This is a genomic window from Kitasatospora sp. NPDC093806 (assembly GCF_040683335.1).
GTDB lineage: Bacteria > Actinomycetota > Actinomycetes > Streptomycetales > Streptomycetaceae > Kitasatospora.
In genome coordinates, this window is record NZ_JBFBDO010000055.1 from 1 (window position 1) to 55,155 (window position 55,155).

The 55,155-nt window shown below is 74.2% G+C and carries 47 protein-coding genes; 20 read left to right on the forward strand and 27 right to left on the reverse strand.

The features are described 5' to 3' along the window. The 3 genes from AB0N76_RS23990 to AB0N76_RS24000 form a co-directional block, all read left to right on the forward strand. The coding region (locus AB0N76_RS23990) for a phosphatase PAP2 family protein (protein WP_363560102.1) at positions 1–401 on the forward strand (401 nt) is incomplete at its 5' end. Between the two features lie 62 nt (positions 402–463). Next, positions 464–1,345: an LLM class flavin-dependent oxidoreductase gene (locus AB0N76_RS23995; RefSeq protein WP_363560104.1), complete on the forward strand. Its 882-nt coding sequence runs from the start codon at positions 464–466 to the stop codon at positions 1,343–1,345. A gap of 396 nt (positions 1,346–1,741) precedes the next feature. Then, complete coding sequence (locus AB0N76_RS24000; RefSeq protein ID WP_363560106.1) at positions 1,742–2,848, forward strand: hypothetical protein; 1,107 nt, start codon at positions 1,742–1,744, stop codon at positions 2,846–2,848. 89 nt (positions 2,849–2,937) lie between these two features. Here AB0N76_RS24000 and AB0N76_RS24005 read toward each other — a convergent pair whose 3' ends face one another. From AB0N76_RS24005 to AB0N76_RS24025, 5 genes are all read right to left on the reverse strand, one after another. Further along, positions 2,938–4,632 (reverse strand): serine hydrolase, encoded by a 1,695-nt coding sequence (locus tag AB0N76_RS24005; protein WP_363560108.1) that lies wholly within the window; start codon positions 4,630–4,632, stop codon positions 2,938–2,940. A 134-nt stretch (positions 4,633–4,766) separates the two neighbouring features. After that, the gene (locus AB0N76_RS24010) at positions 4,767–6,002 is read right to left on the reverse strand and encodes a serine hydrolase domain-containing protein (protein WP_363560110.1); all 1,236 of its coding nucleotides are present in this window, start codon (positions 6,000–6,002) and stop codon (positions 4,767–4,769) included. 63 nt (positions 6,003–6,065) lie between these two features. Next, positions 6,066–6,959, reverse strand: coding sequence for a hypothetical protein (locus tag AB0N76_RS24015; protein WP_363560112.1), 894 nt, complete (start codon positions 6,957–6,959; stop codon positions 6,066–6,068). A 12-nt stretch (positions 6,960–6,971) separates the two neighbouring features. After that, a complete protein-coding gene (locus tag AB0N76_RS24020) occupies positions 6,972–8,504 on the reverse strand; it encodes an amino acid permease (protein WP_363560114.1) in 1,533 nt (510 codons plus the stop codon). 140 nt (positions 8,505–8,644) lie between these two features. Then, positions 8,645–9,619, reverse strand: a complete 975-nt coding sequence (locus tag AB0N76_RS24025; RefSeq protein WP_363560116.1) for a helix-turn-helix domain-containing protein — start codon at positions 9,617–9,619, stop codon at positions 8,645–8,647. A 134-nt stretch (positions 9,620–9,753) separates the two neighbouring features. Between AB0N76_RS24025 and AB0N76_RS24030 the strand changes: the two genes are divergently transcribed. Further along, positions 9,754–10,572 (forward strand): serine protease, encoded by an 819-nt coding sequence (locus AB0N76_RS24030; RefSeq protein ID WP_363560118.1) that lies wholly within the window; start codon positions 9,754–9,756, stop codon positions 10,570–10,572. A gap of 37 nt (positions 10,573–10,609) precedes the next feature. Beyond that, complete coding sequence (locus AB0N76_RS24035; protein WP_363560120.1) at positions 10,610–11,596, forward strand: helix-turn-helix domain-containing protein; 987 nt, start codon at positions 10,610–10,612, stop codon at positions 11,594–11,596. A 120-nt stretch (positions 11,597–11,716) separates the two neighbouring features. Here AB0N76_RS24035 and AB0N76_RS24040 read toward each other — a convergent pair whose 3' ends face one another. The 7 genes from AB0N76_RS24040 to AB0N76_RS24070 form a co-directional block, all read right to left on the reverse strand. Continuing rightward, on the reverse strand, positions 11,717–13,516 hold the full coding sequence (locus AB0N76_RS24040; protein WP_363560122.1) for a methyltransferase: 1,800 nt from the start codon (positions 13,514–13,516) through the stop codon (positions 11,717–11,719). 55 nt (positions 13,517–13,571) lie between these two features. Next, positions 13,572–14,711: a 4-hydroxybenzoate 3-monooxygenase gene (locus AB0N76_RS24045; RefSeq protein WP_363560188.1), complete on the reverse strand. Its 1,140-nt coding sequence runs from the start codon at positions 14,709–14,711 to the stop codon at positions 13,572–13,574. 163 nt (positions 14,712–14,874) lie between these two features. Further along, positions 14,875–16,296 (reverse strand): MATE family efflux transporter, encoded by a 1,422-nt coding sequence (locus tag AB0N76_RS24050; protein WP_363560190.1) that lies wholly within the window; start codon positions 16,294–16,296, stop codon positions 14,875–14,877. Positions 16,297–16,319: 23 nt separating this feature from the next. Further along, positions 16,320–17,348 (reverse strand): cysteine synthase family protein, encoded by a 1,029-nt coding sequence (locus AB0N76_RS24055; RefSeq protein ID WP_363560124.1) that lies wholly within the window; start codon positions 17,346–17,348, stop codon positions 16,320–16,322. Between the two features lie 43 nt (positions 17,349–17,391). Continuing rightward, positions 17,392–18,726: a Y4yA family PLP-dependent enzyme gene (locus tag AB0N76_RS24060; protein ID WP_363560126.1), complete on the reverse strand. Its 1,335-nt coding sequence runs from the start codon at positions 18,724–18,726 to the stop codon at positions 17,392–17,394. Continuing rightward, complete coding sequence (locus tag AB0N76_RS24065; protein WP_363560128.1) at positions 18,717–19,706, reverse strand: ornithine cyclodeaminase family protein; 990 nt, start codon at positions 19,704–19,706, stop codon at positions 18,717–18,719. The genes AB0N76_RS24060 and AB0N76_RS24065 overlap by 10 nt, the downstream gene beginning before the upstream one ends. Before the next feature lie 50 nt (positions 19,707–19,756). Next, the gene (locus AB0N76_RS24070; RefSeq protein WP_363560130.1) at positions 19,757–20,746 is read right to left on the reverse strand and encodes a TauD/TfdA family dioxygenase; all 990 of its coding nucleotides are present in this window, start codon (positions 20,744–20,746) and stop codon (positions 19,757–19,759) included. Positions 20,747–21,129: 383 nt separating this feature from the next. Here AB0N76_RS24070 and AB0N76_RS24075 point away from each other — a divergent pair, with 383 nt between their 5' ends. From AB0N76_RS24075 to AB0N76_RS24100, 6 genes are all read left to right on the forward strand, one after another. Beyond that, complete coding sequence (locus tag AB0N76_RS24075) at positions 21,130–22,689, forward strand: ABC transporter substrate-binding protein (RefSeq protein ID WP_363560132.1); 1,560 nt, start codon at positions 21,130–21,132, stop codon at positions 22,687–22,689. A gap of 50 nt (positions 22,690–22,739) precedes the next feature. Next, the gene (locus tag AB0N76_RS24080; protein ID WP_363560192.1) at positions 22,740–23,696 is read left to right on the forward strand and encodes an ABC transporter permease; all 957 of its coding nucleotides are present in this window, start codon (positions 22,740–22,742) and stop codon (positions 23,694–23,696) included. Beyond that, the gene (locus AB0N76_RS24085) at positions 23,693–24,538 is read left to right on the forward strand and encodes an ABC transporter permease subunit (RefSeq protein WP_363560134.1); all 846 of its coding nucleotides are present in this window, start codon (positions 23,693–23,695) and stop codon (positions 24,536–24,538) included. The genes AB0N76_RS24080 and AB0N76_RS24085 overlap by 4 nt, the downstream gene beginning before the upstream one ends. After that, the gene (locus tag AB0N76_RS24090) at positions 24,535–26,010 is read left to right on the forward strand and encodes an ATP-binding cassette domain-containing protein (RefSeq protein WP_363560136.1); all 1,476 of its coding nucleotides are present in this window, start codon (positions 24,535–24,537) and stop codon (positions 26,008–26,010) included. Before AB0N76_RS24085 ends, AB0N76_RS24090 begins: the two co-directional genes overlap by 4 nt. A gap of 17 nt (positions 26,011–26,027) precedes the next feature. Continuing rightward, positions 26,028–26,717, forward strand: coding sequence for a hypothetical protein (locus AB0N76_RS24095; protein WP_363560138.1), 690 nt, complete (start codon positions 26,028–26,030; stop codon positions 26,715–26,717). Between the two features lie 95 nt (positions 26,718–26,812). Beyond that, complete coding sequence (locus tag AB0N76_RS24100; RefSeq protein ID WP_363560140.1) at positions 26,813–28,264, forward strand: PepSY domain-containing protein; 1,452 nt, start codon at positions 26,813–26,815, stop codon at positions 28,262–28,264. A 79-nt stretch (positions 28,265–28,343) separates the two neighbouring features. Here the strand turns inward: AB0N76_RS24100 and AB0N76_RS24105 are convergent, their stop codons facing one another. The 12 genes from AB0N76_RS24105 to AB0N76_RS24160 form a co-directional block, all read right to left on the reverse strand. Beyond that, on the reverse strand, positions 28,344–29,246 hold the full coding sequence (locus AB0N76_RS24105) for a LysR family transcriptional regulator (protein ID WP_363560142.1): 903 nt from the start codon (positions 29,244–29,246) through the stop codon (positions 28,344–28,346). A gap of 215 nt (positions 29,247–29,461) precedes the next feature. Continuing rightward, the gene (locus AB0N76_RS24110; protein ID WP_363560144.1) at positions 29,462–31,126 is read right to left on the reverse strand and encodes a glycosyl hydrolase family 18 protein; all 1,665 of its coding nucleotides are present in this window, start codon (positions 31,124–31,126) and stop codon (positions 29,462–29,464) included. A gap of 274 nt (positions 31,127–31,400) precedes the next feature. Next, positions 31,401–32,483, reverse strand: a complete 1,083-nt coding sequence (locus AB0N76_RS24115; RefSeq protein ID WP_363560146.1) for a Cys-Gln thioester bond-forming surface protein — start codon at positions 32,481–32,483, stop codon at positions 31,401–31,403. A gap of 529 nt (positions 32,484–33,012) precedes the next feature. Then, positions 33,013–33,654 carry a LysE family translocator gene (locus tag AB0N76_RS24120; RefSeq protein ID WP_363560148.1) on the reverse strand — a complete coding sequence of 214 codons (642 nt, stop codon included), beginning with the start codon at positions 33,652–33,654 and terminating at the stop codon, positions 33,013–33,015. Positions 33,655–33,732: 78 nt separating this feature from the next. Then, positions 33,733–34,542, reverse strand: coding sequence for a hypothetical protein (locus AB0N76_RS24125; protein ID WP_363560150.1), 810 nt, complete (start codon positions 34,540–34,542; stop codon positions 33,733–33,735). Then, the gene (locus AB0N76_RS24130) at positions 34,539–35,072 is read right to left on the reverse strand and encodes a hypothetical protein (RefSeq protein WP_363560152.1); all 534 of its coding nucleotides are present in this window, start codon (positions 35,070–35,072) and stop codon (positions 34,539–34,541) included. The genes AB0N76_RS24125 and AB0N76_RS24130 overlap by 4 nt, the downstream gene beginning before the upstream one ends. 2 nt (positions 35,073–35,074) lie before the next feature. Beyond that, a complete protein-coding gene (locus tag AB0N76_RS24135; protein WP_363560154.1) occupies positions 35,075–36,877 on the reverse strand; it encodes an amino acid adenylation domain-containing protein in 1,803 nt (600 codons plus the stop codon). Next, positions 36,874–37,926 carry a TauD/TfdA family dioxygenase gene (locus tag AB0N76_RS24140; protein WP_363560156.1) on the reverse strand — a complete coding sequence of 351 codons (1,053 nt, stop codon included), beginning with the start codon at positions 37,924–37,926 and terminating at the stop codon, positions 36,874–36,876. Before AB0N76_RS24140 ends, AB0N76_RS24135 begins: the two co-directional genes overlap by 4 nt. Before the next feature lie 125 nt (positions 37,927–38,051). Further along, the gene (locus tag AB0N76_RS24145) at positions 38,052–39,158 is read right to left on the reverse strand and encodes a methyltransferase domain-containing protein (protein WP_363560158.1); all 1,107 of its coding nucleotides are present in this window, start codon (positions 39,156–39,158) and stop codon (positions 38,052–38,054) included. A gap of 8 nt (positions 39,159–39,166) precedes the next feature. Beyond that, a complete protein-coding gene (locus tag AB0N76_RS24150; protein ID WP_363560160.1) occupies positions 39,167–40,504 on the reverse strand; it encodes a hypothetical protein in 1,338 nt (445 codons plus the stop codon). After that, complete coding sequence (locus AB0N76_RS24155) at positions 40,501–41,601, reverse strand: hypothetical protein (RefSeq protein WP_363560162.1); 1,101 nt, start codon at positions 41,599–41,601, stop codon at positions 40,501–40,503. Before AB0N76_RS24155 ends, AB0N76_RS24150 begins: the two co-directional genes overlap by 4 nt. A 50-nt stretch (positions 41,602–41,651) precedes the next feature. Next, complete coding sequence (locus AB0N76_RS24160) at positions 41,652–42,764, reverse strand: ATP-grasp domain-containing protein (RefSeq protein ID WP_363560164.1); 1,113 nt, start codon at positions 42,762–42,764, stop codon at positions 41,652–41,654. A 667-nt stretch (positions 42,765–43,431) separates the two neighbouring features. Here AB0N76_RS24160 and AB0N76_RS24165 point away from each other — a divergent pair. From AB0N76_RS24165 to AB0N76_RS24205, 9 genes are all read left to right on the forward strand, one after another. Continuing rightward, positions 43,432–44,667 carry a cytochrome P450 gene (locus AB0N76_RS24165; protein WP_363560166.1) on the forward strand — a complete coding sequence of 412 codons (1,236 nt, stop codon included), beginning with the start codon at positions 43,432–43,434 and terminating at the stop codon, positions 44,665–44,667. Positions 44,668–44,731: 64 nt separating this feature from the next. Beyond that, positions 44,732–45,862: an acyl-CoA dehydrogenase family protein gene (locus AB0N76_RS24170; protein ID WP_363560168.1), complete on the forward strand. Its 1,131-nt coding sequence runs from the start codon at positions 44,732–44,734 to the stop codon at positions 45,860–45,862. Positions 45,863–45,866: 4 nt separating this feature from the next. Then, positions 45,867–47,138 (forward strand): GNAT family N-acetyltransferase, encoded by a 1,272-nt coding sequence (locus AB0N76_RS24175; protein WP_363560170.1) that lies wholly within the window; start codon positions 45,867–45,869, stop codon positions 47,136–47,138. After that, the gene (locus AB0N76_RS24180; RefSeq protein ID WP_363560172.1) at positions 47,125–47,580 is read left to right on the forward strand and encodes an SRPBCC family protein; all 456 of its coding nucleotides are present in this window, start codon (positions 47,125–47,127) and stop codon (positions 47,578–47,580) included. Before AB0N76_RS24175 ends, AB0N76_RS24180 begins: the two co-directional genes overlap by 14 nt. Further along, entirely contained in the window at positions 47,577–48,848 is a 1,272-nt protein-coding gene (locus tag AB0N76_RS24185; RefSeq protein WP_363560174.1) for an aspartate aminotransferase family protein, read from the forward strand. The genes AB0N76_RS24180 and AB0N76_RS24185 overlap by 4 nt, the downstream gene beginning before the upstream one ends. 47 nt (positions 48,849–48,895) lie before the next feature. Continuing rightward, positions 48,896–49,150: an acyl carrier protein gene (locus AB0N76_RS24190; RefSeq protein WP_363560176.1), complete on the forward strand. Its 255-nt coding sequence runs from the start codon at positions 48,896–48,898 to the stop codon at positions 49,148–49,150. Then, on the forward strand, positions 49,147–50,421 hold the full coding sequence (locus tag AB0N76_RS24195) for a beta-ketoacyl-[acyl-carrier-protein] synthase family protein (RefSeq protein WP_363560178.1): 1,275 nt from the start codon (positions 49,147–49,149) through the stop codon (positions 50,419–50,421). The genes AB0N76_RS24190 and AB0N76_RS24195 overlap by 4 nt, the downstream gene beginning before the upstream one ends. 49 nt (positions 50,422–50,470) lie before the next feature. Continuing rightward, the gene (locus tag AB0N76_RS24200; protein ID WP_363560180.1) at positions 50,471–51,511 is read left to right on the forward strand and encodes an SDR family oxidoreductase; all 1,041 of its coding nucleotides are present in this window, start codon (positions 50,471–50,473) and stop codon (positions 51,509–51,511) included. 51 nt (positions 51,512–51,562) lie between these two features. Further along, on the forward strand, positions 51,563–52,459 hold the full coding sequence (locus tag AB0N76_RS24205; RefSeq protein WP_363560182.1) for an alpha/beta hydrolase: 897 nt from the start codon (positions 51,563–51,565) through the stop codon (positions 52,457–52,459). Positions 52,460–52,478: 19 nt separating this feature from the next. Here AB0N76_RS24205 and AB0N76_RS24210 read toward each other — a convergent pair whose 3' ends face one another. The 3 genes from AB0N76_RS24210 to AB0N76_RS24220 form a co-directional block, all read right to left on the reverse strand. Continuing rightward, on the reverse strand, positions 52,479–53,246 hold the full coding sequence (locus AB0N76_RS24210) for a lipase family protein (protein ID WP_363560194.1): 768 nt from the start codon (positions 53,244–53,246) through the stop codon (positions 52,479–52,481). A 192-nt stretch (positions 53,247–53,438) separates the two neighbouring features. Beyond that, positions 53,439–53,972 carry a hypothetical protein gene (locus AB0N76_RS24215; RefSeq protein WP_363560184.1) on the reverse strand — a complete coding sequence of 178 codons (534 nt, stop codon included), beginning with the start codon at positions 53,970–53,972 and terminating at the stop codon, positions 53,439–53,441. A 216-nt stretch (positions 53,973–54,188) separates the two neighbouring features. Next, positions 54,189–55,007, reverse strand: a complete 819-nt coding sequence (locus AB0N76_RS24220) for a maleylpyruvate isomerase family mycothiol-dependent enzyme (RefSeq protein ID WP_363560186.1) — start codon at positions 55,005–55,007, stop codon at positions 54,189–54,191. Between the last annotated feature and the right edge of the window lie 148 nt (positions 55,008–55,155).

A 55,155-nucleotide genomic window follows, 5' to 3' on the forward strand; every position in this document is an offset into this window, starting at 1 on the left:
TGCGGCCCGGCCGGTGCCGGCGGGCGGCCGCGGCCGGCACCGGCGCCGTCGCGCTGGCCTCGGTGGCGGCGAACCTGTTCGGCAAGCGGCTGGTCCACCGGCGGCGGCCGGACCGGGAGCGGGCCCGGGTGGTCGTCGCCCGGCAGGTCCCGATGCCGAAGTCGGCCTCCTTCCCCTCCGGGCACACCGCCTCCGCGACGGCCTTCGCCACCGCCGTCGGGGTGGTGCTGCCCGCGGCCGCGGTGCCGCTCGGGGCACTGGCGGTCGCCGTCGGCTACTCCCGGGTCCACACGGGCGTGCACTACCCCGGCGACGTCGCGGCGGGCGCGGTGCTGGGCTTCGCGGCGGCGGTGACCTCCCTGACCGTCGTCTACGTCCCGCTCCGGCTGACCGACGGCTGACGGGGCCGACGGTTGACCCAGGGCCGGTCCGATCGCTGCCCGACGCCCCGTAGGCTCGGCGGATGAGAATCGGGCTGCTGATCCTGCCGATCCACCCCTGGGCCGAGGCCCGGCGGCTCTGGCGCGACGCCGAGGAGGGCGGCTTCGACTCCGCCTGGACCTACGACCACCTCTCCTACCAGGGCTTCCGCGAGCGCCCGTGGTTCGGCGCGGTCCCCGTGCTGGCGGCCGCCGCCGCGGTGACCGAGCGGATCCGCCTGGGCAGCCTGGTGTCGAGCCCCAACGTCCGGCACCCGGTCGCGCTGGCCGAGGACGTCGCCGCCCTCGACGACGTCTCCTCGGGCCGGTTCACCCTCGGCGTCGGCTGCGGCACCACCGGTTTCGACGCCTCGGCGCTCGGCGACGGGCCCCGCTCGCTCGACGAACGGGAGGACCGGTTCGAGGAGTTCGTGGGCCTGCTGGACCGGCTGCTGACCGCTCCCGCCACCGCCCGCACCGGACGGCTCCACCCGGCCGAGGAGGCGCGGACGGTGCCCGACCGGGTGCGGCGGCCCCGGGTGCCCTTCGCCGTCGCGGGCGAACGGGCGCGCGCCATGCGGCTCGCGGCCCGGTACGGGCAGGCCTGGGTGAGCTGCCCGGCCGGGGACCTGCCGCCGGCGGACTGCCCTGGCCGGGTGGCCCGCCGGCTGGACCGGCTGGGCGAGCTCTGCGCCGAGCAGGGGCGCGACGTCAAGGAGCTGGACCGGATCCTGCTCACCGGCTACACGACGGAGCGCCCGTGCGCGTCGGTGGACCGGTTCGTCGACCTGGCGGGCCGTTACGCCGAGGCCGGCGTCACCGAGCTGGTCGTCCACCTGCCGGTGGCCGACAGCCGCTTCGCCGCCGACGAGCGGGTGTTCGCCCGGATCGTCGAGGAGGGCCTGCCGCAGGTGCGCCCGCTGTAAGGCAGCCGGCCGACGGGTTTCCGGCCATCGGGCGGGCGGGGCGGACGCGACGGGGCGCGGGTGCCGGGGCCCGTGCGGCGGCGGGCGGGGCGGCCGGGGCGGGCGGGGTCCGCGAGACCGGCCGCGGGCACTCGACGAACGGCCGACAACCCACCGGCGGGCCCGTGCCGGAGGCCTGTGCCACGCCGCGCGGCGCCCCTACGATGTGAGCGCCGTCGGGCCTGACCCCCGACCCCGACACTGCCGGCCGGCGCCGGGCAGCACCGGTCCTCCCTGAGGGACCGTCCGCCCGCCGCCCACCGCGCACCGGCCCGCTACGGACGGTGCGCGCGGAACCGCAGTGCGGGCACCACCGCGCAGGCCGCCCGTGTCTCCTCACACCCAAGGGGTACGCCCATGCTCGCCGGCACCGTCGCACCACCGGTCAGACCCGTCCGTTCCGCCCTCTCCGTCCTCGCGCTGCTCGCCGCCCTGCTGGGCGTCGGCATCCCGGCGGCCGGCCCGGCGCACGCCGCCGTACCCGACCGCTGGGGCTTCGCGTTCCTCGACAACCCCACCCCGCCGCCGGCGTACGTGCCGGACACCACCCGCCAGTGGGGCAGCTGGCCCTCCCCCGCCACCAACCCGGTGCGGGTGGACCAGCTCGGCACCGGCTCCTACGTCGTGCACTTCCCGCTGATCGCCGGCCCCGGCGGCATCGCGCACGCCACGGCCGTCGGCCGCACCGGCAGCTGGTGCCAGGTCCGCGGCTGGGCCACCGCCGGGACCGGACAGGACGTCACGGTCTCCTGCCACCGGCCGGGCGGCGCGCCCGAGGACACCCGCTTCACCGTGCTCTACACGACCAGCAGCGGGGTGCCCTCCCCGGCCGGCGGCAGCTACGGCTACCTCTACTCCGACGCCTCCGGGGCGGTGCTCACCCAGTACAACTCGGCCGGCGCGGTGAACGCCGTCAGCCACGGCGGCAGCGGCGTCTGGAAGGCCTGGCTGCCCGGCCTGGGCGCCTCCACCCCCGTCGGGAACATCGAGGTCACCGCCGTCGACCCGGTCCAGGGCGCGCGCTGCAAGGTGGCCGACTGGGCGCCCGCCGCGTCCGGCCAGACCGTCGTGGTGAACTGCTACAACGCGGCCAACGCCCTGTACGACACCCGCTGGACGCTGAGCTACTCGGTGAAGCGGGCCGTGCACGGGCCGGCCCTGCCGCCCAAGCTGTTCGGCTACCTGTGGTTCAACGGCACCGTGCCCGCCGGGACCAACTACAACTCCACCGGCCCGGCCAACACGCTCAGCGGCTCCGTCCCCTACACCGTCAACCTGCCGAACGTGGCGGTGCCCTCGGACACCGCGCAGGTCACCGCCTTCGGCAGCGGTCCGGACTACTGCGGCCTGGCCGCGCCCTGGGCCCGCAGCTCCGGCACGGCGAACCTGTACCCGCTGTGCTTCAACGGCTCCGGCTCGCCGATCGCGTCCCGCTTCTTCACCGCGTTCACCTCGGCGTACTGACGCGTCCTGACGACGCCGAGCCGGCCGGGCCCGGGGCGCTCCAGCACCCCGGGCCCGACCGCCCGGCCGCCCGCCTGCTCGCCCGCCGCTCAGCTGCGGGTGAAGCTCCCCAGCCCCTCGTGGTTGAGCTGCTCGACCACCACGGTCGAGGCCCGCCCGTCGGCGCCCACGGTGAACGTCACCCCGGAGAGGCCGACCGCGTTCTCCCCCTGGGTCTGGAAGCTGAACACGTCCCCGTCGTAGTGCCGGAGCGGGAACCGGAGGTTGCCCGGCCCCAGGCTCATCACCAGCCCGCCGTTCTCGGCGGTCACGGTCAGCGGCCCGAAGTGGCCGTTGCCGTACGTCCCGACGTAGGCCGCGTCGGACTTCGCCGGGGCGGCGCCGGCCGGCGGCTTGGCGTAGTCGGTCGGCGAGACGCCGCTCTGCGCGGCGGCCGGGACCACCTTGCCCATGAAGCCGAGCCAGTCCACCGTCTCGTGGCCCTCCTGGGCCAGGTCGAAGAACTCCTCGGCCACCGCCTCCGGGACGCCGATCGGCTGGCCGTTGGTCAGCACCACGATGCCGAGCTGCTCGGAGGGCAGCAGGGTCACCACGGTGGCCGCGCCGAGTTCGAAGGCGCCGGAGTGGTTCAGCCGCAGCCGGCCCCGGGGGTCGTGGCTGACGTTCCAGCCGAGCCCGTAGGTGCCGGCGTTGCCGGCCGGCGACCGCGGCGGGGCGGAGACGATCTGCGGCAGCCGGGTCTCGTTCAGGCCCGCCGCGTCGATCACCTGCCGGCCCTCGAAGGCGCCGTCGGCGAGCTGCAGCCGCATCCACCGGGCGAGGTCCTGGACGGTGGAGCTCACCCCGCCGGCCGGCGCCTGCGGGTCCGCGTTCGCGGTGGTGCTGACCTGCCAGCTGGTGCCGGTGCCGATCCGGACGTGCGGCACCGCCTTGTTCGCCGCGCTGTCGTAGGCGGAGCGCAGCGAGCTCGTCGAGCCCATCCCGAGCGGCTTGTAGAGGACGTCCGCGGCCAGGTCCTCCCAGGCCACCCCCTTCGTCTTGGCCACGGCCACGGCGGCCTCGGTCAGGCCGTAGTTGGTGTAGGCGTAGCTGGCCCGGAACGGCGCGAGCGGCTGGTCGCGCAGGTGCTGGAGGATGTAGTCGCGCGGGTAGCCGAGGTCCTCCAGCAGGTCGTCGGCGTGGTCCGGCAGGCCGCTGCGGTGCGCGAACAGGTCGGCGATCGTCACGTGGGTGGACACCCAGGGGTCGGCCAGCGCGAAGCCCGGGTCGTGCGCGGAGACGGGGTCGTCCCACTTCACGGTCTTCTGGCCGACCACGCCGGCGACCACGGTCGAGGAGAGCGGCTTGGAGAGCGAGGCGAGCTGGAAGACGGTGTCCGGGGTCACCTGTTCCGGTTTGCCGAGCTGCCGGACGCCGAAGCCCTTCGCGTGGACGACCTTGTCCCGGTAGACGACGGCGAGGGCGAGCCCCGGGAGGCCGGTCTTGGCCAGGGCGTCCTGCGCGTAGCCGTCGATCCGGTCGACGGCGGCGGTCACCTGCTGCTCGGTCAGCTGGGGCGGCGGCTGCACCGGCGGCGCGGTGGCCGGGGCGCTCGCCGGGGTGCTCGGTGGAGTACTCGGCGGGGTGGACGGCGGGGTGCTCGGCGGGGTGGACGAGGGAGCGGGCGCCGCTTCCGGGCCGGTGCCGGCCGCCGAGGTGCACCCGGTGAGCAGCGGACCGCTGAGCAGCAGCGCGGCCAGCGACGCGACGGTCCACCGCGCGGTCCGGTGACGGTGACGGTACATCAGGGGTCCTCCCTCGTCCGGGCGGCGGCGCCGTCCGCCGCACGGCGCGAGTATTCGGCGGTGCGCGGCGGCCCCTGCCCCGGCGCGCACCGGCCGTCGGGCAATCCACCCGTCCGGCGGGTCGGCCCGGCGGGTCAGCCGAAGTCGGGGATGGGGTGGTCCGGGGCGAGCGCGGCGGCGATCCGCTGGCTGATCAGGTGGGCGGTGTGGCCGTCCGGGGTGCCGCGGCCCTTGGTGGTCGAGACGGCGATGGCCAGGTGCTCGCAGGGCAGGTAGGCCTGGGCTGCGGAGTAGCCGTAGAACAGCGGGTGCTGGGCGATCCAGTCGCCCAGCACGACGACGCCCATGCCGTAGTGGGTGGCCTCGGTGTTCGGCAGGCAGACCGTCGCCGGGCACTTCTCGGTCTGGTGGCCCAGGCCGACCGTGCCCGGGTTCAGCAGCTCCCGGTAGGCGGCCGGGGAGAGCAGTTCGCCCGAGCCGATGCCGCCCGCCGAGCGCTCCAGGTCGCAGATGTCGGTGGTCTCCACCGCGCCGGGGGCGGTGGTCCAGGAGGGGTTCCAGAAGCTGGACTCCTCGTAGGTGCCGCGTTCGGCGGTGAAGGCGTGCAGCACCGGCGTCGGGATGTCGGGGGTGAAGCTGTTGCGGGTCTCGCGCAGCCCGAGCGGGTCCAGCACCTCGCGCTGGAGCAGCACGTCCAGCCGGGTGCCGGTGATCTTCTCCACGGCGGCGCCCAGCAGCACGAAGTTGGCGTGCGAGTAGCTCCAGTTGGTGCCCGGGTCGTACCACGGGTCCTGGTGGGTGGAGACGGCGACCAGCTCCTCTGCCGTCCACTGGCGGAACGGGTCGGCGTAGAGGCCCTCGCCGAATCCGGGGCTGGTGACGTAGTCGACCAGGCCGGTGGTGGAGTCGCCGAGCATCCGCAGGGTGATCCGCTCGCCGTCCCGCAGGTCCGGCAGCCAGCGCGCCACGGGCTCGTCGAGGCCGACCACGCCCTGGTCGACCAGCCGCAGCAGCGCCGTGCCCAGGTAGCTGATGGCGATGTTGCCGTTGCGGAAGTGCATGGCGGGCTCGGCCGGGACCCCGGTCATCGACTCGCCGAGCGCGGAGGTGACGACCTCGTGGCCGTCGACGGTGACCCGCAGGATCACCGATTCGAGGTCCAGCTCGGCCTTCGCCTGCTCGGCGATCCGCAGGACGTCGAGCGCCGGGCCGCCCTCGGGCGGCGCGGAGGCCACGCAGGGCCGGTGGCGGGCACCGTCGTCGAGCGCCGCACCGCCGGCGCCGGCGACCGGGACGGTGAGGGCGAGGAGCGCGGTGACGGCGGTGACCGCGGCGAGGCGCAGCAGTGCGCTCTTGCGAGTGGGTGTCATGTCCGCAGTATCGGGCGGGGTCGCGCGCCCGCCGGGCCGGTCGTCCGCCGACCCGCGCGAACGTCACCCGTCGGGCCCGCGCGCCCGGGCCCGCGCGGCCACCGCCGCGACGAGGCGGTCCAGGGCGGCCGGGTCGGTGTCCAGGAACAGGTTCGGCTCGATCAGTTCGAGCTCCAGGACCAGCGGTTCCCCGGTGTCGGCCGGCACCAGGTCCACCCGGGCGAAGAGCAGGGCGCGGGGGTCCGGGACGGCGGCCAGGGCCGCGAGCGCGGTCCGGACCTCCGCCCCGGTCGGCCGGTGCGGGACGACGCCGAGGTGCGGCGCCCGGTCGTTGTCGATCACCCCCGGCTCGGTCAGCAGCGGTTCCTTGCGGATCGCGTGGCTGAAGGCGCCGCCGACGAAGACCAGGGCGCGTTCGCCCTCCGCGATCCGGGGCAGGTACGGCTGGACCAGCACGCTGCGGCCCCGCTCCAGCAGCGTGCGGGCGTGCCGGGCGGCGTCCGCGGACCGGCCGGGCCGGTAGCGGGCGGTGTCCACGGCGCCCGCGGAGATCGCGGGTTTGACCACCACCCCGTGCGCCCGGTCGAAGTCGGCCGGGGTGCAGGGCTCCCCCGGTTCGAGGATCCGGGTCGGCACCACGGGCACCCCGTACCCGGCGAGTTCCCGCAGGTAGTGCTTGTCGCTGTTCCAGCGGACCACCGGCGCCGGGTTCCACAGCCGGGTGCCGGCCGCCGTGGCGTCGGCCCAGGTCAGGAACGCGTCGAGGCGCTCCACGTAGTCCCAGGTCGACCGGATGACGGCCAGCTCGTACCGCGCCCGGGCCGGGCGGGCCGCGTCCCAGCGCACCGGCTCCGCGGCCAGCCCGGCGGCGCGCAGGGCCGCCACGATCGACGGCAGGTCCTGGTCGTGCGCGAGGCCGGCGGCGCTGGTCACCACCGCGACCCGGACGGCGTCCACGCCGCTCCCCCGCTACCGGACGGTGCCCGCCGGCGGCGGCGCCACCGTGCCGCGGCGGCCGATCCGGCTGTGACCGCGCCCGTACAGGAAGTAGACCAGCAGTCCGGCGGCCAGCCAGGCGCCGAACCGCCACCAGGTCTGGACCGGCAGGTTGAGCATCAGCCACAGGCAGGCCGCCACCGAGAGGACCGGGAGCACCGGCACCCACGGGCAGCGGAACGACCGGGGCAGGTCGGGCCTGGTCCGGCGGAGGACGACCACGCCGATCGAGACCACCACGAAGGCGAACAGGGTGCCGATGTTGACCAGCTCGGCCAGCTCCTCCAGCGGGATCAGACCGGCCAGCACGGTGACGACCAGACCGAGCATCAGCACCGCCCGGTAGGGCGTCTTGAAGCGCGGGTGGACGGTGGAGAACACCCGGGGCAGCAGGCCGTCGCGGCTCATCGCGAAGAAGACCCGGCTCTGCCCCATCAGCATGATCATCGTCACCGAGGTGAGGCCGGCCACCGCGCCGACGTCGATGATGTCGGCGAAGACGTCCGCGCCGACCGACTTGAAGGCGTCCGACAGCGGGGCGTCGCTGGAGAGTTCGGTGTACTTCTGCATCCCGGTGACCACGACCGAGACCGCCATGTAGAGCACCGTGCAGATGAACAGCGAGCCCAGGATGCCCCGGGGCATGTCGCGCTGGGGGTTCCTGGTCTCCTCGGCCGTGGTGGCCACGATGTCGAAGCCGATGAAGGCGAAGAAGACCACGGCGGCCGCGGTGAAGATGCCCATCACGCCGAAGTCGGACGGGGTGTAGCCGAAGAGCACCTGGATCAGCGGGGCCTTGCCGCCCGACTCGTGCCCGACCGGCACCGCGTCGGGGATGAACGGCGTGTAGTTGTCGGCCTTGACGTAGAACAGGCCGGCGACGATGACGATCAGCACGGCCGTCACCTTGATCGCGACGATCACCCGGGTCACCTCGGCTGAGAGGTGCATGCCCAGCAGGATGACCGCCGTCAGGAGCAGCACCAGGAGCGCCGCCGGCAGGTTGAAGCTCCAGCCGTCCGTGTCGGCGCCGGAGATCGCGTACGGCAGCGCCCAGCCGGCGCTGTCCAGCAGCGACTGCACGTAGCCCGACCAGCCGACCGAGACCACCGCCGCGCCCAGGGCCAGCTCCAGCACGAGGTCCCAGCCGATGATCCAGGCCGGCAGCTCGCCGATGGTGGTGTAGGCGAAGGTGTAGGCCGAGCCGGCCACCGGGACGGTGGAGGCGAGCTCGGCGTAGCAGAGCGCGGCCAGGGCGCAGACCACGCCGGCGGCCGCGAAGGAGAGGGCGACGGCCGGGCCGGCGGTGTTCTTGGCGGCGGTGCCGGTCAGCACGAAGATGCCGGTGCCGATGATCACCCCGACGCCGAAGACGGTGAGGTCGAGGGCGGAGAGGGTGCGGCGCAGGGCGTGCTCGGGCTCGTGGGTGTCGGCGATCGACTGTTCCACGGGCTTGGTCCGCACGAGCTGACTCAGCGTCGGGCTCGGCCGGGGGGATGTGGACATACGGGCCTCCGGAGGGTCGTCCGGTCACCCGTACCCGTTGCGGGGGCGGTGCCGACCGCCGCCGGGGCGACTTCATCCGGTGGGCGGTCGCGGGCCGGGTGCGCCCGCGCCCCGTCGCCGGCCGACGCGCGGGGGTGAGGTCAGTCGCTCGGCTCCGTCCCGGACAGGGTGGTGACCAGGGAGCGGAACGCGGCCCGGTAGATCCGGGGGCTGGTGCCGGTGTGCCGCTGGAAGTGGTGGCGCAGATTGGCGGGCGTGCCCAGCCCGGTCCGGAGGGCGATCCGCTCGACCGGCTCGTCGCCGCGCTCCAGCAGCCGCTGCGCCAGCTGGACGCGGGCCCGCAGCAGGTACTGGAGCGGCGGGAGGCCGGTCTCGGCCCGGAAGCGCCGGGTCAGGGCGCGGACGGTGAGTCCGGCGTGGTCGGCGATGTCGTCCAGGGTCAGCGGGTGGTCGAGGTGGGCTTCCAGCCACCGGAGGGTCGGTCCGAGGGAGTCGCCCGGCGGGGCGGTAGCCGTGGCCTCGGCGGGCGCGGCGGGATCGTGGAGCTCCAGGAAGACCTGCCGTTCCGTCTCGACGGCGACCGCCTCGCCGTGGTCCAGGGTGATCAGGCGCAGGCAGAGGTCGAGGCCGCCGAGGACCCCCGCCGCGCTGTAGTACGGCGCGGCGTCCACGACCGTGCCCGCCGGGTCGACCTCGATCCGCGGGTGCCGGCGCGCCAGCTCCGCCGTGTACCGGCGGGCGGTGGTGGCCCGGCGGCCGTCGAGCAGCCCGGTGGCGGCGAGGGTGAACACCCCGGTGCCGACCGCGCCGATCCGGGCGCCCCGGGCGGCGGCGGCGCGCAGCGCGGCCACGGCCTCCGGGGGCGGGCCGTCCCGGAAGCCGGCCCACCCGGGCAGCAGCACGGTGTCGGCCCCGTCGAGCCCCTCCAGCCCCCAGGGCGGGTCGGCCCGGAAGACGGCCGGCGGGCCGGCGGTGCGGAAGCCGGGCGCCGCGCAGTACCGCACCTCGTAGCCGACGTGCGGGTGGTACCGGGCGGCGGTGCCGAAGAACAGCCCGGGCGTGGTGAGTTCATGGCCCGGCACCCCGTCGAGCGCGAGCACGGCGATCACTGACATGTCCAGAATTTAGCCGAGGGTGACAGCGGAGCCGCTGTTTCCGTTCGGGGCCGGTGCGGAGGATGGGCGGTACGCGGAGCCCGCGGCGTACTGCCGGCGGCCGCGTACCTCCACCACCGACGAAGGGATTCCCCGTGCTCAAGCTCAGGTCTCTGCCCCGCCGCGCGGCGCGCGCGGCCACCGTCGCCCTGGCCGCGGCGGTCTGCGCCACCACCATGGCCGGCACCGCCGGCGCCGTCGTCAACGGGCACGACGCCACGGAGCGTTACCCGTTCATGGCCTCGATCCCGATGACCATCCCCGCGCTGGACATGAACGACGGCGTCTGCGGGGCGACGCTGATCCACCCGCAGTGGGTGCTGACGGCGGCCCACTGCGTCGACCCGGCGGTCGGGGTGAAGCCGGACGGGATCGTCCGGATCGGCTCCGAGCAGCGCAGGTCCGGCGGCACCGTCCGGGCGATCGACCGCACGGTCACCCACCCCGGGTATGCTCAGGGCACTCCCAATGCCAATGACCTGGCTCTGGTCCGGCTCGACCGCCCCGTGAAGGAGCGGCCCGTCCGGATCGCCGATCGGCCGGGGCCGCCCGGCACCCCGACCCGGCTGCTCGGCTTCGGCACCGTCGTCGAGGCCCCCGACCTGCGGGACGCGGTGTTCGCGGACCGGCTCCAGGAGCTGGAGACCCGGCGGGGCGCCGTCGGCGAGTGCGCCCCCGGCTACGCGGGACCGACCCGGCTCTGCACCGTCAGCCGGGTGCCGGGCGCCATGGCCTGCGTCGGGGACTCCGGCGGGCCGCAGCTCCAGCGGGGCCGCGGCGGCCGCTGGGAGCTGATCGGGACCACCTCCGGCCCCGGGGACGGCAGCGGCCCCTGCTCCGACGGCCCGGGCCTCTACAGCAGCGTGCCCGCCTTCGCGGACTGGATCCGGGCGACCATCCGGCAGCACGACTGAGACCGACCGGCAGACCTGACGGAGAGAAGAGGAAGCGATGGTCCGGGAACCCCGGGGTGGCAGGGCCGACCGGCCGGTGGTGGCCGTCCTGGTGCTCGACGGGGTGCCCGGACACCACCTCACCACCCCGGGGCTGGTGTTCGACACGGCGGCGGGCCACCACCCCGGCGTCGGCTACCAGGTGCGGCTCTGCGCCGCCCCCGGGCTCACCGCCGTCGGGGCACCCGCCCCGCTGCCGATCACCCTCCCGTGGTCGCCGGCCGGACTGGCCGACGCGGACATCGTGCTGCTCCCCGGCCACGCCGCCCACCACGAGCGCCCGCCGGAGACCGTGCTCGCCGCCCTGCGGGCCGCCGCCGCCCGGGGCGCCCGGATCGGGGCGATCGGCACGGGGGTGTTCACCCTCGCCGCCACCGGCCTGCTCGACGGCCGGCGCGCCACCACCGGCTGGCGTCACACCGAGGACCTGGCCCGGCGTCACCCCCGGATCGAGGTCGACCCGTGCGGCACGGCAGTGGCCGACGGCCCCTTCCTCACCGCGGCCGGGGTCTTCGGCGGCCTGGACGTCTGCCTGCGGCTGCTGGCCCAGGACCACGGCGAGGCGACGACCGCCGCGACCGCCCGGGAACTCACCGCCCCGCTCTCCCGCTACGCCGACCGGGTCCGCGACCGCATCGACCGGGAACTCACGGACACCGCCGGCCTCGAACCGACCCTCCACTGGCTGCGGACCCGCCTCCACCTCCCGCTCACCCCCGCGGACCTCGCCGCCCACGCCGGCATCAGCGTCAGCAGCCTCGACCGCCGCTTCCGCGCGCAGACCGGCACCAGCGCGGCCCGGTACCTGCTCCGCCTCCGCCTCGACCGGGCCCGCGAACTGCTGGAGACCACCGACGAACCGGTCGAACGGATCACCGCCCGCACCGGCTTCACCTCCCCGGCCGCCCTCCGCCACCACTTCTCCCACCTCACCGGCACCACCCCCCGCACCTACCGCACCCGACACCGCAACACCGCCCTGTAGTGCCGCGCCCCGGGTGTCGGCCGGCCCGAGCCGTCGGCAACCCGGGGGCCACGAGGACCGAGTCGAAACCGCCCGGCACGGAGTGGGAAGTCGGCGGATCCGACTTCCCACTCCGTCGTGCTACCGATGGACGGCCAGTGGGGCGGGGGAAGGGGTGCGGGCGGGGCCGGGGACGGTGGCTTTGCGGGCGTGGAGGACGGTGGCGTCCAGGGGGAGGGGGGCGCGGTCGACGAGTTCGAGGCCGGCGTCGGCGAGCAGGCGGGCGTAGTGGTCGGCGCGGCGTTCGCGGCCGCCGACGTTGCAGACCATGTGCAGGTCCCACGCGGTGGCGAGCGAGGCGGAGCCGTCGGCGGGCAGTACCCGTTCGACGATCAGCAGGTCGGCGTGGGCGGGCATCGCGCGGGCGCAGTGGCGCAGGATCTCGCGACAGCGGTCGTCGTCCCAGTCGTGCAGCACCCGGGAGAGCAGGTAGACGTCCCCGCCCGGCGGCACGTCGGCGAAGTCGCCGGTCCGGTAGCGGCAGCGGTCGCCGAGGCCCCGGTCGCCGAGGGCGCGGCGGGCGGCCTCGACGACGTGCGGCCGCTCCAGCAGGACGCCGCGCAGGCTCGGGTGGGCGGCCAGGATCCGGCCGAGCAGTTCCCCGTTGCCGCCGGCGATGTCGACGACGGTCGCGGGAGTGGCCGCGCCGGCCGCGGCGGTGACCACCGGGTGGCCGGGCAGCGGGTCGAACATCCGCGAGCTCGCGGCCATCGACCGGTCGAACAGGTCGGCGAGTTCGGGGTGGCGGGCGAAGTGGTCGAAGTGGTTCTCGCCAAAGAGGTGGTCGAAGGCCGTCTGCCCGGTCCGCACCGTGTGGTCGAGGTGGCCGAAGGAGCGGTAGAACGGGCCGCCGTACATCAGCGCGAGCGGCCGCATCGAGCCCGGGGAGTCGGCGCGCAGCAGGCCGCCCAGTTCGGTGAGCCGGAAGCCGTCCGGTTGCTCGGTCACCACGCCCAGCATGGCGAGGTAGCGCAGCAGGGTGGCCAGGCTCTCCGGGTGGGCGCCGATCCGCCTGGCCAGCGTCGCGGGGTCGGTGCCGGTGCCGGTGTCCAGGGCGTCGGGCAGCCGCAGCTGCGCGCTGACCGCGAGCGCCTGGGTCGTCCAGGCCCCGGTCATCAGGTGCAGCAGCGTCTCGGCGGGCCGGTGCGCGCCGCGCGGCTCCGGCAGGCGGCCGGCGGGCGGGCCGGCGAGGTGGCCGGAGTGGTGGGTGGAGTGGTGGGTGGCGAGGACGCTGCGGTGGTCGCCGGGGGCGTAGATCTCCACCCGCCGGTACCCGGCCGGCGAACCGGCGGCGGCCGCGGACGGGGTGGTGAAGTAGAAGACGGTGCCGTTCTCGTGCGGGTTGTACCCGCCACCGTCGGCGCGCGCGCCGTGCCGGGTGAGGAGGGTGCACAGGCCGTGCAGCACCAGCGGGTCCGGGTGCCGGACCTCCAGGGCGAGGTGCGCCTCGTGCTGCGCCTCCCGTTCGTGCGCGGCGAGGCCGGCCAGCGGGGAGTCCGGCGGCACGGGCAGCACGAACAGCTCGACCTCCCGGCGTTCGCCGTCCGGGCCGTGCACCGGCGGGCGCAGGATGGTGACGTCGAGTTCGGCCGCGTCGCGCCGGTGGCGTCGGGCCAGCCGGTCGCGGACGACCACGCTGGGGGTGGCCGGGCCGTCCGCGACCAGTCCGCAGGCGGCGAGCTCGGCCCGCAGCGTCCGCTGGTCCGGGGGGAAGACCAGCAGCGCGGCGTGCGCCAGGCGGCAGTGGTGGGCCAGGTCGCGCAGCTCCGGGCCGTCGAGGCCGGGCAGCAGGAGCGGGAGCAGGGTGGTGGTGTCCTGCTCGCGGACGAAGTCGGCCGCGGCGCGGAGGCGGGCGGCGTCGTCGGGGGGTGTGGTCGTCATGGGGGCGTCCGGGATCGAGGGTTCGGGGGCTCGGTGATACGCGGGGGTGGGCCGGTCAGACGCCGACGTAGTGGTCGGCGAACCAGTCCTGCCGGCTGCGCGAGGTGCGCAGGGGCTCGATGGGGACGGGCGGGCCGGCCGCGCCGGACGGGCCGTGCAGCAGCCGGATCATCCAGCCGGAGAAGTCCCGGGCCCGCCGGATGTACTCCAGGCAGCGCGCCGAGTAGCGGGTGAGCGGCTCGGGGTCGCCGTGCCCGAGGTCGGCGATCAGGGCCTCGGCGAGGAGCTCGGCCTCCAGCACCGCGAGGTTCGCGCCCTTCGCGGCGGACGGGCTGAGCAGGCTCGCGGCGTCGCCGACCAGGAAGAGGGCGCCGTGGCGCAGCGGCTCGATCGCGTCGGACGCCAGGTCGATGACGGTGCGCTGGAGGATCGGGCCGCGGTGCAGCGGCCCGTGCTCGGCGGCGCGCAGCCGCAGGTCCAGTTCGTCCCAGATCCGGTCCTCGGGCCAGGCGTCGGCCGGGGTGCCGCGTTCGCACTGCAGGTAGTAGCGGGTGACCTGCGGGGAGCGGGCCATGTGTCCGGCGAAGCCCCGGCGGTGCAGCGCGTAGCCCACGGCGTCCATGCTCGGCGGTGCCTCGGCGAGCAGGCCGAGCCAGGTCACGCCGTGGTCGTGGTGGTGGCGGGCCGCGCCGGCGGGCAGTGAGCCGCGGGCCGCGCCGTACCGGCCGTCGCAGCCGGCGACGTACCGGGCCTGCCAGCGGGCGGGGCGGCCGTCGGGTTCGCGCACGGTGACGGCGGGCCGCAGGCCGTGCGGGTCATGCACGGCGAGGGCCTCGGTCTCGAAGTGGATCCGCCCGCCGCGGGCCAGGTACTGGTCCAGCAGGTCGGCGACGAGGTCCTGCTGCGGGTAGACGGTGTGCCGCTCGCCCCGGCCGAGGCGGCCGTAGTCGAGGCGGAAGGTGCCGTCCTCGGTGCGGAACTCGCAGACGCCGTGCGGCCGGCCGTGCCGGTGCAGGCCCTCGGAGAGGCCGTGCCGGTCCAGGATCCGGACGGTGTTCTCGGCGAGGTAGCCGGCCCGGGCCCGGGTGCGGAGGTGCGCGGGGGTGGCGCGCTCCAGGATGACGCAGTCGGTCCCGGCGGCCTGGAGCAGGTTGCCGAGCACCAGTCCGGCGGGGCCGGCGCCGAGGATGACCACGTCGGCCGAGCCCCGGGCCGCTGGTAATGGCCGGCTTTCCGTCACACGTTCCGTCTCGATGTCCGTCATAGGAAGTGGATCATAGACGGCACTGGATACATCGAATGTCGAGAATCACCCCAATTCATGAATAGCATGATGATCAGTCATCTTTTGTCCCAGGTCAGGCGGTTGCCAGGGCCGGAGCGGCGGCCTCCTTGCGGGTGAGCGCGAGCCCGTAGCGGCGCAGCAGGAGGACGGCGGTGGTGGCGAGGCCGAGCAGCAGTCCGAGCCAGAGGCCCCGGGTCTCGCCGCCGAGCGGGTAGGCGAGCAGCCAGGAGGCGGGCAGGCCGACCAGCCAGTAGCCGATCAGGGTGATCCGGAACCCGCTCTTGGTGTCGTCGAGGCCGCGCAGCAGTCCGACGCCGATGTTCTGGGCGCAGTCGAAGAACTGCAGGACGGCGACGACGGCGAGCAGTCCGGTGGCGATGGCCAGGCCCTGCTGGTCGGCGGGCGCGTCGGGGTCGAAGTACGGGCGCAGGACCAGTTCGGGCAGCGTGAGGTAGACGACGCCGACCAGGGCCGTGACGGTGGCCCCGCAGGCCAGCGCGGTGTTCTTGATCCGGCGGGCGGCCGGGTAGTCGCCGAGGGCGAGTTCCCGGCTGACGTTGATGGAGGCGGCGTGCGAGAGGCCGACCGCGACCTGGAAGACGATGTAGATCAGCTGGTTGACCGCCGTGTGGGCGGCCAGCGCGGCGGCGCCGAAGCTGCCGGCGAGCAGCGCGGTGACGGAGAAGAACCCGGCCTCGGAGCCGTAGGTGGCGGCGATCGGGGTGCCGAGGCCGAGCAGGCGCCGCACGGTGGGGACGTCGGCGCGCCAGAAGTCCAGGCCCAGCAGCGGCGCGAGCTGCGGATCGCGGCGGGCGCTGGCGTACAGGGCGAGGAAGGAGAGCAGGTGGACGGTGCTGGTGGCGACGCCGATGCCGGTCAGGCCGAGTGCGGGCAGGCCCCAGCTGCCGTGGATGAAGCCCCAGTTGAGGGCGGCGTTGACGGCGACGGAGGCGACGGTGATCCGCAGCAGCGCCTGCGGGCGGCGCATGCCGACGGTGAACTGGCGGATCGCCTGGAACCAGAGGCAGGGCAGCAGGCCAGGGGCGAGCGCCGCGAGCATGTCCCGGGCGCGGTCGGCGACGGCGGCGTCCTGGCCGAGCAGGGTGGCCGCCTGACCGATCAGCACCATCAGGACGGCGCCGGCCAGGCCGGCCAGGGTGGCGACGGCCAGCGCGGCCCGGACCAGACCGCGCACCTCCGCGCCGTCCGTCTCCGCCCCGCCCCCCTGCTCGGCCTGCTCGGCCTGCTCGGCGCGGGCGGCGGCGGCCGCGACCTGGTTGCCGACCGAGGTCACCAGGCCGACGCCCATGGTGCGCAGTTGGTTGAAGACGACCAGGGCGAGGCCGCCGGCGGCCAGCGCCTCGGTGCCCAGGACGCCCATCATGATGGTGTCGGTGGTGGTGAGGGCGACCTGCGCGAGCTGGGTGAGGGCGAGCGGGACGGCGAGGGCCGCGAGGGCCCGGCTGTCACGGAGGAGGGTGGCGAGCTGCTGCATGGCGGGTGTCACGTTTCTGCTGGTCAGGACCGGCGGAGTTTGCCGAGGGTCTCGTCGATCTCGGCCTCGACGGCCGGGGCGAGGAGCTCGCGGGCGTCCATCCAGTCGTCGTTGAAGACCGTGTCCATGTACTTCTCGCCCCCGTCGTTGATGAACGCGACCATAACCGAGTCCGGGGCGAGCAACGGCAGCCGGGCGAGCGCCTCGTGGACGACGCCGCCGGCGGAGCCGCCGATCAGCAGGCCGGTGCGGCGGGCGACGGCGCGGGCGGTGGCGAAGGCCTCGACGTCCCCGACCTTCACCCCCTCGTCGATCAGGTCGTAGTCGACCAGCAGGCCGATGGTGGCACCCTCGGGGGTGCCGGTCCCGGACTGGTAGTAGTCGTGGGCGGGCGGGCCGAAGGCGATCGAGCCCTTGGGTTCGACGCCGACCACGCTCAGGCCGGGGACGGCCTTCTTCAGTTCGCGGGCGGTGCCGCACAGGCCGCCGCCGGTGCCGACCGCGCCGATCAGGACGTCGACCCGGTTGTCGAGCGCCTGGGCGATCTCCCGGCCGACCGCGTAGTAGCCCACGGCGTTGCTGGGGTTGTTGTGCTGCTCGGTGAAGAAGGTGTTGTCCTTGCCGCGGGCCAGGTCCTCGGCGAGCTCCTCGCGGGCGGCGGTGTGCAGGTCGTCCCCGCCGTCGGCGTCGACGTACACCAGCTCGGTGCCCATGGCCTTCATGCCGCGCAGCTTGTCGGCGGCGGCGTGGTTGTCGACGACGGCGGTGAAGCGGTAGCCGCGTTCGGCGGCGACCACCGCCAGCCCCAGGCCGGTGTTGCCGGAGGTCGACTCGACGATGTGGCCGCCCTCGCGCAGCTCGCCGCGCTCCTCCGCGTCGAGGACCATCTGCCGGGCCATCCGGATCTTGGCGCTGCCGGTGGGGTTGAACATCTCCAGCTTGAGCAGCAGGCGGGCGCCGTTGTCGGCCCGGGCGAGCTCGTAGAGCGGGGTGTAGCCGATCAGGTCGGAGATCCGGGTGACCACCGGCGGGCGGTTCAGGGCGTCGTTCATGGGGGGGCTCCGTAGGCGTGCGGGGTGAGCGGGGGCGGGGTGGTCAGCGGTCGAGGCGCCAGCGCGGCCGCCGGCCGCCGTCGGGGAGGTCGATGACGACCTTCGGCGGCAGCGGCAGCTCGTGGAAGGGCGACTCGTTGGAGTCCATCTGGTAGCCGGCCGTGTTGGGGTAGACCAGCAGGTCGCCCGGGTGCGGCCGGGTCGGGAAGGCGATCTTGCGCCAGGTCAGCAGGTCGGAGTCCAGGCAGCTGGCACCGCCGACGCAGGCCGGGTACGGCTGCCCCGGGTCGCCGCCGCGCCCGGTCAGCAGGACCGGGTCGGGCAGGTACTCGCTGTTGAACCACTGCTCGGACAGGCTCAGGCTGGAGCCGTCGACGGTGACGATCCCGTACCCGTCCCGGTCCTTGACGCCCTGGATCCGGAAGACCGAGGAGCCGGCGCGGTCCAGCAGGGCGCGGCCCGGCTCCAGCAGCAGCATCACCCCCGCCCGTCGGAGCTGCTCGGCGAGGCTTCGCCCGCCGGTTCCCTCGGTGGCGAGGACGGCGCGCAGCGCGTCCGATCCGGCCACCGGCGAGTGGTAGGGGTAGAAGTCCTCCGGCGCGAAGGACTTGCCCGCGTGGTAGTGCCCGGGCCCCTGTTCGGCGAGGAAGGTGCGCCAGGCGTCGGCGGGGACGTAGTCGACGGCGAAGCCGCCGCCGATGCTGATCCGGTCGGCCTGGAGCCCCAGCACCCGGGCCTTGAGGCAGAGTTCGACCAGTTCGGCGGCGAGTTCGGCGCGCGGCCGTACCGCGTAGCCGGACAGGTGGAAGCTGAAGCCCTCCATCCGGACGGCGTCCCCGGCGGCGGCGCAGCGGCGCAGGGCCTCGTCCAGCTGCGCCTCGTCGAGGCCGAACCGGCTGCGCGGCTGGGCCGGCGGGTGGACGCGCAGCAGCAGTCGCGGGGGCCGGGGGCCGCCGAGGGTGAGCAGGCGGTCGAGTTCGTCCGGAGCGTCGACGGCGATCAGCGCGCCCTGCAGGGCGGCGACGCGCAGCAGTTCGTCGCTCTTGGCCGGGCCGGTGACGACCAGGTCCTCGCCGCGCACCCCGTGGCCGAGGGCGTCGCGCAGCTCGCCGATGGAGGCGACGTCGACGCCGGCCCCGGCGGCCGCGCAGCGGTCCATGAGGACGGAGGCCTTGTTGGCCTTCTTGGCGTAGTAGACCCGGCCCTCGACGCCGGCCTCGGCCAGGGCGGCGCGGAAGGCGGCGAGGTTGGCGTCGAAGCGCTCCGGCAGCAGGTAGTGGAACGGGCCGCCGAGGCCGTGGGCGAGTTCGGGCAGCAGGCCGGAGGCGTGGATCCGGTCGGCGAGCGGGTCGGGATGGGCGGGCAGGGTCAGCGCCACAGGGCCACCTCGGTGCCGAGGCCCTGGGCGGTGGCCAGCTGGGCGAAGCGGTGGCCGAGCGCGATGTCGGTGACGACGAGTCCGCTGTTGTAGGCGAAGATCCGCTGCCCGGGTGCGGTGCGCGCCTTGGAGACGCCGGAGAGGACGACGGGCAGCTCGACGTCCACGGCGGGGAACCCGCCGTCGGCGTCGGCCATGTCGGTGCCGGTGACCCGCATCTGGGCCTCGCTGGTGGCGATCACCCGGTCGGCGCGGTGCAGGGTGGAGGGGGCCAGGCCGTGGCCGACCAGGATCGACACCGCGCCGGCCTTCAGCTCCTCCGCCTCGACGGCCGCCGTGGTGTGGCCGCCGGCGGTGGCGACGATGACGTCGGCGTCGCGGGCGGCCTTCCCCAGGTCCTCGACGAGTTCGACCTCGCGGTCCGGGAAGTGCCGGGCGAGTTCGGCGCGGACGGCGGCGATGCCCTCGGGGTGGGTGCCGGACAGCAGCAGCCGGTCCAGCCCGGGCAGGGTGGTGAGCAGGAACGGCAGCGCCAGCCGGCCCTGGGTCCCGGTGCCGATCACCAGGGCGGTGCGGGCGCCCGGGGCGGCGCACTCGCGGGCCAGCAGGGCGGAGACGGCCGGGGTGCGCAGCGAGCCGATCCGGGAGCAGTCCATCATCGCGACCGGCAGGCCGGTGACGTCGTCGTAGATGGTCAGCGTCGTGTAGTAGTGCTGGTTCTCGCGGCTCTCGTGCAGGCCGTGCTTGTACGAGGTCTTGATCGCGACGACGTTGCGGGAGCCGTCGCGGCCGAGCATGGCGTAGGAGACGGAGTGGCCGTCGGCGGGCTTGACGGTGAGTTTGCGCGGGTTGTCGGACTGGCCGGCGGCCAGGGTGCGGTACGCCTGTTCGACGGTGTCGACGACGTCGGCGAGGGTGATGTCCAGGCCGGCGAGGTCGCTGGTGGAGAGTACGCGCAGGGTGGTGTCGTCCCGGTCCACGGGTGTGCCCTTTCGAGGTGGTGGTACGGCCTTCGGGTTCGGACGAAGGATCAGGCGGCCCAGGCGGTGAGCGCGGCCTGGCCGTAGCCGTGCTCGTCGTGCTCGGCGAGCGGCCGGGTGGCCCGGCCCTCGACCCGGACGGAGGAGCGCTTGAGCCAGCGGTCGGTGCCGTCGTAGCGGGCCCGGAACGGCACCCGGCCGTGGACGACGAGGTCGTTGTCGACGACCAGGACGTCGCCCGGCTCCAGGGCGACGGCGACGGAGACCCGGGCGAGCTCCTTTCCCAGGTGCGCGTACGCCTCGCGCCACTCCCGGTCGGTCTCCTCCAGCGGCGTGTACGCGGGGTCGTAGCGCATGGTCAGGCCCTCGGGCGAGTCGAACAGGGTGGGCACCGGCGCGGGCCGGCCGGCGTACTGCTGGGCCTGCTCGTAGGCGTCGTCGGGCAGGATCGGCGCGGCGGGGCGCCGCAGCTGGGCGAGGTCGCTCTCGGCGAGTTCGGTCAGCCGGACGCTGGCCGCCGTGGTGGCGATCCGGTCGTGGTTGCGCATGCAGCAGAGCAGCAGCAGGTGGGCCCGGCCGGGGTGGAAGGCGTCCTCGGTGTGCGGGGTGAGCAGGACGGAGCTGGAGGCGCCGGTCTGCTCGCTCTCGTGGCCGGGCGAGGGGACGATGTTGTGCACGAACCGGCCGTCCTGCTGGCCGTCCCACGCGATCGGGGTGCCCATCAGGGTGGAGACGAGCAGCAGCACCACGTCGTAGAGCGCGCCGGCCTCGCCGACGGTGGACCAGTGACCCGGGGTGGCGCCGAGCACGGCGTCGTCGACGTCCAGGCCGCGGAGCACGAAGAGGCCGTCGGCGGTGTCGACCGGGCGCAGCTGCCGGCGCAGCGGTTCGCCGAGCTGAGCGCACATCACGGGGAGGTCGGCCAGCAGGGAGGGGCTGGTCGCGGAGCCGTGGAAGGCCAGCAGTTTGGCCGCGGTGGCCTTGAGTTCCGCGGCGGCACCGGCGTCGAGGTGGCGTACCGGGGCAGGGCTGGTGGGCATGGTGGCACCTTCCGTGGCAGGCAGGAGGAGCGCGGGCGTGCGGCATCGCCGCATCGGCTGCAGGGAGAGCTGGAGGGAGAGTCGGGGGGAACGCCGAGGGCGTCGGTCCGGCGCGGCTCGGGCAGCCGGACACCAGGAAAGTAACAACGACTCGTAGGTAAGGCAAGCCTTACCTACTTCATTGTCCGCGCTTGCCCAGGCCTGGCCGGGTTCGTGCGTACACCCGGCGCACCCGTCCAATCCCCCTGGTCAGAGGCATGATTGGCGACCAGTCCGCTCGCACCGCCCGCCGAGTGCGCCCCGCCACACGGCTTGCGAACACCCTCGAAATTAGGGTAGGTAACCCTAAGCAATTTGAGCTCAACCCGAATCGAGGAACGAACGTGGGCGTCACCAGACGACAGCTGCTGTGGGCCGGTGCCGGTACGGGGGCGGCCGGAGTGCTCGCCGCCTGCAGCAGCGGAACGAGCGGGTCCACGAACGCCGCGCCCTCCGGCGGCACGAGCGAACAGCCCCGGGCCGGCGGCACGTTGAAGGTCGGCGCGCTCGGCAAGGCGTCCGCCATCACCCGCGACCCGCACGGCACCCAGGCCAACGAGAGCGACTACCTGATCATCAGCCTGCTCTACGACACCCTGGCCGTCCCCGGCGACACCGCCAACACCGTCGCGCGGCTGGCCGCCTCCTGGAAGCCCTCCGCGGACCTGAAGACCTGGCGGTTCACCCTCGCCGACGGCGCCAAGTTCCACGACGACACCCCGGTCACCGCCGAGGACGTGGTCTGGTCGCTCCGGCGCCTGCGCGCCACCCCGTCCGGCAAGAGCCGCCTGCCCGGCATCCAGCCCGAGGGCATCACGGCCGAGGACGCCAAGACCGTCGTCCTGGTCTCCGACTACCCCAACGCCGACCTGCCGCTGCTCACCCGGCTCACCACCTTCGTCCTCAAGAAGGACACCAAGGAGGACGGGCTGGCCGGCGCGCCCGGCACCGGCCCGTTCAAGCTCGACTGGTACCGCGACGGCAACGCCCGCCTGGTGCGCAACGACGACTGGTACGGCGGCAAGGTCCTGCTGGACGCCGTCGAGGTGCGGATCTTCGAGAGCCCGCAGGCCATGGCCAACGCCCTGCTGGCCGGTCAGATCGACCTCGCCTCCAACGTCGGCGCCGTCGCCGCCCGCACCGCCGAGTCCCGCAAGGACGTCCAGATCCTGCGCCGCCCCAACGACATGGCGATGCCGATCGTCATGCGCGCCGCCGACGGACCGTTCGCCGACGTCCGGGTGCGCGAGGCGCTGCGCCTGGCCGTCGACCGCGAGGCCATGGTCAAGCAGGTGCTGTCGGGCTACGGCAGCGTCGGCAACGACGTCCTCGGCACCGGCGACCCCGCCTTCGCCAAGGACCTCCCCCAGCGGGGGCGCGACCTCGCCAAGGCCAAGCAGCTGCTCGCCGACGCCGGCTTCGACACCGCCCAGAGCTACGACCTCCTCACCACCGAGGACATCCCCGGCCTGGCCGAGTCCGCGACGCTGTTCGCCACCCAGGTCCGCGAGGCCGGGGTGAAGGTCAACGTGGTCAAGCAGGACTCGAAGGTCTTCTGGGACGCCACCTGGCTCAAGGCTCCGCTCTACACCACCTACTGGGGCACCAACGACTCCGTGGTCTTCTTCGCCTCCAAGACCATGCTCTCCGACGCCGGCCAGAACGAGGCCGGCTTCAAGGAGCCCGAGTTCGACGACGCCTACCGCCAGGCCATGGGCACCACCGACGCCACCGAACGCGGCAAGCTGCTGCACAAGCTCCAGGAGATCGAGTACGCCAAGTCCGGCTACCTGCTCTGGGGCATGGCCGACGGCATCGACCTGGCCGGCGCCGCCGTCCGCAACCTGCCCAAGCTCCCCGGCTACGGGCGCGTCCAGCTCGAGAAGACCTGGCTGGCGCGTTGACCCCGGCCCACCCGGCCGACCGGCGTGAGCCCGGAACCGGCCCGGCCCGCATCCTCCCGGGTGCGGGCCGGGCCGCCCGGCTGGTCGCCCGGCGTCTCGCGCTGCTCACCGCCCTGCTGGCCGCCGTCTTCGCCGCCGTCACGGTGCTGCCCGGGGACGCCGCCAACGCCACCTCCGAACGCGGCGAGACCGCCGCCGACATGGCCGTCCGGCGCGCCGCGCTCGGCCTCGACCGCCCGCTGCCCGAACGCTTCTGGGACTGGATGACCGGCCTGCCCACCGGCGACCTCGGCACCACCGCGCACGGACAGCCCGTCACCTCCGTGCTGTCCGGCCCGTTCCCCAACACCCTGCTGCTGGGTGGCATCGCCCTGGCCGCCAGCATCCTCGGCGCGCTCACCGTCGGCTGCTGGGCGGCCCTGCGCCCCGGCGGCCGCCTCGACCGCGCCACCGCCGTCCTCGCCACCGCCGCCTTCGCGCTGCCCGAGTTCGTCCTCTCCGTCGTCCTGCTGCTCGGCCTCTCGCTGTGGACGGGCTGGCTGCCCGCCGTCACCCTCACCGGACCGGACGGCGCGCCCGCCTCCTGGGAGATGCTCGTCCTGCCCGCACTCGCCCTCGCCATCCCGCAGATCGGCTGGAACACCCGGATCGTCCGCGGCGCGCTCGCCGACCAGGCCGCCCTGCCGCACGTCCGGGCCGCCGTCCTGGACGGCCTGCCGCGCCGGCGCGTCCTCACCCACCACATGCTGCCCGGCGCCCTGCCCGCCATCGCGGTCGCCGTCGCCACCTCCGCCGGGATGCTGCTCGGCGGCGCCGTCGTCGTGGAGACCCTCTTCAACTACCCCGGGATCGGCGCCGTGCTCTCCGGCGCGATCACCGACCGGGACACCCCGTTGGTGGCCGGCGTGGTCGCCGTCACCGGCGCCGCCATCAGCACCCTGCTCCTGCTGGCCGACCTCATCCGCGACCGCGTGCTGGGCCCCGCCGTCCGAGGAGGACAGCCATGACCACCGCCGCCACCGCACCGCGGAGGGGCCCGGCCACCGGGCGGCGCCGGGCCGCGCTGCGCGCCGCGCCCGCCCTCGTCCTGGTGCTGCTCGCCCTCAGCGGTCCGCTGCTCGCCCCGCACACCATCGACCGGCCCGTCACCGCGCCCTACGCCACCGCCGACGCGGCCGCGGCCCTCGGCGGCGACCAGCTCGGCCGCGACGTCCTCAGCCGGCTGCTGCACGGCGGAGCGCCACTGATCGCCACCGCCCTCGCGGTCGCCGTCCTGGTCACCGGCGCCGCCACCGTGCTCGGCATCCTCGCCGCGCTCCGGCCGCGGCTCGGCCGGCTGGTCGAGCGCACCGCCGACCTCGCCATCCTGCTGCCCGCCGTCCTCGGCATCATGCTCGTCGCGCTGGCCTGGCCCGGCGGCGGACGGCTGCCGGTCGCCGCCGCGGCCACCGTCCTCGGCGTCCCGTACGCGGTGCGGGTGGTCGCCGCGGCCGCCGCGCCGATCGCCGCCACCGGCTACGTCGAGGCCGCGGCGGCCGGCGGCGAACGGCTCTGGCAGCTGGCCGCCCGCGAGGTGCTGCCCAATCTGCGCGCCACCGTCCTCGCCCTGTTCGGACTGCGGTTCGTCGAAGGCGTCTACGTTGTCTCCGTCGCCGCCTTCCTCCAGCTCGGCCCCCAGCCGCCCGAGGCCGACTGGGCCCTGATGATCCGCGAGAACGCCCCCGGCATCATGCTCAACCCGTGGGCCGTCGCCGCGCCGTGCCTGGCCATCGGCCTGCTCGCGGTCAGCGTCAACCTCGCCGCCGACGCCCTCGCCCCCTCCCGCACCACCCCGGAGACCGCGCTGTGAGCACCCGCTCCCCCCAGGGCCCGATAGCGGGTACCCCCGCCGCCCGCGTCAGCGGCCTGTCGATCGCCCTGCACGGCACACCCCTGCTCGCCGACGCCGCCCTCACCCTCGAACCCGGCCGGGTGCACGCCGTCACCGGCCCGTCCGGGGCGGGCAAGACCACCCTGCTGCACGCCCTGCTCGGCTCCCTCCCGCCGGGCGCCCGGGTCACCGCCGGCACGGTCGAGGTGCTCGGCCACGACGTCCTCGCCCTGCCGCCCGAACGCCTGCGGCGGCTGCGCCGGCACGACCTCGCCTTCGTCGGCCAGGACCCCGGCTCCGGCCTCAACCCGCGGATGCGGGTCGCCCGGCTGATCACCGAGACCGCCGCCGACCGCGCCCGCGCGTCCGTCCCCGAGCTGCTCCGCCAGGTCCGCCTCCCGGCCGACGAACAGCTCGAACGGCGCCGCCCCGCCGCCCTGTCCGGCGGGCAGCAGCGCCGGGTCGCGCTGGCCCGCGCCCTCGCCCGGCGCCCCGCCGTGCTGCTCCTCGACGAACCCACCGCCGGCCTCGACCCGGCCCTGCGCGACGGCATCGCCGACCTGCTGCGCGAGCTCGCCGCCCGCGACGGCATCGCGATCGCCCTCTCCAGCCACGACCCCGCCTTCGTCGCCCGCTGCGCCGACCGGGTGCTCGAACTGCGCCCCGCCACCCCGCCTGCGCCCGTCCCGCCCGCACCCCAGCCTCGCAAAGTCCAGGCCGCCCGCACCGGCGACCCCGGCGACCCCGGCCCCGTGCTGACCGTCCGGGCGCTCGGCGCCCACACCGGCAGCGGACGCGCCCGCCGCGCCGTGCTCACCGGCCTCGACCTCGACCTCCGCCCCGGCACCCTGACCGGCGTCACCGGCCCCTCCGGCTGCGGCAAGACCACCCTGATCCGCACCCTGGCCGGCCTCCACCCGGCCGACACCGGCACCATCACCCTGCACGGCGAACCGCTGCACACCTCCCACCTGCGACGCCGACGCGACCAGCGCCGCCGCCTCCAGCTCGTCCCGCAGAACCCGCTCGGCGCCCTCAACCCCGCCCACACCGTCGGCGCCACCCTCGCCCGGCCGTTGAAGCTCCACTTCGCCCTGGACGCCCGGGCCCGCGCGGAACGCGTCGCCGAACTGCTCACCCTGGTCGGCCTGCCGCCCGCCTTCGCGGCCCGCCACCCGCACGAGCTCTCCGGCGGACAGCGCCAACGCGTCTCGGTGGCCCGGGCACTGGCCGCCGAACCCGACGTCCTGCTGTGCGACGAGGTCACCTCCGCGCTCGACCCCGCGACCGCGGCCGGCCTGCTGGCGCTGCTCGGCGAGCTGCGCACCGACCGGGGCCTCGCCGTCGTCCTGGTCACCCACGACCTCCCGCTGGTGGCCGAGCACGCCGACCACGTCCTCGCGCTCGACCGACCGCTCCCCCACCCCCTGGTGTCGGCCGCGGGTCCGTGACCTGGCATCCTTCCCGGGTGCATCCGAGACAGCCCCTCCTCCGCGGGATCCGCGCGACCGTGTTCGCCGCGGTCTGCGTGCTCGCGTCCCTGGGGCTGCACGAGTACGCCGGGGGCGCGCCGGTCGGACCGCTCGCCCTGGCGGGCGCCACCGGCCTGACCGCCCTCGCCGCCTACCCGGCGGCCGGACGGCGGCGGCGCACCCGCTCCCTGCTGGGGGCCTGCCTCGCCGCCCAGATCGGCCTGCACCACTTCTTCTCGGCGGCGGCCCGCGGCCCGGCGGTGTGCGCCGGGCCGCACCACGCCCACCACACCGCGGCGGACCACGGCGGATCGGAACTCGGCGGGGCCGGAGCGGACTCCGCGCTGTCGCACCTCACCGGCGCGATGGAACCGGAGATGCTACTGGTCCACACCCTCATGGCGCTGCTCTGCGCCTGGTGGCTGGGCCAGGGCGAGGCCGCGCTCGCCGGGATCCTGCTCGGCGCCACCGTCGCCGTCGGCCGCTGGCTGCGCCGACTGGGCGCCACCACCGGCCACACGTCCGCCCACACCGTCCGCGTCGCGCGGCCGGTCCACCGGGACGGCCCCGCGCCGGCGCTGCTCGCCACGCTCGCGACGACCGTCAGCCGGCGCGGACCACCCGGGTATCTCTCCACTCTGACCGGGCCCGCCCCCGCGGGCCCGGGACACCGCCGCGTCCGCTGAGCCGGACGCCGGCCGACCGACCCCTTTTCACGGTGCCGCGCGCCGTCCGCCTACCTCGGCATGCGCGCGTCCCGTCAGCACGACGAGAGACACCCATGACGTTCCCCACGACAGCCGACACCCCCGCGGCTGCCGAACCCACCCCCACCACCCCCACCGCCTGGGCCGGGCTGCGACCGGTCCTGCTGCGCGTGCACTTCTACGCCGGGGTGCTGATCGCCCCGTTCCTGCTGGTGGCGGCCGTCACCGGCCTGCTCTACGCGGCCTCCCACCAGATCGAGAAGGTCGTCTACGCCGACCAGCTCACCGTGGCCCAGGTGGGCACCACCGCGCTGCCGCTGTCCCGGCAGATCGACGCCGCCCGTGCGGCGCACCCCGAGGGCAGCCTCGCCCTGGTCCGCACCTCCGACGACCCCGAGGCCACCACCCAGGTCCTGCTCAACGTCCCCGGCCTCGCCGAGGGCGTGCGCCGCGCCGTCTTCGTCGACCCCTACACCGCCGAGGTCCGCGGCGCCCTGGAGAGCTTCGGCGGTGACGGCGCGCTGCCGATCCGCACCTGGCTCGACAAGCTGCACGCCAACCTGCTGCTCGGCGAGCCCGGCCGGATCTACAGCGAACTCGCCGCCAGCTGGCTGTGGGTGGTCGCGCTCGGCGGCCTCGCCCTGTGGATCGGCCGCCGCCGCACCAGCCGCCGGGCCCTGCTGCTGCCCGAGCGCGCGGCCCGCGGGCGGCGCCGCTCGCTGTCCTGGCACGGCGTCGTCGGCCTCTGGGCCACCGCCGGACTGCTCGGCCTCTCGGTGACCGGCCTCACCTGGTCCACCTACGCCGGCGCCAACATCGAGCAGCTGCGCACCTCACTCGACTGGTCCACCCCGGTCATCTCCACCAAGCTCGGCACGGCCCCCGCCGCGACCGGCGAGCACAGCGGGCACGAGGGCCACGGCGCCCCCGCCCCCGCGCCGGCTCCGGCACCGGGACCGGCCGCGCCCACCGCGGAGGTCGGCGTCGACCAGGTCCTCGCCGCGGCGGCGGCCAAGGGGCTCGACGGCCCGCTGGAGCTGGTGCCCCCGAAGGGCCCCGGCAAGGCGTACGTGGTCAAGCAGACCGACAAGCAGTGGCCGGTGCGGCTCGACCAGGTCGCGGTCGACCCGGCGGACGGCCGGGTGGTCTCCGAGCTGCGCTACGCCGACTACCCGCTGGGCGCCAAGCTCACCCGGATCGGCATCGACACCCACACCGGCCTGTTCCTCGGCCTCGCCAACCAGCTCGCGCTGATGGCGCTGGCCGGCGGCCTGATCGTGCTGACCGTGCTCGGCTACCGGATGTGGTGGCAGCGCCGCCCCACCCGCGCCACCGGCCTGACCTTCGGCCGCCCCTACCCGCGCGGCGCCTGGCGGCAGTCCCCCAAGGCCACCGCCGCCCTCGCCCTCACCGCGGTGGCGGTGGGCTGGTTCCTGCCCCTGCTGGGCATCCCGCTTGCCGCGTTCCTGCTCGTCGACCTGCTGCTCGGCCTGCGCACCCGCGGCCGCGCGACCACCGACGCGTGACGCCCTGAGGGTTCCCCGGGCCCGGCCGACCCATCGTGGTCCGGCCGGGCCCGGGGAGTCCCGGCGACGACCGACCGGGTCAGCGGGTGCGGCGGACGAAGGCCAGCAGGTCGCGGGCCGGACCGCCCGGGCGCCGTCCCTGCGGCCACACCGCCCGCAGCGAGCGCCCCAGGTCCACCCCTTCGACCTCGACCGCGGCGAGCCGGCCCAACCGCACGTCGTCCTCCACCGCCAGACTGCTCAGCACGGCCGGACCGGCGCCCGCGACCGCCGCCGCCTTGATCGCCGTACTGGACGGCAGCTCCAGCACCGGGGCGGCCGGCCCGCCGTGCCGGGCCAGCGCCCGGGCCAGCACCTGCCGGGCACCGGAACCCCGCTCCGGCAGCACCAGCGGCACGCCGGCCAGCTCCCGGCCGCTCACCCGGCCGCGCCTGGCCCACGGATGCCGCGGCGCGGCCGCCACCACCAGCCGGTCCCGGCCGACCACCAGCGCGTCCACCCCCGCCGGCACCCCCGCGCCCTCGACGAACCCGAGCTCCGCCTCGCCCTGCAACACCCGCTCCGCGACGGCCTGCGAGTACTCGGCACTCAGCACCACCGCCGTCCCCGGGCGCTGCCGCCGCAGGCAGCCCAGCCAGCGCGGCAGCACGTACTCGGCGACGGTCGGACTGGCCGCCACCCGGAGCCGGCCCTCCCGCCCGCCGCGCAGCGCGGCGATCGCGGTGGACAGCGACTCGGCGGACTCCAGGAGCTGCGCGCCCCAGTCGCCGACCGTCGCCCCGCCCGCCGTCAGCCTCGACCCGTTCGGCGACCGCTCGACCAGGGCCACCCCGACCTGCTTCTCCATCGCGCGGATCCGCATCGAGGCCGCCGGCTGGGTGACGCCCAGCTCCTCGGCGGCCCGGCTGAGGCTGCCCAGCCTGCCCACCGCCAGCAGCAGCTCGATGGAGAACAGATCGGGGATCCGACGCGCGACACTCAATTTTCCTGACCTCGGCAGTAGGCGGGGGTCGCGACCGACCTACCGGGAGCGGACCACAGTGACTTCTCGTGACCCATCAAACCCTCCGCCGGGTCGATTCCGGCCGGTACTTCAGCAGGTCCGATGGCCTCATAGCCCCAACCTATGACCCGTGAAGCGCGAAGGCCCCGCCCCCGGGCCGGGTGGGCGCCGGGGGCGGGGCCGTGCTCATCGCGTCAGCGGCCCTGGAGCGCCTTGACGTTGTCGCCGAAGGTCCAGCCCTTCGAGCCGTCCCAGTTGGCCGACCAGGTCATCAGCCCCTTCAGCGCACCGCCGAAGGCGCTCCACGACTGGCTGACCAGGCCCGGCGCCATATAGCCGCCGCCCGCACCGGGCTGGGCCGGCAGACCGGGCACCTGCTTGTCGTAGGGCACCTTGATGGTGGTGCCCTGGATGGTCAGGCCGTTGTTGAGGCACTCGGTCTGCTTGGTGAAGCCCTGGACGGTGCCGGCCTGGTAGGAGTCGCCGGAGCAGCCGTACATGCTGCCGTTGTAGTACTGCATGTTCAGCCACCACAGCTGGCCGTTGTCCACGTACTTCTTGATGATCGGCAGGTAGGCGCCCCAGATCGAGCCGTAGGTGACGCTGCCGCCGGTGACGTACGCGGTCTCGGGGGCCATCGTCAGACCGAAGCCGGCGGGCATCTGGGCGAGCACGCCGTCGATGATCCGGATCAGGTTGGACTGCGAGGGGGACAGCGTGCCGATGCTGCCGCTGCCGGAGAGGCCGGTCTCGATGTCGATGTCGATGCCGTCGAAGTTGTACTTCTTCAGGATCGGGACGACGGTCGCCACGAAGCGGTCGGCGACGGCGCTGGAGCTCAGGTCGATGCCGGCGGCGGCGCCGCCGATCGACATCAGGAGGGTCGCCCCGGCGGCCTTGGCCTGGCACATCTCGGCGGGGGTGGAGACCTTGACGCCGGCGTCCATGCCGTCCTGCCACTGGACGGTGCCGTCCGAGAGGATCACCGGGAAGGCGGCGTTGATGACGTTGTAGCCGTGCGCGAGGAACCGGCTGTCGGTGATGGGCGCCCAGCCCATGCCGGGGTGGACCCCGTTGGCGGCGCCGTCCCAGTTCTCCCAGTAGCCCTGGAGCACCTTGCCGGAGGGCTTGGGCTTGGTCGGGCAGGTGCTGCCCGGCGGGGTGGTGGTGGGCGGCGTCGTGGTCGGCGGCGCGGTCGTGGTCGGCGGCGCCGTGGTGGTGGGCGGGGCCGTCGTGGTGGGCGGCGTCGTGGTCGGCGGGGCGGTGGTGGTCGGCGGCGCGGTGGTCGCCGTCGGGCTGCTGCCGCCGGGGCCGCTGAGCACCACGTCGTCCGCGTAGAAGGCGGGCTGGCCGTACCAGCCGTGCAGGTAGACGGTCACCGAGGTGGTGTTCGGCCCGGTCGAGAAGCCGACGCTGAGCTGGCCGTACGCGGCGTTGCTCGGCGTCCAGGTGGACTGGGCGCCGCTCAGGCCGGTGCCGGTGGCGCCCAGGTAGACGTAGCTGCCCTGGATGAAGGCGCTCAGCGTGTACTGGGAGTTGGGCTGGACGCTGACGGTCTGGGTGCACTCGCCGGTGTCCTGACCGCTCGGCGTGGCCTTGAGCGCGGAGGTGCCGGAGTGGACCGGGCTGGCGACGACCGCCCCGGCACCGCCGGCACAGGTCCAGTTGGCGAGCCCGTTCTCGAAACCGGGGTTGGCGATCAGGTTGGGGACGGCGGCCCCGGCGGTGACGGTACCGGCCACGGCGATGCCGGAGCCGACGATGGCCGCGGCGCTCACCACGGCGAGGGAGCGCCGCAGCACGGTCGGCCCGCGCTCGGCGCCGCCGACCGCCCGGCTCACCTGCGAGGCGCGTTCCACAAGGGCCCGCTCAGGGCCCGGCTGACGTGGCGTACGCGATCTCCGACGGAACATGCTGTGCTCCCTTTCCGGCCGGGGCGCCATGGACATGATCAGCGCGTGGGGGCGTGACGCCCGGCTCAGGATGAGGTGGGGGACATGTGGGGATGTGCCGCACCGGATCGTAGGAGGGGCGGCAGTGCCCGTCAATAGGTCTGGACCAATAAGGTCTGGACCAGCCAGGAGGCCACCGGCTTCGGACAGTTCGGCCGGCGGCCTCACGGCGGGACCGTGCTCAGGTGCGGCGGCGACTCCTGCGACTGGCGGCGAACAGGAGGCCACCGGCGACGAGGGCCCCGCCACCGATGGCGAGCTCCAGGCCGATCGGAGTGTCGGTGCCGGTGCTGGCCAACTGGCCGCCGTCGTCTGCGCTCTCGGACGCCAGGGCGGTGGTGGCGGTCGCACTGGGGGCGGCCGAGGTGCTCGGCCCGGTCGGCCCGCTCGGCCCGGTCGGGGACGGATCCACCGGGGCGGTCGGGTGCGCGGTGGGCCGGACCGAAGCGGTCCGCGAGGGCGAGGCGGTGACGGACGGCGAAGCGATCGCCGACGCGGTGGGCGAGGCCGACGGCGAGGCGGTCGCCGCCGGCGTCCAACTCGCCTTGGCCTGCGCGGAGGCGCTGACCACCGTGCTGCCCGCGATGATCAGGGACTGGCTGCCCGGGCTGGTGAACGCCCGGCCCACCGGGACCTTCAGCGAGGTGGTCGCCGAGACGGTCGCGCTGCCCGGCCGGGCCCCGGCCGGCGCTTTGACGTACAGCGAGTCGCCGCCCTTGGCGGGGTGGACGAGCTTGCCCTCACCGTCGGAGAGGACGGTGCCGACCCGGTCGGTCAGCACGACGCCGGCCGCGACGGCCGCGGCGTCCAGGGACGCGCTGACCTGGCCGCTGGCGGAGGTGATCTCGATCGGGCCGAGCACCGCGCCACTGTCGCCGGCCGCCTCGGTATGGCCGAGCGTGAGTGACGGAGTCGGCTCCTTGACGTCCTCGGCGTGCGCGACCAGGTACTCGGCGAGCCTGGCCGCGACCGGGTTCTCCGGGACCGCCGTGACATGGTCCGAGAAGTGCCAGATGGCGGCCTGGGTGGCGACGGCCGCATCGTCGGCGGCGAGCTCGCCGCCGATCAGCTTGCCGAGATCACCGCTGGAGATCTTCGGGTACGCGTTCTGGAGAACCCAGTTGACCTTCCCGGCATCCCTGTTGCTCTTCAGCGTGGGCGCGTCGGACCAGTTGACCTCCTGGTAAGACGCATCCGCCTTCGTCTCGGTCGGGAGATCGATGCAGTAGGTGAACAGGGTGCCACCGTCACTGGTCGCCAGCATGATCAAGCCGCCGTTGATTGCCCCGTCTTCGCCCTGAACGGTGACGCGGCCGCCGTCAAGCAACCCGTCCAGCAGAATGCCTTTCACCCCGTCCCCACCCAAGCCGCCGTCGGCCGCGGCCGGGCCCGCCGCCGCGACCCCGCCGCCCAACACCGCACCGGCCGTCAGCAGGGCGCAGGCCAGACGGCGCCCGACCCGCCATCGCATCCGGTGCGGCGGGACCCACCAGGGGGTGACGGGGACGGCTCTGCGCTTCGTGTTCATGGGTGGCGCCTTTCCTGGTCGCGCGGGGCTTCGAATGCCAGCGCCAGAACCTAGCCACGGTGACGCCCCGCCACCCCCGGCTCATGCGGGCTCCTGATGGGCCCATAAGCCACCCCGGTCCCGCCTGGCCGACCGGCCCGCTCCCCGGCGAGAGTGATCACCGCACGAGGCCGCCCCTCCCCTGAACCGGGGCCCTCGTGCCGAGGGCGGCAACCAAGGATCCCGGTTGCCGCCCTCCCCTGCTTCCGCGCCGCACGCCCGCCGCTCAGCGGACGAGCACCGTCCAGAAGGTGTAGCCGGCGAAACCCGCCAGCGAGAGGCCGGCGAGGAGTTCGGCGACGAGGTTCGGGACCCGGCCCGCCAGGTACGGGCGGAGCATCTCGGCCAGCAGGGCGACGGCACTGAGGAACGCGAAGCCGATGCAGGACTGGATCAGCCCCAGCGATCCGCCGATCCACAGGTCGAGGCGCCTCCCGTCGAAGAGGCTCGGCATGATGGAGAGGTAGAACACGCCGATCTTCGGGTTGAGCAGATTGGTGAGCAGGCCCGTGACGTACGGGTTGCGCTTCAACCCCTCGGCGGCGCCGCCCTGCGGGTCGTCGAACATCGCCGTGGCGGGCCCGCGCATCGACCGGAAGCAGCCCACCGCCAGGTAGAGCAGGTACAGCCCGCCGCACAGCGCCAGCGCCTTGTACACGGTGGTGTTGTGGGCCATCACCAGCGCCAGGCCCATCCCGGACAGCAGTCCCCAGAGCACCGGCCCGGTCACCACGCCGAGCGCGGTCTTCACCCCGGTCCGGACGCCGTGCATCCGGCTCATCCGGAAGACCAGGACGGTGTCCGCTCCGGGCGACAGCACCACGACCACGGCCAGGCCCGCGAAGACCAGGTACGGACTTCCGCCCACGCCTCTCTCACTCCTTCCGAAGGCCCTCGGGCCCGTCCCGGCCGTGGGAGTCGCCGACGTCCGCGCCCTCGACCGGGGTCAGTGGCCGTCCGTCAGTGCGGCGGCGGCCACGCAGTACTCCCGCACCCGGGCGGAAACCTCCGGGAGGTCGGCCACCATGGCGTGGTGGCCTCCGTCGATCAGCTCGAACCCGGCGCCCGACCGCTGCGCCGCCGTGCGCGAGACCGCGAACGGCTGGACCTCGTCGGCGGATCCGGCCAGGTAGAGCCCGGGGCCGACCGACCGCACGAACCCCTCGAAGGTGCGCCCGCGCTTCATCCCCAGGCACTGCGCGGCGTAGCCGAGCACCCGCTCGGGGGTCGAGTACGGGAAGGCGAGCGAAGGATCGCCGCCCCGGGTCGCGCTCGCGGCCGCCGCGCCGAGCAGCGCGGACACCCCGGGCAGCACCTCCGGCCGGTCGCACAGCACCTGGAAGATCGGCTCGATCGAGCGCTCCCACTCCGAACAGGGCCCCTCGGGGCCGAGGTTGAAGGCGGGGTTGAGGCAGCAGTGCCCAAGCACCCGGAAGGCTTCGTGTTGGGAGAGACGGTACAGGATCTCGGTTCCGGAGCACCACGAGACCCCGACGAACTCCCGTACCCCGAAAGATTTCAGACGCTCCGTCACCTCGGCGGTCTGCTCCTCGACGGTCAGCTCGACCGGCTTGCCCGCGGGCTCGTCCCGCTCGGTCAGCGAGGTCGACCAGCACACCACCGAGAAGGATCCGGCGAGTTCCGCGAGCAGCCGGTCGAAGACGGCGTGCGGGACGCCGACCGTGTTGCAGAGGACCACCCAGGGCCGCCCGGCCGAGGCCTCGACCCGGAAGGACATGGCCGTGTTCTTCGTCATCGCTCCCCCTCGGCGACGGTCCCCGCCCGGCCCGTGTGCCGGAACAGGCTGCTCACCCGGACCGGACCGGCGGGCTCGGAGCGCTCCGGGTCCGGGTAGTCCAGGACGTGCGCGTAGCCGGCCGAGCGGATCATCATCACGGAGGCGAGGTTGCGGGCCGCGCAGTCGACGTAGACGTCGGGCTCCGGGCCCTCGACCTCCCGCAGCCGGGCGAACAGCCGGCCGGACCAGCCCCGGCCCCGCCACTCCTCGGTGACCGCGACCTCGTCGATGTACAGCCCCTGGAGGACGAGGTAGCCGTCCGGCAGCGGGCGCACCGGCCCGAACGGGGAGTAGAGGAGGGCGGCGCCCAGCACGCCGTCCTCGGTCCCCGCGATGCAGCGCACCACGCCCCGGTCGATCTCCTCCAGGTAGTGCGGGATCCGCTCGACCGGGAACCAGTTGTCCGGGGCCCGGCCGGCCTCCCGGAGGAGGCCGGCCAGTTGCCGCCGGTCGACGTCGCCGCCGGCCGGCCAGTGACCGTCGGACACGGTCACGCGCCCTTCGCCGTCTGGATCTTCCGGGCGAGGTCGCGCACCGTCGACAGCTTGGTGATCCGGAGCGTGAAGATGTCCGGGTAGACCGAGTCCGACACCTTCACCAGGACGTCGATCATCTTCAGCGACTCGCCGCCGACCAGGGAGAAGTCGTCGACGGCACCGATCGGCGAGACCTGGAGGACGGACTCCCAGATCTCGGCCAGCCCCTGCTCCAGCTCCCCGTCCGGCGCCTCGAACTCCGCGGCGGTGACGGTGGGGAGGCCGCGCGGGAACTCCAGCCGCGAGGTGTCCTTCTTCCCGCTGGGCAGGACCCCGAAGTCGTCCACGAAGACGTAGGCGGGCGGAACCATGACCGGCGGCAGCAGCCCGCGCAGGTGGTTGATGTACTCGCTCTTCGCCGCCGCCTGGCCGTTCGCCTTGATGAACGCCACCAGGACCGGGGAGTCCCCGGAGTGGGTCACCTGGACGGTGCAGTCGGCCACGGTCTCGTGGCGCAGCAGGTGCGCCTCGATCTCCTCGGTCTCGATCCGCACACCGTTGATCTTCACCTGGGAATCCATTCTTCCTCCGATGTAGAAGTCGCCGTCCGGGCCGAGGAACGCCAGGTCGCCGGTGGCGTAGGAGCGTTCGCCGGAGCCGGCGGTGGCGAAGCGGGCCGCGGTGGCGTGGTCGTCCCCCGCGTAGCCGAGGCCCACGTGCGCGCCGGTGACGACGAGCTCGCCCTTGGCGCCGGTCCGGGTGATGTCGGTGCCGTCCGGGCCGCGGACGGTCAGGCGGTTGCCGGGGATGGCCCGTCCGATCGGGACCGGGTCGGCGATCCGGTCGCGGGTGACCTCGTGGTAGGCGACGTCGATGGCCGCTTCGGCGGGGCCGTAGAAGTTGAACAGGCGGGTGCCGCCGGACGAGAGGATCTGTTCGGCCAGTGCGGCGCGCAGCGGTTCGCCGGCCGAGACCACGTACCGCAGCGCGGTCGTGCCGCCCGTGCGGGCTAGCACGTCGAAGATCCGCTTGAGCAGGGACGGGACGGCGACGAGCGCGTGGATCGAGCGGTCGGCGAGTTCCGCCGCGAGGTGGCCGGCGTCGGTCGCCCGTTCCTCGTCGGCCAGCACCAGGGTGACGCCCTGGGTCAGCGCCCAGAAGAACTCCAGGAGCCAGGCGTCGAAGGAGCGGGCCGACTTGAGCAGGACCCGGCTGCCGGGCGGCAGCGGGCAGGTCTCCCGGACGAAGAGCATGTGGCTCAGCAGGCCGGTGTGGGTGTTGACGGCGGCCTTGGGGATCCCGGTGGTGCCGGAGGTGAAGATGACGTAGGCGGGGGCGTCGGGGTCCTCGGGCCCCGCGCCCCAGCCGTCGACCGGAACGGTCTCGCCGGTCTCCTCCAGGCCGGCCTCCTCCGCGCCGAGCCGGAGCACCGCCATGGACGGGGGCGCCCAGGGCAGGGCGTCGCCCGTCCGGTCGGTGACCAGCAGCCGGGGCTCGGCCCGCGACATCATCGTCGCGAGCCGGGCCGCCGGCAGCGTCCGGTCGACCGTCAGCAGGGTCGCCCCGCCCGCGAGCACGGCCAGGACGGTGGCGCAGAAGTCCAGGCCGTTGGGCAGGTCGACGGCCACCACCGGGCGGTCGCCCGCCGCGGCGGGCCGGATCGCGGTGAGGATCCGGCCCACCCGGCGGTGCAGCTCGGCGTAGGTCGCGCCGGTGCCGTCGGGCAGTTCGACCGCGACCGCCGCCGGGCGAGCCAGGCACCACCGTTCGACCAGCGTGACGACCGAGCCGACCGGCTCGGTCACCGGCTCGGTCACCGGGACTCGCCGGAGGACGCCGGGCGGTCCAGCGAGGCGTCACCGTACTTCGCGAACTGCGGCCCGTAGTCGGTGAACAGCTCCGAGAAGGCCACGGTGATCAGTCGCTGGTCGCCGACGAACGGGGTCCGGGCGTGCGAGGTGAGCAGGTTGTCCAGCATCAGGTAGTCGCCCGCCTGCCAGTCGAACTGCAGCTCCGCCTCCGCGTAGGCGGCGAAGACCTCGTGGATCATCTCGTCCGGGATCGGCTCGCCGTCGCCGAAGAACGCGCTGCGCGGCAGCTGCCAGTCGTTGAACTGGCGCATCAGCGGCTTGAGCCGGTCGTCGAGCGAGGCCTTGTGGAACAGGTGCCCCTGGTTGAACCAGACCGGCTCCCCGGTCTTCGGGTGCTCCAGGATCGCGTGGCGCACCTGCCGGGTCTCCAGGATCAGCGAGCCCTCCTCGTGGAACCGGTAAGCGACGTGACCGGCCTTCATGAAGGCCTCGGCCTCCTCGCGCGAGTCGGTGGCGAACGCCTCCTGCCAGGGCACGCCCATGCCGTCGTAGTAGTTGCGGACGTACAGGATGCCCTTGGTCTCGAACTTCCGGCGCGTCTCCGGCCGCAGGTTGGCCAGCACCCGGCGGGTGTCGCAGATCGGCGTCCGGCCGCCCGAGGTGGCGGTCCGGATGCACGCGAACCAGATGTTGAGCGGGAACTCGTGGCCGAAGGAGTTGGCGTTGTGGAACGGGATCACCTCCTCCGCGGGGTAGGTCGTGGAGGAGTAGACCTTGTCGTCGAGCTTGTCACGGGGCGAGGACTGCTCCGTGTAGTCGAGCAGCAGGTGGGGGAAGCTGGCACAGAAGTCCCGGAACGACTCGATCGACGCGGAGCCGTGGAAACCGCGGAACAGCACGCCGCCGGCGGTCTGGACGAGCTCCTGCACCGGCTCGATGTGGCCGCTGATCCAGCTGACGATGTCGGTGTCCGGGTCGTTCGGGGTGATGACCGCCGGCAGTTGCGAATCCTTGAAGAACTGGGTGACCTCGACGCCTGAGAAGGTGTTCGTCATGGCTTTTCCCTCCTTGGATCGGAATGGGTGCTGCGGCACGGCCGTGGGTCTTCATGCCCATGCCAATGCGGATTTACTCCCCTGCCGTTTCGAAAATGCTTCCCCCACCGCGCTCGGGAACTCGGCTACGCGTCCGCCGGCTTCCGGAACAGCACCATCGCCGAGGCGCCGAAGGCCTCGGTGTCGGTCTGCACGACGGTCACCGCCTCGAACCCGTGCCGGCAGATCTCCTCGGCCAGGGCGTCACCGGAGCGCTCCGAGAACGGCAGCACCTCCAGGTCGATGTCCTTCTCACCCTCGGCGACCCGGATCTTGCGGGGGATCACCCGGCCCGGCACCAGGTCGGCGGCGACCCCGTCGTAGTCCGGGATGGAGAAGAAGCCCTTCCCCCACTCGCTCGCGCAGTGGTCCACCACGAAGTGCCCGCCCGGGCGCAGGATGTCGAACACCCGGGAGATGTGCCGGGAGCGCTGCTCCTCGTCGACGAGCATGTGCAGGCAGCCCATGTTCATCGCGAGGTCGAAGCTGTCGTCCTCGAAGCCGCGCAGGTAGATGATGTCGCGCTCGACGAACCCGGAGGCGTCCAGCTTCGCGGCGGTGGCCCGCTCGCGCGCCCGGGACAGCGCCGAGTGCGACACGTCGACCGAGACCACCGAGTGGCCCTGCTCCAGCAGGTACAGCGAGTCGCGGCCCTCACCGCAGCCCAGGTCGATGATCTGACCGGCGAAGATCTCCGGGCGGGCGTCCATCATCTGCCGGAGCGAGGCGTTCGGCTCCGCCGACTCCCACAGCTCGGCGCCGTTCTCGTAGACGGTCCGGTAGCGGTCCTCGTAGCCGAAGTAGTAGTCGCCGATCTCGGCGACGATGCTGCGCACGTCGTCGCTGGTGGGCGAGAACTCCACCGGCGAGGCGGTGACCGCCGCCGCCGCGCCCACGGTCTTCAGCACGGTGCCGTCGACGAGCCCGATCGCCAGGATGTACTGCGAGTCGTCGCACTCGACCGCCTCGCCGACCCCGAAGGGCGCGCAACAGGAGCGCAGCGCGTCCAGGGTCAGCGCGGCCGCCTTCTCGCAGACGAAGAACGCCGCGCGCCCCTCGCTCACCTTGACCGCGAATCCGCCCGAACCGTCCAGCTGCCACACGGTCTCCCGGCCGGCCAGCGCCAGCTCGGCGGCGTGCAGGCCCTCGGCCGCGTCGCCATCGGCCGCGAGAACCGCTCGGTAGAGGCTCATGTCGGTGCTCATTTCAGTACCCCCTGGGTGTCGTTGTCGGAAGTGCGCAGAGCCGCCAGCCGGTCCTCGTACTGCTGGAGGACGGGGCTCCGGTGCCGGAAGACCCGGCCGGATTCGCGGATCCGCTGGACGAGCTCGTAGTTGTGCGACCGGATCGCGGCCTCGATCCCGGTGAGCTCGATGACGTCACGCTGGGCGTTGCTGCCGCCCATCGCGGTCGCGAGCGGGAAGGAGCGGGCCAGCCGGGCCGCGGCGTCGGCGTAGTCGCCGGTGGTGAAGGAGCGGAAGCCGAGGAAGATGTCGGTCATCCCCTCGGGCAGTCCCCCGCCACGCGCCAGGACCGCCTCCAGCAGGGCGTCGGCCCGGCCGTACTCCCCCACCTGGCAGTAGGTCACGTACGCGTGGAAGTCGTTGAAGAGGTACCAGTTGTCCTCCAGGTAGGCCTCCCAGTCCTGGAAGAGCGACCGCCAGTAGGCGGAGAGGTCGAGCGAGGGCTTGATCAGGGCCAGCCGCCACAGCAGGGTGACGGCGTCCAGGTCCTCGGCGGAGCGCAGCGAGGTCTTGCGGCGGATGGCGATCCGGTAGCAGGCCAGGACCTCCTGGATGTTGTCCGCCAGGAGCTCGAACAGCGCGTAGTGCCACCAGATGTGGATCCGCATCGGGGTCGAGCTGGCCCGGCCGCGCATGTACTCCTGGATGTAGCCGGCGCCCTCCGCGTGCCGCCCCGTCTCGTAGAGGCAGTGCACCATCGCGTGCATCGCGTAGTTGTCGTCGGGGTTCAGCGCGAGCGCGGCCCGGCAGCGGTCGACCGCCGCCTCGATCAGACCGTTCTCCTCCAGCGTGAACGCGTGGATGCCGTAGAGGTAGCCGATCACCGGGTCGTCGGCCGCGAAGTGCCCGATGGCCGCCGTGATCCACGGCAGCTCCTGGGACAGCTCGCCGAGGAAGAAGTCCAGCATATGCGCCGCGAAGAGCGACACGGCGTCCCCGGGATACCGGTCGACGACGGTCCGGAAGCCGTCCCGGGCGGTCGCGAGGTCACCGGCGGTCCAGGCGCCGAGGGCGGCGAGCACCGCCCCGGTCCGCGGCTCGGCGGCGCCGGCCGCGGCGAGCGAGGCCCGGATCGTCTCGGCCTCGGTGACCGCCGGGCGCTCCATGCTGCACAGCAGGTCGACGGCGAGCATCAGCTGCAGCGGGACGGGCGGGGTGTTCCCGGCGGACGGCCGACATCGGTCGTAGTCCAGTCTCATGGAGACCAGTTGCACGGTCGCGGCCTCGACGAGCGCCAGGTCCGCGGGCTGTTCGACGAGCTGCGGGACGCCTCGGGAGTCGGTGAGCACTGTCATTCGGACACCTCGGTCGATAAGAGTGGGGTCTTCCGGACCTTGCGGATCCCGTGGAACGAGAGGACGAGCAGGAGCGTGAGGGCGAACGGGGCCAGCCAGATCCGCTCGGACAGGTACCGCCCGCCCGCCAGCACCGCGGCCAGCAGCACCAGCGAGCTGGCGTTGGCGTTGGCCACGATCGCGCCGACCTGGCGCGGCGAGAAGGTCTCGGCCGCCTCCGCCCGGAGGAGGACCCGCAGCGAGCCGAAGACGCAGCCGAGCACGAAGATGGCGACCATCTGCGGCGCGCCGAAGGCCGGCACCAGCAGCCAGACCGCGATCGCCGCCGGCACCGCGACGGAGGCTCCCACCAGCAGCCACCGCACGTCCAGGGTGTCCGTGAGGCGGTGCAGGAACGTTCCGGCGACGGCCATGCCGATGCCGAGCAGCATGTCCAGGACGCCGACGGTGAACATGCTCCCGCCGTGGTCCAGGGCCTGCAGCGGCAGCATGAAGTTGAACGTGCCGAGCACCGGCCAGACCAGCATGAAGGCGAGCAGGTAGAGCACCCGCAGGCCCCCGGTGTCCGCCGCGGCGGCCTCCGCCCGGGTCTCCGCCGCGACGGCCGCCGTCCGGTGCGCGCCCAGGCTCAGGACCGCGAGGACGACGAACAGCGCCGCGCAGCCGACCAGCACCCACTCGGCCGGGACCACCCGGGTGAACAGCGGCGCGAACAGCGGCCCGACCATGAGGGCGACCTGGTTGACGGTCATCGTCATCGAGCTCTGCTTGCGCAGGGTGGGGCCGTCGAAGCCGGCCGCCTCGTCGTTGAACCACACCTCCCAGGCCGATTCCAGGAAGAAGAAGCAGATCCACAGGACGAAGTTGAGCGCGACCACCGCCTGCACGTGGGACCAGGCGGCCGCGATCAGCAGCAGGCTGAGGCCGACTCCGGCGAGACCCGCGGCGGTCATCCTGGCCCCGCTGGTGACGGGCAGGAAGCGGATCAGCGGCGGGACGAAGACGGCGGGGACGAAGGAGAGGGTGGTGGAGACGGCGAGGGCGTCGTAGCCCCCGCCGTGCGCCGAGGCGATGTGCCAGTTCAGGAGCAGTAGCACTACTCCGTTGAAGAATCGGTAGAACCCGGAGTAGAGCGCGTACCGCTTCATTAGCCGGCTGCCTCACCCATCACGAAGATCTGGTCGGCCAGGTCCCGGGCCGTCGTCACCGGCAGGTCGGTCTTGGCGCCGAACAGCTCGTCCCATTCGAGCTCGATCAGGCCCTCCCTGGTGCTCCAGTTCTTGGCGGCCTGGGAGACGTCGCCGGGCTTGGCGCTGATGTTGATCGTCCGCACCTCGGGCGGCAGCGGCTTCCCGTCCAGGACGTCCTCGATCCGGCCCGGGGCGGCCTTGAGGAACGCGATCGCCGAGGTCCGGGTGGGCACCGCGGCGGCCGCGACGTCCAGGAGGTCGGTGCCGAGGTACGAACCGATGTGCAGCGCGTAGGGGTTGAGCGCGTAGGCCCGCTCGACCTGGTCCATGATCCCGTCGCCGCCCGGCCGGGCCGCGACCTCGATCACCCAGGGCGCGCCGTCCGCGCCGAACTTGATCTCGACGTGGGCGAGGCCGCGGTCGATGCCCAGCGCGGTGCAGGCCGCCTCGGCCAGCTCGGTCAGCTCCCGGTCGCCGGTGCGGTGGCTGGGCACCAGGTGCGCGAGCTCGGCGAACCACGGGCGGGGCGACAGGTACTTCTCGGTCACCGCGAGCACCCGGGCCCGGCCGGCGCCGCACAGCACCTCGACGGACACCTCGTCGTCGGAGTCGACCATCTGCTCGACCAGGTACTTGTCGCCGAGGATGTTGAAGGCCTCGCCGTACTGGGCGATGACGCCCTTGGACTCCGCGAGACCGGCGAGCGCCTCCTCGCGGGTGGTGGCCAGCACGACCCCGCCGCTGCCGCCGAAGTCGTACGGCTTGATGACCACCGGCAGCCCGAGCTCCTCGACGGCCGCCAGCAGCTCCTGCTCGGACTCGACCAGCCGGGACCGCGGGGTCCGCACGCCGGCGGCCAGCAGGGCCTCCTTCATGGCGTGCTTGTTGCGGGCGTTGGTCACCGTCGTGGCGTCCAGGCCGCCCAGGCCCAGGGCGCGGTTGACGGCGTTCGCCGAGTCCACCGTCCAGTCGTTGAGCGGGACCACGATCCGGGGGTGCCGGCCGTGCGCGGCCTCCGCGCGGATGGCCCCGAGCAGGGCGTCCGCGTCCTTGGGGTCCGCGGCCAGCATGTGGTCGAAGGTACGGTTCCGCTTGCGGACGGGGTCCTCCGTGGCCGCCCAGACCGGGAGATCGACCGCCTGCTTCGCCCCCGAGAAAGCGCGCTCACGCAGATACTGATCGGCCCCGAGCAGGAGAACGTACTCATTCTTTAAAGGCATGAAAAATTCACCGATCCCCCGTCAAAAGCGGCGCCCGATCCAGATTTTCACCACAGCAGACAACCCGGGGTCGTGAATCGATCCGTCGCCGGCTCCCGCGCTTCTGACCGCGTTCCGACAAAGCACTCCGCGTGACCCCGGCTTCTGTTGCAGGAGCGTAAAGCGAGTCGGGCCGATGTGGCAAGAGCCGGTGGGCCCGGGAACCGCCCGACACACCACCCCCGACACCTCCGGCGGAGGTCAGGGCGTCGCGGGGCGGCCGACCGAAGGCCGGCACGGCCGCGCCCGTGGCTGAAAACAGACGTCCGCCACGCCCGTCATTTCGGTGACTGGTCGTCACATTGCGGCTGCCGACAGCGATCGGAAAATGCGTCAGCCGGTCGACCGTGTCGACGGCACGTGTACGACGCGTTCCCGGGTACGGTCGCTGCGAACGGCTCGGAGTCCGCGCATCGGTCCGACCGGCATGGCGTGCGTAGCGGCTGGTTGAAGGCGGGTAAGACCCTTGAACGGTGCGGTGGACGATGCGGTGGACGCCGACGGGATCCTGCTGTCGGCCCTCGCCCCCGACTCCCGGGACGACCCCTACACCCCCCTCGCGGCGCTGCGCGACGCGGCTCCGGTCCACCACCACGAGCCGCTGGACACCCGCTTCCTGACCAGGTACGCCGACTGCCAGGCCGTCCTGTCCGGCCCCTCCTTCGCGGTGCCGGACCGGGAGTGGCTGGTGCGGGAACGCCCCGAGTGGCTGGACCGCCCGGCGGCGGACTTCTTCTACGCCTCCCTGCTCGGCACCAACGGCGCCGCCCACGACCGGCTCCGGCGGCCGCTGGCCGGGGCGTTCGGTCGCGGGCGGATCGCCGAGCTGTCGGCCGACGTGGAGCGGACCGCCGACGAACTGCTCGACCGCTTCGCCGACGCCACCTCGGACGGCGGCGCGGCGGACTTCCAGGCGCTGGTGGGCTATCCGCTGCCGGTCGCCGTGGTGGGCGGGCTGATCGGGGTCCCCCGGGCGGACCAGGAGCAGTTCCACCGCCTCGGGCAGGACGCCGCCCGGCTGCTGGAGCCGGTGCGCTCCGCGGCGGACTGGCGACGGGCCGACGCGGCGGTGACCGCGCTGCGCGAGTACTTCGCCGCGCTGCTGCGCGAGCGGCGGGCCCGCCCGGCCGGGGACCTGGCCTCCACCCTGCTCGCCGAGGCCGCCGCCGAGCGGGCGCCGGTCGCCGAGCACGAGCTGGCGGACCTGCTCCTGCTGCTCTTCGTCGCCGGGTTCGAGACCACCGCCGGGCTGCTCGGGCTCACGGTGTTCGCGCTGCTGACCCACCCCGACCAGGCGGCGCTGCTGCGGACCGACCCGGCCCTGCTGCCCGGCGCGGTCGAGGAGTCACTGCGCTGGGACGGGCCGGTGCTGATGACCGAGCGGCTCGCGGTGCACACCACCGAGGTGGCCGGGGTGACCGTCCCGGCCGGGGGCAGCGTGACCACCGTGCTCGGCGCCGCCAACCGCGATCCGCTCCGGTACCCCGACCCGGACGCGTTCCTGGTCCGGCGCCCGGACGTCCGGGTGCTCAGCTTCGGCGCCGGTCCGCACTACTGCTTCGGCGCGGCACTGGCCCGGCTGGAGGCGGTCGCGTTGCTGGGCCGGCTGCTGGCCCGGTTCCCCGGACTCCGCCTCGCCGGACCGGGAGTGCGGCGCCCGTCGGCCTGCCTGCGCTCGTTCGACGAACTGCCCCTCGCCACCACCGGCCGGTGACCGCGTCCCACCCGGTCCGGCCACCCGCGCCGGACGCCGCCGCCACTCCCCCGAGGACCCGCCCGTGAACTTCCTGCACCGTGAACGCGCCGAACTCGACACGCTCATGCCCGGGTTGGACCGCGCGCTCACCCGCTACCCGCTGGAGGTGCTGGAGCGCACGCCCAGCCCGGCCATCGAGGAGTTCAAGCGCGCCGGCGGCCCCGGACTGCTGGTCCCCGCGGCCCACTCCGGCGCCGGCGCGAGCGCGCTGCAGGCCGTCCGGGTGCAGCGCGCGGTCGGCGCCCGCTGCCCCTCGCTCGCGGTCGCCACCACCATGCACCACTTCTCGATCGCCGGCCTGGTGGCGGCCGCGGAGTACGGCGGCGGCCCGGCGGGCCCGCTGCTGGCCGCCATCGCCACGGACCGGATGCTGGTGGCCTCCGCCTTCGCCGAGGGCCGGCCCGGCCAGAACATCCTCACCCCGCACCTCACCGCCGCCCGGCGCGGCGACCGGATCGTGCTGAACGGCCGCAAGATGCCGTGCAGCCTGTCCCGCTCGATGGACCTGCTCACCGCCTCCGTCGCGCTCACCGGCGCGGACGGCGTCGAGCGCCTCGCCGTCGCGCTGATCCCGGCGGCCACCCCGGGCGTCACGGTCCGCCCGTTCTGGGGCACGCCCATCCTGGCCGGCGCCGAGAGCGACGAGGTGCTCCTCACCGACGTCGAACTGCACCCGGACATGGTGGTGCCGACCGACGTCACCGCCGACGCGGTGCCGGACGCGCTGAACGTCGCGGGCTTCCTCTGGTTCGAGGTGCTGCTGACCGCCGGCTACCTCGGGATGGCCAGCGCGCTGGTCGAGCGGACCCTGCGCCGCCCGGGCGGCGGCGAGGACGATCCGACGCCCTACCTCGTCCCGGTCGAGGCCGCGATGCTCGCCGTGGAGGCCGTCGCCCGCGCGATGGCGCACGAGGAGTGGGACGAGGCGCTGCTGGTCCAGGCGCTGACCGCGCGGTACGCCGCCCAGGACGCGATCGCCCGCGCCACCAAGGCGTGCCTGGCGGCCCTGGGCGGGATGGCGTTCATCGGCTCGCCGGAGGGCTCCTACCTCGCCTCGGCCGCCGTCGGCCTGACCTTCCATCCGCCGGCCCGCACCAGGATGGCCCGCCCGCTGCGGGAGTTCCTGGACGGCCGCGCCCTGCGGATCGGCTGAGGCGGTGGACCAGCCGACGGAGCCGCCGGGCACGCCCCGGGTGCGGGACCGCCACCGGGAGGAGGACCGCCACCGGGTGGAAGTGCTGCGCAGCGTCGAGGAGTTGCCGGCCGGCTTGTGGGAGCGGCTCGCGCCCGCGGACGACCCGATGTGGTCCCGGGGCGTCTTCACCGCCCTGGAGCGCAGCCGGATCGGGCCGGAGGGCTACGCCTACCTGGTGCTGCGCCGGGCCGGGGAGCCGGTGGCGGTGCTGCCGCTCTGCCTGTTCCGCGACCTGATGCTCGACCGGGTCGTCGGCCCGCGCGAGCGGCGGCTGCTCGCCCCGGTGCGCAGGCTGGCGCCCCGGCTGCTCCGGGTGCCGATGCTGTTCTGCGGGAACCTGCTCGGCCAGGGCCACGTCCTGGCGGCCGGCCCGCGCGGCGCGCCGGCCGCCCGGCTGCTGGTGGCGGCGGTCCTCGAGTTCGCGCGGCGCGAGCGGCTGGGCACCGTGGTGTTCAAGGACTTCGCGGCAGCCGACCTCGCCCCCCTGCGCGCGGCGCTGACGGCGGCCGGCTTCTTCCTGGTGCCGAGCCTGCCCGACACCGAACTCGGCCTGGACGCGGCCTCGTTCGAGGAGTACCTGGCCGCACTGCCGGCCAAGCCGCGGCGCAACGCCCGGGCCAAGCTCCGCCGGTTCGCGGCCCGCCCCGGGCTCCGGATCGACGTCCTGGACGAGTTCGGCCACCTGCTCCCGCAACTGCTCGCCCTCTACCGGCAGGTGATGGAGCGGGCCGACCAGACCCTGGACGTGCTCGACCACGCGTTCCTGGCGGCGGTGGCGGACGGGGAGGGCCTGCGCCGGCGGCTGGTGGTCTGCTTCGAGGGGGACCGGGCGGTCGGCTTCCTGCTCTGCCTGTTCGCGGGCGCGGGCGCCACCGGTGCCCGGATCGGCCTGGACTACCGCCTCGCCCACGAGGCCGCGCTCTACCACAACCTGCACTACGCCGCCGTCCGGCTGGCCCTGGCCGACGGCTGCCGGCACATCCGCTTCGCCCAGACCGCCTACGTCCCGAAGGTGGAGCTGGGCTGTGCGCTGGTCGAGCAGTGGTACGCGATGACCCACGTCCGGCCGCTGCCCCGGGCCGTGCTCCGGCGGGTGCTCCCGCCGGCCCTGACCGCCGCGCTCGCCGAGGCCCTCGGCCCGCACGGCCCGGCGAACCCCCACCCGATGACGCCGCACCCGACAGATCCCCACCCGAACCGACGTGAAGAGAGGCCGCCCCGTGCCCCGCGTTGAAGTGGAGTTGCCCATCGCCGTGGCCCCCGAGGAGGCCTGGCCCGTGGTGGTGGACGTCCTCGGCTACCCCGGCTTCATGACGAGCGTCGACTCGGTCGAGATCGTCGACCAGCCCGACGAGCGGCACCGCACCACCGCCTGGTCGGTCCGGCTCAAGGGCTCCGTCCTGCGCTGGACCGAGGCCGAGCTGATCGACCACGCCGCCCGCCGGTTCGACTTCGAGCAGATCAGCGGAGACCTCGGGCGGCTGGTCGGCCACTGGGCCGTGACGGCCGGACCGGACGGCGGCAGCACGGTGGCCCTGCACGTCGACTTCGACCTCGGCATCCCGCTGCTCGCGGAGATGCTCGACCCCGTGGCGGCGGACGCCTTCCGGGAGAGCGCGGCCCAGATGCTCGGCGCCCTCGAAGAGCGGCTGCTGCTCCAGCGGGCGGCGCGGTGAGGACGCCGACGGCCGCCGGTCCCGCGGACGCCGTCGCCGTCTTCGACCGGCTGCGCCGCCACTCCTCCCCCAAGCTCGCGCTGACCGGCGGCTTCGCCGGGCGGGGCGCCGTCGAGACGGCCGCCGAGGGCTGCCGGGTGACGCTCTCCGACGGCCGCACCGCGCTGGACTTCGGCTCCTACGCCGTCACCCTGCTCGGCCACCGCCACCCGGCGGTGGCCGAGGCGGTCCGCCACCAGCTCGACGCCATGCCGACCGCCACCCGCAGCCTGGCCAACCCGGTCGCCGCCGAGGCCGCCGCCTGTCTGAGCGGCTACCTGGGCGACGTGCTCCCGAAGGTCTACTTCGGCCTCAACGGGGCCGACGTGGTCGAGGTCGCGGTCAAGCTGGCCCGGCTGGCCACCGGTCGCGAACGGGTGCTGGCGGTGCGCGGCGGATTCCACGGCAAGTCGCTCGGCGCGCTCGCGCTGACGCACAGTCCGCTCTACCGGACCGGCCTGCTCGGCTGCGCCGTCGACGTCGCCCACCTCGACGCCGACGACCCGCGGGCACTGCGGCGCGAACTCGCCCGCGGCGAGGTGGCCGCCGTCGTCCTCGAACCCGTGCAGGGCGAGAACGGCGCCGTGCCGCTGTCCACCGAGGTGCTGCGCCGGTGGTGCGAGGACGCGGCGAGACACGGCGGCTTCGTGATCGCCGACGAGATCCAGTGCGGGCTGCGCCGCTGCGGGGAGCGCTCGGTCGCGCTCGCCGACGGGCTGCCCGTCGACGCGGTGCTGTTCGGCAAACCGCTGGGCGGCGGCATCGTCCCGCTGTCGGCCATGCTCTGCACCGAGCGGCTGTACGCGCCGCTGGCCGCCGATCCGTTCCTGCACTCGGCGACCTTCGGCGGCCACCCATTGAGCTGCGCCGCGGTCCCCGCCGCCCTCACCGCGATCGAGCGACTCGCCGAGCACGGCCGGTGGTTGTCCGAGCGGCTGGACGAACTGCTGGCCGGGCTGCGGGCCCGCCACCCGGAGGTCGTGCGGGCGGTGCGCGGCCGCGGCCTGCTCCGGGGCGTCGACTGCGTCTCCCCGCACGCCGCCGGCTCCGTGGTGGTCGAACTGGCCGGCGCCGGACTGCTGGTGTCGCCCTGCCTCGGCCGCCCCACCACCGTCCGGCTGCTGCCGCCGCTGGTCTGCACGCCGGCCGACCTGGCGGAGGCGGCCGCGCTGCTCGACACCGCGCTCGCCGCGACCGCGCGGACCCTGCGACAAGGAGGCGCCGGGTGACCACGACCGGCGCGGACGCCGCCCGACGCGGCGGAAGGAGCGAGGACATGCCCACCCGGGAGGAACTGGCCGTGACGGTCAGAACGGTCATCTCCGACGTCCTCGGCACGGACCCGGCCGACGTGCGGGAGCACACCAACCTGATGGAGGACTGCGGGATCGACAGCCTGGAGCTGATGGAGATCGGCGCCCGGCTGGAGCGGGTGCTGCGGCTGCGGATCGAGCCGGACGACCTGACCCGGGCCCGGGACGTCGGCCACGCCATCGACCTGCTGCGCCTCCGGCTGGACCGCCCCGTATGAGCGGCCGCGAATCCTCGGGCGGGCGCGGGTCGGACCGGCACCCTTCGGGCGGGCACCGGGTCGCCGTCACCGGGATCGGCGTCAAGTCACCCGCGGGCCACGGGATCGAGGAGGTGTTCGCCGCGCTGCTGACCGCCCGGTCGGTGGCCGGCCGGGTGGAACGGCTGGTCGAGGCGGACGTCCCGGTCCACTTCGCCTGCCTGGTACCGCCGTTCGACCTCGACGGCTACCTGAGCCTGCGCGAGGCGCGCCAGATGGACCGACCGGCCCAGCTGCTGCTCTGCGCCGCCGCGGACGCGCTGGCCGACGCCCGGCTCCCCGCCGACCAGCCGGCCGACCGGGTCGGCGTGCAGATCGGCACCGGGATCGGCGGCCTGTCCAGCATGGAGGACGCCACGGCCGGCTATGTCTCCCGGCCCCGCGACCTGCCGGTGCACACGGTGCCCCGGACCATGGCCAACTCCCCCGCCTGCCGGCTCGCCCTGCGCTACGGCTTCCAGGGCACCTGCACGACCTACTCCAGTGCCTGCGCGAGCGGCGGCACCGCACTCGGCGAGGCCGCCCGCCGGATCCGCCACGGCGAGCTGGACGTGGCGGTGGCCGGCGGCGTCGACGCGGGCGTCAGCACGGTGGTGATGGGCTCCTTCGCCAAGATGCGGGCTCTGTCCACCAGGAACGACGACCCGGCGCGGGCCAGCCGCCCGTTCGACGCCGACCGGGACGGCTTCGTGATGGGCGAGGGCGCGGCCGTCCTGGTGCTCGAACGGCTGGACGCGGCCCGGGCGCGCGGCGCCGTCGTCCACGGCGAGATCGCCGGCTACGCCGAGAACTGCGACGCCTTCCACATCGTGGCCCCGCACGAGGACGGCGCGGTGGCCGCGCGGTGCATGCGGCAGGCCCTCGCCGACGCCGGGCTGACCCCGGCGGACATCGGCCACGTCAGCGCGCACGGGACGTCGACGGTGCCCGGCGACCGCGCCGAGGCCCGGGCGATCGACCGGTGCTTCGACGGGCAGTCGCCGCCGGTCACGGCGGTCAAGGGGGTCACCGGCCACCTCATCGGCGCTGCCGGCGCCCTGGAGGCGGCGCTCGCCCTGCTCTGCGCGGCGCGCGGCGTGGTGCCGCCGGTCGCCAACCTCCGCAGCAGCCCGGAGGCGGACTGGGCGGACCTGGTGCGCGGCGCGGCGCGCACGATCGCGCCCGCGCCGGTGCTGTCCAACTCCTTCGGCTTCGGCGGGCAGAACGCCTGCCTGGTGCTCGCCCCGCCGTGAGCATCTCTCTCCTCCCTCCTTTCCCCATCCCCCCTTCCGTGGAGCAGCCATGCGCGTCCTGGTCACCGGCGCGACCGGAGTGGTCGGCACCGAGCTCGTCCGACACCTGCGCGACGCCCCCGCCGCGCGCGGCCACACGCTCGTCCCGGTGGCCCGGCGGGGCGACGCGGTGGTGCGGTGGCGGATGGGCGCCGAGCCGCCGCCCGCCGAACTGGCCGGGCACTGGGACGTGATCGTGCACGCGGCGGCCAGCACCCGCTGGACCCTCCGCCGGGAGGAGGCGGTCGCCGCCAACATCGATCCGCTGCGGGCCGTCCTCGCCCTCGCCGACCGCGACACCCACCTCGTCCAGGTCTCGACCGCGTACGTCGGCGGCGTCCGCAACCCGGAGGACCTGCGCGGCGCCCAGTTCGAGGGCTACCGCAACGGCTACGAGTGGTCCAAGGCCCGCTGCGAGGAGATCGCCCGACAGGAGCACCCCGGTCCGCTGACCCTGGTCCGTCCGCCGTTGGTGGTCGGCCGGCGGGGCAGCGGGGAGATCGCCCGCTTCTCCGGGCCCTACACGCTGTTCCAGGCGCTGGTGTCCGGGACGGCCGCGGTCGTGGTCGGCGACCTCGCCGGGTACGCGGAGATCGGCCCGGTGGACGACGTCGCGACGGTGCTCGCCGCCGCCGTGCTCGGCGCCGCCCCGGAGCGGCCCAGGACCGAGGTGATCGCCGGCGGGCCCGGCAGCCTGACCCTCGACACCCTGCTCGACGTCGTCTGCGGCACCCTCAACGAGTTCCGGACGGCCCACGGCGTCGGCCCGATCGAGCGGCCGCCCCTGGTGTCGACCGACAGCTGGAACCGGTTCTTCCTCCCGCTCGCCGAGCAGTACCTCTCGCCGGTCCAGAACCAGGCGGTCAAGCTGCTCGCGATGTTCCAGAGCTACACCAGCATGACCCGGCCCTTCGAACCCACCTGGACGGTGAGCGATCCGGCCGCGGCGATGGCCGCCTCCGTCCGCCACTGGGCGGAGCGCAAGCCCCGCCTCGCGCTGGCCCGCCCCGAACCGTGGCCGCTGCTGCTGCGGTCCGGCCCGAGCACCTGATCCCCCCGGAATTCACGGGAGTTCGGCGCGGGAGCGTGCCATGATCGCGCGATGGCCTTCTCATCATCAGGACGGGTCGCGACCCCGGTGCTCGACATCGCCTACGAGCACGTCGGCGCACCCGACGGCACGCCCGTGATCCTGCTCCACGGATTCCCCTACGACGTGCGGGCGTACGACGACGTCGCGCCGGGGCTCGCCGACCGCGGCGCCCGGGTGCTCGCCCCGTACCTGCGCGGCTTCGGACCGACCCGGTTCCGGGACGACGCCACGCTCCGCTCCGGACAGCAGGCGGCGCTCGCCCAGGACGTGTTCGACTTCATGGACGCGCTGGAGATCGACGCCGCCGTCCTCGCGGGCTACGACTGGGGCGGCCGGGCCGCGTGCATCGCCGCCGCCCTGCGCCCCGAGCGCGTGCGCGGCCTGGTCACGGTCGACGGCTACAACGTCCAGGACCTCGCCCACGCCGGGGAGCCCGCCGCCCCGGCGTGGGAGCGCGACTACTGGTACCAGTACTACTTCCACTCCGAGCGCGGCCGCACCGGCCTCCGGCGCAACCGCGAAGAGCTGTGCGAACTGCTCTGGCGCACCTGGTCGCCCACCTGGGCCGGGGCGGGCGCGGCCTTCGCCGCCAGCGCGGCGAGCCTGCACAACCCCGACTTCGTCGACGTGGTGATCCACTCCTACCGGCACCGCTTCGGCCTGGCCGAGGGCGACCCCCGCTACCAGGAGCTGGAGGACCTCATCGCCGCCCAGCCGCCGATCTCCGTCCCCACCGTGGTGCTGGAGAGCGGCGCCGACGGGATCGCCGGCCCGAGCGCCGCCGAGGACCGCGACTGCTTCACCGGCCCGTACGAGCACCGCCTCCTCCCGGGCATCGGCCACAACGCCCCCCAGGAGGCCCCCGAGGCCTTCACCGACGCCGTGGCCGGCCTGCTGCCCCGCTGAGCCCCCCACCTGGCCGGACTCAGCGGGCTCGCGCCAGGTTCTTCTCGAACGCGGCGAGGTAGTTCGGCAGGTGGTGGTCCTTGACGGCGTCGGTCTCGGGCGCGAACAGGTCGGCGCTCACCCCCTTCGCCCCGTCCCGCAGCCGCGCCGCCAGCGGCATCGCCTCGTGCAGGCCCCCGTCGGCGTCGAAGTAGCGCAGCGCCTCGACATGGGTGAAGAACGGCCCGGGCGGCAGGTGCGGGACGATGTCGTTGTTGTTGACGAAGCGGTAGCAGCGCTGCCGGAACGCCGCGTTGTGGGCGCCCGCGAGCAGGCGCTCGCAGGTGCGGGGCTGCCCGAAGGTGTAGACGCCGTCCGGCAGGAGCCGCGGCTCCTCGAAGTAGAATGTGCTCCCGGCCAGCATCGCCAGCGCGCCGCCGAGGCTGTGTCCGGTGAACCAGACGGTCTGGCCCTCGGTGCGCAGCTCCTTCACGGTGTCGCGGATCCCGGGGTAGACCGACCGCAACGCCTGGTGGAACCCGTAGTGCACGAACCCCTTGTCGGCCGGGCCGGGCACGGGCGGGGTGTTCACATCGGTGAGCCAGTCGTAGATCTTCAGCACCTCGGTGCCCCGGAACCCGGTGACGATCATGCGATCGCTCGCCATCACGTACGCCTGGGTGTCCTCGATCGGGAACGGCATCGCGTGCGTCGACTCGAAGTGCCTGACCTCGTCGAAGCCCCAGTCCCTCGCCTCCTTCTCCAGCGCCCCCCGGTCCAGGCCGGCCAGGCCCGCCGCGCGCGCCATCCAGTAGGCGTGGGAGAGCGAGTAACGGGTCGTCGAATGATCGAAAGCGGGCAGGGCCACCGTTGTCCTCCGAGAAGAGTCCGAGAAGAGCCTTTGCGGGTCGCCCAGCACAGTAGACCCGTAGACGAACCACCCCTCCCCGCCACGCCGGACCGGCGGCCGCCGAGGTCGGTCACCCATGGCCACTCAGGGTCAGCCCGCGCTCACCCGACGGTCCGGGCGGCCGCTCTCCGGGTCGAGGTCGACGACGAACACCTCACCGCCCCCGGTGGTCAGCCTGATCCGGTCCGGACCGTCCCACTCCGCCGAGGTCAGCGCGTTGTCGACGGCGTCGCCGTTGAAGTAGCCGACCGGCCACCGCCGCGCGGTCAGCCCGGATCCCTCGTCCACCGAGACCCACCACAGCGGATCGATCATCGCGCTGCCCTCGTGGATCACCAGGCTGCGGTCCGCACCGTCCGGGGCAGGCCGGTCCGCCGTCTTCCTCGGCATGCTGCCAAACATCAGCAGCCCGAAGGGCGCCGCCAACAGCGCGCCGGCGAGGAGCGGGACCAGCAGCTGCGCCCTGATCAGCCAGGAGCGGATCCCGATCAGGATCGCGAGGACGAGTAGCACCACGACCAGGGCGCCGAACGGCAGCGGGTGATAGCAGGCCTCGATCACCACCACCAGCCCGCCGTCCTGGCTCGCCCGCGCCCCCGCGTACGTCAGCGCGACGAGCAGCACGGCCGACGCGAGGAGTCCGAGCGCGAGGGTCCGCCGCCTGCGTGGCGACCAGCGGGGCCGTCCGGCCGCCCCTGCCTCGGGTGCCGGGCCCCCTCCTGCCACCGGCTCCGCCGTCGCTCGCCCGCCGCGCTCGTCCACAGTCCCGCCCCCGGTCATGACACCCCGTCGAGTCGATCGATTCGTGTCGAGAGGGTACCGGGTGCCGGACAGCCGGGCTCAGGGGGCGGTGAAGAGGGTGGGGAAGGTCAGGGCCAGCCAGGGGCGGCGGCCCCAGGCGAGGACCTTGGCGCGGGTGAGGGCGGTGGTGGCGTCGCAGCGGCCCAGGGCGATCAGGAGGAAGGTGACCGGTTCGGTGAGGATGGTGCAGTCCGGGCGGCGCGGCGGGTCCTGGTCGACCACGGCGGCGCCGTCCGTGAACGTCACCGCGAAGCCGCCCAGGCCGCGGACCCGGAGCCGGTAGCAGGCTGTGTGGCCGGCGGCGGCGCGGGTGTCCACCACCCGTGGCATCGCCGCCCGCAGGAACGGCATGGTCAGCCCGACCCGCCGCCGGTCGATCGGGTGCGGTCGCCCCAGCGCGACGGCGATGTCGTAGAGGTGGCCGAGCATGTGGGTCAGCAGGTAGGCGCCGAGGGTGTCCAGGTCCATCGGGCCGAGCGGGGTCGTCACCGGCTCGGCGCCGGCGCGGGCGGCGGCCGCCCTGGTGAACCGGCGCGCCTGTCGGGCGATGTCCCCAGCGAGGACGGCCGGGTCCCGCTCGGGCCAGTCGGCCAGCGAGACCTCGTTCGCCGCCGCCAGCGAGCCCGGCGTGCCGTCCCCGTACGGTCGGTCCTCCCCCACCGCCAGCGCGGCCATCAGCTCGTTGGCCATCGCCAGGTGCGCGGCGGCCTCGGCGACCGTCCACTCCGCACCCGGGATCGGGGTGTCGCCGCGGCAGCCGGCGAGGAGCGCGGCCGCCTCGTCGCCGACCGCGGCGACCGCCTCGAAGAGCGCGGAACGCGCGCCGTCAGGACCGTGCGGAGGGAGCGGGAGCGTCATGGAGGTGAACACTGGACCACCCTGCGGGTCGGTGTCCAGACCCCTGCCGCGCCGCTGCCTCAGCCGCCGGACGGCCGGCGGGCGAGCGGCCGCAGCCGCACGCGGTGCGGGCGCAGCACCGTCGTCAGGCGCGCCGGGCGGGCGTCGG

Bases quoted from the DNA above. Each gene is read 5' to 3' on its own strand.
- AB0N76_RS23995 (WP_363560104.1), top strand. From the start codon at position 464: ATGAGAATCGGGCTGCTGATCCTGCCGATCCACCCCTGGGCCGAGGCC.
- AB0N76_RS24000 (WP_363560106.1), top strand. From the start codon at position 1,742: ATGCTCGCCGGCACCGTCGCACCACCGGTCAGACCCGTCCGTTCCGCC.
- AB0N76_RS24005 (WP_363560108.1), bottom strand. From the start codon at position 4,632: ATGTACCGTCACCGTCACCGGACCGCGCGGTGGACCGTCGCGTCGCTG.
- AB0N76_RS24010 (WP_363560110.1), bottom strand. From the start codon at position 6,002: ATGACACCCACTCGCAAGAGCGCACTGCTGCGCCTCGCCGCGGTCACC.
- AB0N76_RS24020 (WP_363560114.1), bottom strand. From the start codon at position 8,504: ATGTCCACATCCCCCCGGCCGAGCCCGACGCTGAGTCAGCTCGTGCGG.
- AB0N76_RS24025 (WP_363560116.1), bottom strand. From the start codon at position 9,619: ATGTCAGTGATCGCCGTGCTCGCGCTCGACGGGGTGCCGGGCCATGAA.
- AB0N76_RS24035 (WP_363560120.1), top strand. From the start codon at position 10,610: ATGGTCCGGGAACCCCGGGGTGGCAGGGCCGACCGGCCGGTGGTGGCC.
- AB0N76_RS24040 (WP_363560122.1), bottom strand. From the start codon at position 13,516: ATGACGACCACACCCCCCGACGACGCCGCCCGCCTCCGCGCCGCGGCC.
- AB0N76_RS24050 (WP_363560190.1), bottom strand. From the start codon at position 16,296: ATGCAGCAGCTCGCCACCCTCCTCCGTGACAGCCGGGCCCTCGCGGCC.
- AB0N76_RS24055 (WP_363560124.1), bottom strand. From the start codon at position 17,348: ATGAACGACGCCCTGAACCGCCCGCCGGTGGTCACCCGGATCTCCGAC.
- AB0N76_RS24070 (WP_363560130.1), bottom strand. From the start codon at position 20,746: ATGCCCACCAGCCCTGCCCCGGTACGCCACCTCGACGCCGGTGCCGCC.
- AB0N76_RS24085 (WP_363560134.1), top strand. From the start codon at position 23,693: ATGACCACCGCCGCCACCGCACCGCGGAGGGGCCCGGCCACCGGGCGG.
- AB0N76_RS24100 (WP_363560140.1), top strand. From the start codon at position 26,813: ATGACGTTCCCCACGACAGCCGACACCCCCGCGGCTGCCGAACCCACC.
- AB0N76_RS24115 (WP_363560146.1), bottom strand. From the start codon at position 32,483: ATGCTGGCGACCAGTGACGGTGGCACCCTGTTCACCTACTGCATCGAT.
- AB0N76_RS24125 (WP_363560150.1), bottom strand. From the start codon at position 34,542: ATGACGAAGAACACGGCCATGTCCTTCCGGGTCGAGGCCTCGGCCGGG.
- AB0N76_RS24140 (WP_363560156.1), bottom strand. From the start codon at position 37,926: ATGACGAACACCTTCTCAGGCGTCGAGGTCACCCAGTTCTTCAAGGAT.
- AB0N76_RS24145 (WP_363560158.1), bottom strand. From the start codon at position 39,158: ATGAGCCTCTACCGAGCGGTTCTCGCGGCCGATGGCGACGCGGCCGAG.
- AB0N76_RS24150 (WP_363560160.1), bottom strand. From the start codon at position 40,504: ATGACAGTGCTCACCGACTCCCGAGGCGTCCCGCAGCTCGTCGAACAG.
- AB0N76_RS24160 (WP_363560164.1), bottom strand. From the start codon at position 42,764: ATGCTGGCCGCGGACCCCAAGGACGCGGACGCCCTGCTCGGGGCCATC.
- AB0N76_RS24190 (WP_363560176.1), top strand. From the start codon at position 48,896: ATGCCCACCCGGGAGGAACTGGCCGTGACGGTCAGAACGGTCATCTCC.
- AB0N76_RS24195 (WP_363560178.1), top strand. From the start codon at position 49,147: ATGAGCGGCCGCGAATCCTCGGGCGGGCGCGGGTCGGACCGGCACCCT.
- AB0N76_RS24200 (WP_363560180.1), top strand. From the start codon at position 50,471: ATGCGCGTCCTGGTCACCGGCGCGACCGGAGTGGTCGGCACCGAGCTC.
- AB0N76_RS24205 (WP_363560182.1), top strand. From the start codon at position 51,563: ATGGCCTTCTCATCATCAGGACGGGTCGCGACCCCGGTGCTCGACATC.
- AB0N76_RS24210 (WP_363560194.1), bottom strand. From the start codon at position 53,246: ATGGCGCGCGCGGCGGGCCTGGCCGGCCTGGACCGGGGGGCGCTGGAG.
- AB0N76_RS24220 (WP_363560186.1), bottom strand. From the start codon at position 55,007: ATGACGCTCCCGCTCCCTCCGCACGGTCCTGACGGCGCGCGTTCCGCG.